This is a genomic window from Roseburia sp. OF03-24 (genome assembly GCF_003463035.1).
In the GTDB taxonomy this organism is placed as follows: Bacteria; Bacillota; Clostridia; order Lachnospirales; family Lachnospiraceae; genus Roseburia; species Roseburia rectibacter.
In genome coordinates, this window is the sequence record NZ_QSCK01000020.1 from 1 (window position 1) to 57,671 (window position 57,671).

The 57,671-nt window shown below is 41.9% G+C and carries 48 protein-coding genes and 1 other RNA gene (1 of these 49 running past the window's edge); 9 read left to right on the top strand and 40 right to left on the bottom strand.

Annotated features, from left to right (window positions below; genetic code table 11):
- Positions 1-140: 140 nt before the first annotated feature.
- A complete protein-coding gene (locus DXA60_RS11210; protein WP_117921282.1) occupies positions 141-944 on the top strand; it encodes a histidinol-phosphatase HisJ family protein in 804 nt (267 codons plus the stop codon).
- 89 nt (positions 945-1,033) lie between these two features.
- Here DXA60_RS11210 and DXA60_RS11215 read toward each other — a convergent pair whose 3' ends face one another.
- The 7 genes from DXA60_RS11215 to DXA60_RS11245 all read right to left on the bottom strand — a co-directional run bounded on the left by DXA60_RS11215 (position 1,034) and on the right by DXA60_RS11245 (position 9,771).
- Positions 1,034-2,134, bottom strand: coding sequence for a DHHW family protein (locus DXA60_RS11215; RefSeq protein ID WP_117921283.1), 1,101 nt, complete (start codon positions 2,132-2,134; stop codon positions 1,034-1,036).
- 8 nt (positions 2,135-2,142) lie between these two features.
- Positions 2,143-3,543 carry an MBOAT family O-acyltransferase gene (locus DXA60_RS11220; RefSeq protein WP_117921284.1) on the bottom strand — a complete coding sequence of 467 codons (1,401 nt, stop codon included), beginning with the start codon at positions 3,541-3,543 and terminating at the stop codon, positions 2,143-2,145.
- Positions 3,544-4,119 carry a bacteriocin transport accessory protein gene (locus DXA60_RS11225; RefSeq protein WP_117921285.1) on the bottom strand — a complete coding sequence of 192 codons (576 nt, stop codon included), beginning with the start codon at positions 4,117-4,119 and terminating at the stop codon, positions 3,544-3,546.
- A 97-nt stretch (positions 4,120-4,216) separates the two neighbouring features.
- Positions 4,217-4,399: a PD-(D/E)XK nuclease domain-containing protein gene (locus DXA60_RS19575; RefSeq protein ID WP_330414685.1), complete on the bottom strand. Its 183-nt coding sequence runs from the start codon at positions 4,397-4,399 to the stop codon at positions 4,217-4,219.
- On the bottom strand, positions 4,384-4,785 hold the full coding sequence (locus DXA60_RS19580) for a PD-(D/E)XK nuclease domain-containing protein (protein ID WP_330418415.1): 402 nt from the start codon (positions 4,783-4,785) through the stop codon (positions 4,384-4,386). The genes DXA60_RS19575 and DXA60_RS19580 overlap by 16 nt, the downstream gene beginning before the upstream one ends.
- Positions 4,742-5,494 carry a Fic family protein gene (locus tag DXA60_RS11235; RefSeq protein ID WP_117921286.1) on the bottom strand — a complete coding sequence of 251 codons (753 nt, stop codon included), beginning with the start codon at positions 5,492-5,494 and terminating at the stop codon, positions 4,742-4,744. The genes DXA60_RS19580 and DXA60_RS11235 overlap by 44 nt, the downstream gene beginning before the upstream one ends.
- A gap of 473 nt (positions 5,495-5,967) precedes the next feature.
- The gene (locus DXA60_RS11245; protein ID WP_199536214.1) at positions 5,968-9,771 is read right to left on the bottom strand and encodes a phosphoribosylformylglycinamidine synthase; all 3,804 of its coding nucleotides are present in this window, start codon (positions 9,769-9,771) and stop codon (positions 5,968-5,970) included.
- 232 nt (positions 9,772-10,003) lie between these two features.
- On the opposite strand from DXA60_RS11245, the gene DXA60_RS11250 reads away from it, so the two are divergent.
- The gene (locus tag DXA60_RS11250) at positions 10,004-10,888 is read left to right on the top strand and encodes a LysR family transcriptional regulator (protein ID WP_117921289.1); all 885 of its coding nucleotides are present in this window, start codon (positions 10,004-10,006) and stop codon (positions 10,886-10,888) included.
- A gap of 7 nt (positions 10,889-10,895) precedes the next feature.
- On the opposite strand, the gene DXA60_RS11255 is transcribed toward DXA60_RS11250, so the two are convergent.
- From DXA60_RS11255 to xylB, 6 genes are all read right to left on the bottom strand, one after another.
- The gene (locus DXA60_RS11255; protein WP_199536216.1) at positions 10,896-13,349 is read right to left on the bottom strand and encodes an ATP-dependent DNA helicase; all 2,454 of its coding nucleotides are present in this window, start codon (positions 13,347-13,349) and stop codon (positions 10,896-10,898) included.
- Positions 13,350-13,470: 121 nt separating this feature from the next.
- Entirely contained in the window at positions 13,471-13,698 is a 228-nt protein-coding gene (locus tag DXA60_RS11260; RefSeq protein ID WP_117921290.1) for an HPr family phosphocarrier protein, read from the bottom strand.
- Positions 13,699-14,008: 310 nt separating this feature from the next.
- Positions 14,009-15,349 (bottom strand): C40 family peptidase, encoded by a 1,341-nt coding sequence (locus DXA60_RS11265; protein ID WP_117921291.1) that lies wholly within the window; start codon positions 15,347-15,349, stop codon positions 14,009-14,011.
- A 218-nt stretch (positions 15,350-15,567) separates the two neighbouring features.
- Positions 15,568-17,052: an L-fucose/L-arabinose isomerase family protein gene (locus tag DXA60_RS11270; protein WP_117921354.1), complete on the bottom strand. Its 1,485-nt coding sequence runs from the start codon at positions 17,050-17,052 to the stop codon at positions 15,568-15,570.
- 53 nt (positions 17,053-17,105) lie between these two features.
- Positions 17,106-17,726: a DUF4867 family protein gene (locus DXA60_RS11275; protein ID WP_117921292.1), complete on the bottom strand. Its 621-nt coding sequence runs from the start codon at positions 17,724-17,726 to the stop codon at positions 17,106-17,108.
- Between the two features lie 130 nt (positions 17,727-17,856).
- A complete protein-coding gene (gene xylB / locus DXA60_RS11280; RefSeq protein WP_117921293.1) occupies positions 17,857-19,326 on the bottom strand; it encodes a xylulokinase in 1,470 nt (489 codons plus the stop codon).
- 299 nt (positions 19,327-19,625) lie between these two features.
- Between xylB and DXA60_RS11285 the strand changes: the two genes are divergently transcribed.
- Positions 19,626-20,645: a LacI family DNA-binding transcriptional regulator gene (locus DXA60_RS11285; protein ID WP_117921294.1), complete on the top strand. Its 1,020-nt coding sequence runs from the start codon at positions 19,626-19,628 to the stop codon at positions 20,643-20,645.
- Between the two features lie 72 nt (positions 20,646-20,717).
- Positions 20,718-20,825, top strand: a complete 108-nt coding sequence (locus DXA60_RS19925; protein ID WP_442969715.1) for a DUF6774 domain-containing protein — start codon at positions 20,718-20,720, stop codon at positions 20,823-20,825.
- A 14-nt stretch (positions 20,826-20,839) separates the two neighbouring features.
- Here the strand turns inward: DXA60_RS19925 and ssrA are convergent.
- From ssrA to DXA60_RS11350, 12 genes are all read right to left on the bottom strand, one after another.
- Positions 20,840-21,202: a transfer-messenger RNA gene (ssrA, locus tag DXA60_RS11290) on the bottom strand.
- 92 nt (positions 21,203-21,294) lie between these two features.
- The gene (gene smpB, locus DXA60_RS11295) at positions 21,295-21,762 is read right to left on the bottom strand and encodes an SsrA-binding protein SmpB (RefSeq protein WP_117921295.1); all 468 of its coding nucleotides are present in this window, start codon (positions 21,760-21,762) and stop codon (positions 21,295-21,297) included.
- Between the two features lie 74 nt (positions 21,763-21,836).
- Positions 21,837-23,987: a ribonuclease R gene (gene rnr / locus DXA60_RS11300; RefSeq protein WP_117921296.1), complete on the bottom strand. Its 2,151-nt coding sequence runs from the start codon at positions 23,985-23,987 to the stop codon at positions 21,837-21,839.
- A gap of 68 nt (positions 23,988-24,055) precedes the next feature.
- Positions 24,056-24,295, bottom strand: coding sequence for a preprotein translocase subunit SecG (gene secG / locus DXA60_RS11305; RefSeq protein ID WP_117921297.1), 240 nt, complete (start codon positions 24,293-24,295; stop codon positions 24,056-24,058).
- Between the two features lie 69 nt (positions 24,296-24,364).
- Positions 24,365-25,693: a phosphopyruvate hydratase gene (eno, locus tag DXA60_RS11310; RefSeq protein ID WP_117921298.1), complete on the bottom strand. Its 1,329-nt coding sequence runs from the start codon at positions 25,691-25,693 to the stop codon at positions 24,365-24,367.
- Between the two features lie 66 nt (positions 25,694-25,759).
- Complete coding sequence (locus tag DXA60_RS11315; protein ID WP_117921299.1) at positions 25,760-27,322, bottom strand: ATP-binding protein; 1,563 nt, start codon at positions 27,320-27,322, stop codon at positions 25,760-25,762.
- Positions 27,323-27,484: 162 nt separating this feature from the next.
- The gene (locus DXA60_RS11325; protein WP_243006860.1) at positions 27,485-28,393 is read right to left on the bottom strand and encodes a GDSL-type esterase/lipase family protein; all 909 of its coding nucleotides are present in this window, start codon (positions 28,391-28,393) and stop codon (positions 27,485-27,487) included.
- A gap of 14 nt (positions 28,394-28,407) precedes the next feature.
- Positions 28,408-29,757 (bottom strand): MBOAT family O-acyltransferase, encoded by a 1,350-nt coding sequence (locus tag DXA60_RS11330; protein ID WP_117921302.1) that lies wholly within the window; start codon positions 29,755-29,757, stop codon positions 28,408-28,410.
- Between the two features lie 87 nt (positions 29,758-29,844).
- A complete protein-coding gene (locus DXA60_RS11335) occupies positions 29,845-31,152 on the bottom strand; it encodes a bifunctional folylpolyglutamate synthase/dihydrofolate synthase (protein WP_117921303.1) in 1,308 nt (435 codons plus the stop codon).
- A 20-nt stretch (positions 31,153-31,172) separates the two neighbouring features.
- The gene (locus DXA60_RS11340; protein WP_117921304.1) at positions 31,173-32,012 is read right to left on the bottom strand and encodes a DegV family protein; all 840 of its coding nucleotides are present in this window, start codon (positions 32,010-32,012) and stop codon (positions 31,173-31,175) included.
- 164 nt (positions 32,013-32,176) lie between these two features.
- The gene (locus DXA60_RS11345; RefSeq protein ID WP_117921305.1) at positions 32,177-33,403 is read right to left on the bottom strand and encodes a transglutaminase domain-containing protein; all 1,227 of its coding nucleotides are present in this window, start codon (positions 33,401-33,403) and stop codon (positions 32,177-32,179) included.
- A gap of 9 nt (positions 33,404-33,412) precedes the next feature.
- The gene (locus tag DXA60_RS11350) at positions 33,413-34,705 is read right to left on the bottom strand and encodes a M18 family aminopeptidase (RefSeq protein ID WP_117921306.1); all 1,293 of its coding nucleotides are present in this window, start codon (positions 34,703-34,705) and stop codon (positions 33,413-33,415) included.
- 166 nt (positions 34,706-34,871) lie between these two features.
- Between DXA60_RS11350 and DXA60_RS11355 the strand changes: the two genes are divergently transcribed.
- The 4 genes from DXA60_RS11355 (at position 34,872) to DXA60_RS11370 (ending at position 37,736) form a co-directional block, all read left to right on the top strand.
- On the top strand, positions 34,872-35,378 hold the full coding sequence (locus DXA60_RS11355; RefSeq protein WP_243006861.1) for a DUF5721 family protein: 507 nt from the start codon (positions 34,872-34,874) through the stop codon (positions 35,376-35,378).
- Between the two features lie 97 nt (positions 35,379-35,475).
- Positions 35,476-35,679, top strand: a complete 204-nt coding sequence (locus DXA60_RS11360) for a cold-shock protein (protein WP_117921308.1) — start codon at positions 35,476-35,478, stop codon at positions 35,677-35,679.
- Positions 35,680-35,966: 287 nt separating this feature from the next.
- Positions 35,967-36,515, top strand: a complete 549-nt coding sequence (locus DXA60_RS11365; RefSeq protein ID WP_117921309.1) for an ECF transporter S component — start codon at positions 35,967-35,969, stop codon at positions 36,513-36,515.
- Between the two features lie 78 nt (positions 36,516-36,593).
- Positions 36,594-37,736, top strand: a complete 1,143-nt coding sequence (locus DXA60_RS11370) for a pyridoxal-phosphate-dependent aminotransferase family protein (protein ID WP_199536215.1) — start codon at positions 36,594-36,596, stop codon at positions 37,734-37,736.
- Here the strand turns inward: DXA60_RS11370 and DXA60_RS11375 are convergent.
- The 4 genes from DXA60_RS11375 to DXA60_RS11390 form a co-directional block, all read right to left on the bottom strand.
- Positions 37,733-38,404: a GTP pyrophosphokinase gene (locus DXA60_RS11375; protein ID WP_117921310.1), complete on the bottom strand. Its 672-nt coding sequence runs from the start codon at positions 38,402-38,404 to the stop codon at positions 37,733-37,735. The two genes, DXA60_RS11370 and DXA60_RS11375, sit on opposite strands and share 4 nt — an antisense overlap.
- 131 nt (positions 38,405-38,535) lie before the next feature.
- Positions 38,536-40,077 carry a cardiolipin synthase gene (gene cls / locus DXA60_RS11380; RefSeq protein WP_117921357.1) on the bottom strand — a complete coding sequence of 514 codons (1,542 nt, stop codon included), beginning with the start codon at positions 40,075-40,077 and terminating at the stop codon, positions 38,536-38,538.
- 64 nt (positions 40,078-40,141) lie between these two features.
- Positions 40,142-41,446, bottom strand: coding sequence for a methyl-accepting chemotaxis protein (locus tag DXA60_RS11385; protein WP_117921311.1), 1,305 nt, complete (start codon positions 41,444-41,446; stop codon positions 40,142-40,144).
- 13 nt (positions 41,447-41,459) lie between these two features.
- Positions 41,460-43,145: a diguanylate cyclase domain-containing protein gene (locus DXA60_RS11390; RefSeq protein WP_117921312.1), complete on the bottom strand. Its 1,686-nt coding sequence runs from the start codon at positions 43,143-43,145 to the stop codon at positions 41,460-41,462.
- 204 nt (positions 43,146-43,349) lie between these two features.
- Between DXA60_RS11390 and DXA60_RS11395 the strand changes: the two genes are divergently transcribed.
- Positions 43,350-44,051 (top strand): FadR/GntR family transcriptional regulator, encoded by a 702-nt coding sequence (locus DXA60_RS11395; RefSeq protein WP_117921313.1) that lies wholly within the window; start codon positions 43,350-43,352, stop codon positions 44,049-44,051.
- A gap of 74 nt (positions 44,052-44,125) precedes the next feature.
- Here the strand turns inward: DXA60_RS11395 and DXA60_RS11400 are convergent, their stop codons facing one another.
- From DXA60_RS11400 to DXA60_RS11450, 11 genes are all read right to left on the bottom strand, one after another.
- Positions 44,126-45,880: an ABC transporter ATP-binding protein gene (locus DXA60_RS11400; protein ID WP_117921314.1), complete on the bottom strand. Its 1,755-nt coding sequence runs from the start codon at positions 45,878-45,880 to the stop codon at positions 44,126-44,128.
- Positions 45,877-47,643, bottom strand: a complete 1,767-nt coding sequence (locus DXA60_RS11405) for an ABC transporter ATP-binding protein (RefSeq protein WP_117921315.1) — start codon at positions 47,641-47,643, stop codon at positions 45,877-45,879. The genes DXA60_RS11400 and DXA60_RS11405 overlap by 4 nt, the downstream gene beginning before the upstream one ends.
- 15 nt (positions 47,644-47,658) lie before the next feature.
- A complete protein-coding gene (locus DXA60_RS11410) occupies positions 47,659-48,531 on the bottom strand; it encodes a DUF368 domain-containing protein (protein WP_117921359.1) in 873 nt (290 codons plus the stop codon).
- A 102-nt stretch (positions 48,532-48,633) separates the two neighbouring features.
- Positions 48,634-49,923: an alanine/glycine:cation symporter family protein gene (locus DXA60_RS11415; RefSeq protein WP_117921316.1), complete on the bottom strand. Its 1,290-nt coding sequence runs from the start codon at positions 49,921-49,923 to the stop codon at positions 48,634-48,636.
- 118 nt (positions 49,924-50,041) lie between these two features.
- The gene (locus DXA60_RS11420) at positions 50,042-51,100 is read right to left on the bottom strand and encodes an FUSC family protein (RefSeq protein ID WP_117921317.1); all 1,059 of its coding nucleotides are present in this window, start codon (positions 51,098-51,100) and stop codon (positions 50,042-50,044) included.
- Positions 51,101-51,451: 351 nt separating this feature from the next.
- Complete coding sequence (locus DXA60_RS11425) at positions 51,452-51,913, bottom strand: GNAT family N-acetyltransferase (protein ID WP_117921318.1); 462 nt, start codon at positions 51,911-51,913, stop codon at positions 51,452-51,454.
- Between the two features lie 231 nt (positions 51,914-52,144).
- The gene (locus DXA60_RS11430; protein WP_117921319.1) at positions 52,145-52,957 is read right to left on the bottom strand and encodes a carbohydrate ABC transporter permease; all 813 of its coding nucleotides are present in this window, start codon (positions 52,955-52,957) and stop codon (positions 52,145-52,147) included.
- Entirely contained in the window at positions 52,954-53,841 is an 888-nt protein-coding gene (locus tag DXA60_RS11435; RefSeq protein WP_117921320.1) for a carbohydrate ABC transporter permease, read from the bottom strand. The genes DXA60_RS11430 and DXA60_RS11435 overlap by 4 nt, the downstream gene beginning before the upstream one ends.
- Positions 53,842-54,077: 236 nt before the next feature.
- A complete protein-coding gene (locus DXA60_RS11440; protein WP_055194409.1) occupies positions 54,078-55,460 on the bottom strand; it encodes an ABC transporter substrate-binding protein in 1,383 nt (460 codons plus the stop codon).
- Between the two features lie 266 nt (positions 55,461-55,726).
- Positions 55,727-57,013, bottom strand: a complete 1,287-nt coding sequence (locus DXA60_RS11445; protein WP_117921322.1) for an ABC transporter substrate-binding protein — start codon at positions 57,011-57,013, stop codon at positions 55,727-55,729.
- A protein-coding gene (locus DXA60_RS11450; protein WP_117921324.1) for a sensor histidine kinase crosses the window boundary here: on the bottom strand, positions 57,010-57,671 show its final stretch. The gene runs 1,117 nt beyond the window's last position; only the last 662 of its 1,779 coding nucleotides appear in the window; its start codon lies off the right edge, out of view — the gene reads right to left on this strand; its stop codon occupies positions 57,010-57,012. Before DXA60_RS11450 ends, DXA60_RS11445 begins: the two co-directional genes overlap by 4 nt.

Genomic DNA, 57,671 nt, shown 5'->3' on the forward strand with positions numbered 1-57,671 from the left:
AATTTGCCAATCGTAACCCCCCAGAACCACCCTACACAAGGAAACTCCTGTCACCCACAAACCAGCATTTGTGATATGCGTAATTGCGCAAATAAGATTTCACATTATGTGCCAGCCCGGCACAGGAAAGAGGATTTAATATGTTATGGGATACGCATATGCACAGCCAGTTTTCCGGCGACAGCCACACACCGCAGGAAGACATGATCGCTGCTGCAAGACAAAAAAATTTAAAAGGAATCTGTTTTACAGACCATCTTGACATTGACTATCCGGACGAACCGGAGACATTTTTGCTGGATCTGCCGAATTATGTCTCTTCCGTGGATGCAATGCAGGAGAAATATAAGGAAGTTCTTCCAGTTCGACTCGGCATTGAACTTGGGTTACAGCCGCATCTTGCCTGCATACATGCTGACATCCTGTCACAATACCCGTTTGATTTTGTGATCGGTTCCTCACACGTCATGCACGGCGTTGATCCTTATTATCCGGCTTATTGGGAAAATCACACGGAGGAGGAAGGCTATCAGGAATATTTTGAATCCATTCTGGAAAATATCGCAGTTTTCGATGGTTTTGACGTCTATGGTCACATCGACTACGTGGTAAGATACGGTCCAAATAAAAATGCCAGTTATTCCTATCAGAAATATGCCGACATCATCGACGAAATCTTAAAGGCTCTTATTATCAAAGGCAAAGGGATTGAGATCAACACCGGCGGTTTCAAATACGGACTCGGTCATCCGAACCCGACAGAGGACATCATTAAGCGCTATCATGAACTCGGCGGGGAGATCATCACGATCGGTGCCGACGCACATCAGCCGGAGCATGTCGCATTTGATTTTGAAAAAGTTCCTTCTATATTAAAAGATGCCGGCTTTACGCATTATACGGTATTCCGAAAAAGGAAACCGGAATTTATCCCGATTCCCTGATTGAAGTCGCTGATAGGAATGCCGGGGGCAAATAGTGCATTCAGGTTTATTGATTGGTAAATTGCACAAGACCGCGCCCCAGCCTCCTGTCATTTTAAAGTCTCACTGTGATTTAACACCGACGTACTATATAAAAACAGCACATCCTGATCTTTAAAATTAATATAGTTTCCAATCCGCTCCACGGGCAGATACCGGATATCCACCAGTGTGATCTTCGCATAATCTTCTGCCAGGAGTGGGGCGATGCTGCTTCCAAAGGAATCCCGGAACATGACCAGTTCCCGGTCTGTTTTCGTATTCGGATTTTCAATCGATATCAGGGATTTCGATCCTCCCAGAAAAATCTCATACATATCATTCCCCGTTGTTTTTTCCATGTCGTAAATCTTATTTTCCGCTCGGTTTTCATAATCATACACGATACAGTTTTCAAGCACGTCATTATCCAGATAATACAGTGTATCAGGCTGTCCATGAAGTGCGAGCTGTCCATAATAGACACCGTAAAATGGATTTTCCAGTTCTTTTGTTTCGTATTCTGACGCCGGATTTACCCCCATTGCCCCAGCGAGGTGCCGTGCCACATCCGTGATCTGTTCCTGCCGCCAGTGTGCATCTGTGCGGTAATAGTCCGAAAGTTCAAGATCCCCAAATATGTCAATATACTGTGCATACTTCGTCCCATCTCTCATCTGCGCCGTCAGCATATCATAATCCATGGACGGATAACCATTTTCATCTGCCAGAAAATAACTTTTATCCGGCACGATCGCCAGATAGATATCTGTGTCTGTATCCGAAAGGTAACGATCATAGACTTCCCCAAAACGCGTGGCTGCATACTGCAGTGAATCCGCATGAAGCGGATATTCCATTTTGGCAATGTAACCCTCTTTGCTATAAAGTCCATGCTGGTCGCTCTGCACAAGTACATATAGAGAAAATGCCGTCTTTAACGCACGAAACTGCTCCCGCAGCGGAAACTGGTCTTTTGCATATGACTCAAATCCACTCATAAAGGTACCATTTTTGATGTTTTCCACACTTATTTTCGGAAATTGTGCAAGTTTTCTGCGTTCTGAGATAGAAATCTTCTCATCACTTTTCACAATATTTCCTGTTAAAAATCCAAACAGGATCAATGCCATCATGATAACGGTGATTCTGTCTTTTCGCTTTATTCCCATAATTGTCCTCAAAATCTGAAATATAAAAACGGATTGAATGACCCATCTACCAGAAATGCCACACAAAGAAGCAGTAATATGACCAGCAGGATAATTTCTGCAATGTCAAGCGTCTGCTTTAAACATTTCTTTTTCTGCAATATTCCATATAATCTCACAGGAAACGGTGTCACCCCGATTACCGCGGTCAGGATGACCACTGCATAACTTTTCAGATAATACATACTCTCTGTCGTAACCGGTTTTATCTGTCCCCCGCCAAACATAGATACGATACCATCCCAAAAATCCGCCACGGAGGATGCATCAAAAAGTACAAACCCGATCAGCACAAAAAACAGCACATACAGGTGTCCGATGATCTTATGTTTCTTCAAATAAGGCAAAAGCCACGTTTTCTCAATGAGCAAAAGCACCGCATACATCAGTCCCCACAGGATAAAATTCCATGCCGCCCCATGCCAGAATCCGGTTGCCATCCACACAAGAAAAATATTGAAGATCCACCGCACAGGTTTTACATGACTGCCACCAAGCGGGATGTAAAGATAATCCCGGAACCACGCGCCAAGTGAAATATGCCATCTGCGCCAGAATTCAGTAATGCTCGCAGAACAATAAGGATAGCGGAAGTTTTCCGGAAAATCAAATCCAAAAACGGCTCCCAGCCCGACCGCCATATCGCTGTACCCGGAAAAATCAAAGTAAATCTGAAGCATAAATGCTATCGCATACATCCAGAAAAATAAAACCGATTTTTCCTCCGAAGCCTGAAAATGACCGATCAGCTCCCCGAGCACATTTGCGATCAGTATCTTTTTTGACAGTCCGGTTACAAATCTTCGAATTCCATATGCACATTTTTCCACGCTGTGCATACGGTTTTCAAGCTGACTTCTGATATCCGAATAGCGCACGATCGGCCCTGCAACGAGCTGTGGAAACATTGCGACATAGGCAGCAAACATGAGCAGATTTTTCTGTGCCTGCACACTGCCCCGGTATACATCCACCGTATAGCTGATGACCTGAAATGTATAAAAGCTGATACCAAGCGGCATTGCAATGCTAAGCAGTGGAATTTTCTGCCCTGTCAGCACATTGAGATTCCGGATAAAAAAATCGGCATATTTACAATAGACGAGCGGCAGAATTTCTAATAAAACAGCGGCAGCCAAAAGAATTTTTGACTGCCGTTTATTCTGACATGTACCGATCAGACGGGCAGACAGATAACCAGCCAGGATGACTGCTGCCATCACCGGCAGGTATTTCGGTTCTCCCCATCCATAAAAGATCAGACTCCCCAAAAGAAGCACTGTATTTTTCATCTGCCCCGGTGCCAGGAAATACACCAGCACCATACACGGAAGAAAATAAAATAAAAATGTGATACTTGAAAATAACATTTATACGATCCCGTCCTCACTGATGACTTTTGCATTTTCGTAAGTCTGCGTGATTTTGTCTTTAAACGTGTTTACCAGTTCTTCATTTCCAAAAACAGATACCAGGTAATCATCCACCGAAATTACTACCAGCTTGTCCGGGAATCCACACATCCACTGTCTGCCCATCACATTTTCCTTGAGGTCTGCAGCTACTGTCTCTACATCCTCTGCATTTTTCAAATGATAGGCACCACAGGTAAATGTGTTCGCATTCATCATGTGCATGATGGAAGCCGCATCATCGATCTTTTCCGCATCCGCCGCCGGAAAGCCAAGCATGCGGTCTAATTCATCCGCATCCGTGATTCCAAATGTCCCCGGCGCATCCTCTGTCATATTTTCTTCCGTCATGTCTCCGCCTGCGACGGCGAATTTCTCGTCTTCTTCGTAGCTGTTCCAGACTGTGGTAAGAAGTTCTTTGGCATCTTTGATCTCTGCCTTTCCAGCTGCATCTGGACTGTCTGTTTTATTTCCACAGGCAGTAAGTGACATTGCAAGAAAAATTGAAAGGAATAAGGTGATATATTTTTTCATGTTCATCTCCATTTTGTTTTGTTTGGTTTTATTTTTCTCATCGTATCATGTTTTATACCGGGTGGAAAGAGGATATTCCATTTTTTTTCATATCTTCTCACGATCCGATCAACACATTTTTTCCTTCAAATGCAAATCCATAATGTCTGATCTTCTCTTTTGGTATTCCCCGTGCCAACAGTTCGGCATCATAATTTTTTTCTTTGATCTGCACTAGTGCTGACTGTACTGTTTCTTCAAGTTTCTGCTCTTTTTTATTATTTTTTACCTTAAACTCCAATATAATTGCCTGTATTTTTGTTTTTTCCCGCTCTTTCGACTCATCATGACATCATATCTGCCAAAGCCACTTTCCCGGTTCGACCTGATTTCATAGATATCTGTCTGGTCTGCTATCAGTCCAAGCACAAATCCATGATAAAATCTTTCCGGTTCCTGATTTCCAGCGTCTTCCCTTCCGACATCAAAATAACTAAACATTGCAAGCGTAATCTTATTCATATAATAATTCATTGCATCCACATCCTCAACCTTTAAATAACCACCTGCTACCAGAAGACTCCATACCGCGCTTTCATCCTGTGCAAGATGGCTGAACACGATCTGTTCATCAAAATTAACTTCAATCGTCTTTCCGTTTAAAAGACTTTCTATCTGTATCTTCATATCTGTCCTGTGCCGTAAGACAGGTATCTGTCAGATATCCTTTTTCATTGTCCCATTCTTTCAGCCCCCGATAGTAGAACATTTTTAAATCATCTTCGATAATAAATGGAACAATATTATATTTCAGACACTCTTTAAACATGATCAGTCTGCCGACACGTCCGTTGCCATCCTGAAACGGATGAATTCTTTCAAACTTCACATGAAAATCCAAAATATCTTCCAAAGACTTTTCTTCTTTCGCATTATATTCTGCCAGCAATTTTTTTATCTTACCGGATACCTGCTCCGGTAATGTAGTCTTCATACCCCCGACCTCATTTGGCATCTTTTTATAATCTCCAACAGCAAACCAGTCTTTTCTGGAATCACTGGTTCCATTTTTTAAAGTCAGATGGAGCAGCTTTAACAATTTCTCTGTCAATACCATACAGGCATCATCAATTATCATATCAATGCACCGAAAATGGTTTGCAGTTTCAATCACGTCATCCACGTTAAGAACTTCATTTTCAACACCGATGGTATTGGTTTCAAAAATATATCTTGTCTGATCGTGCGTCAGACGGCTTCCTTCCATATGATTTGAATTATAGGTTAAATCGATCTGTGTTTTATGATAGATACCGCCTTGATACTTATCTGTTTTTTCTTCTCTCAGAATATCTAACAGTGTTTTGGACTGCTGTTTTTCCTGATTTTTTCGCACTCTGTTTTCCTCCGTTCACTTTCTAGATTATTTAATTATAGCACATTACCGGTGGCAAATTCATTTTTGTCTATAAAAACGCAGAAAATCATATAAAAACACACCTGAATAAAAAATGACACATTTATCCATGTACCCATATTCTTTATACTAGTATGATAGAAGCGGACATATAGATTCAAGAATGGAGGGTGTATTTTTATGAAAACCTACGAACGACCACAAGTATTTTGTCAGGAAGATTTATGCGAAGGCTGTCCGGCAGACAACGGTTCTTTCTGGACACTGACCAAGGGATATACAACCGGTGATAAAGACTACCGTCCTACCTGGGAACGCAATGGCGAGAGTCCGGATAAAATAACATGGATAAAAAGACCTCCCAGAAAGGATTTTTTCTTTTCCTTTCTGGAAGGTCTTTTAAAATTGTCAAAGAAAGATAAATATCTCTTCCCTTTTCTATATATTGTCTCTTATTTAAAATATGCTACACCGGACTCAAAGATTTTAAGATCCTGCTCTCCGTAAATGTTCATTGCAACACTTCTGTCACGTCTCTCAGAATGAGCCATTTTACCAAGCACACGTCCATCCGGGCTTGTGATACCCTCGATGGAACAGTAAGAACCGTTGACATTCCACTCTTCATCCATGGTCGGAACACCTGCTTCATTGACATACTGGGTTGCAACCTGACCGTTTGCAAACAGTTTATCTAACCATTCTTTTGGTGCAACAAAACGTCCCTCTCCGTGGGATGCCGGGTTGCAGTATACTTTTCCAAGTTCCGCCTGTGCTAACCACGGGGACTTGTCTGTAACAACTTTTGTATATACCATTTTACTGATATGACGTCCGATCGTATTGTAGGTCAATGTTGGTGAATCTGCTGTCTGTGGGCGAATCTCGCCATAAGGTACCAGTCCTAATTTGATCAGTGCCTGGAATCCGTTACAGATACCAAGAGCTAATCCATCCCTCTCATTTAAGAGTTTCATAACAGCCTCTGTCATCTTTGCATTGCGGAATGCAGTTGCAAAGAATTTTGCAGATCCTTCCGGTTCATCACCGGCGGAGAATCCACCCGGGAACATGATGATCTGTGCCTGATCGATTGCCTTTGTAAATTCGTCTACGGACTCACGGATATCGCTTGCATTTAGGTTCTTAAATACCTTAACGATCGTATCCGCACCTGCACGCTCAAAGGCTTTTGCACTGTCGTACTCGCAGTTTGTTCCCGGAAATACCGGAATAAATACGGTTGGTTTTGCCACTTTATTTTTGCATACATAAACAGAATCTGCATGGTAGAGATCTGTTTTTACTTCTTCTTTATCCTCAGTTGCACGGGTTGGGAATACTTTTTCCAAAGTGCCTGTCCATGCATTTAATGCCTCATCAATCGCAAGTTTCATATCGCCACAGATAAATGCTGCATCCCCGTTGACAGAACCTGCTCTCTTTACATTTGCAGATAAACCTGCATTCTGCAGTGCCTCGTAGATTTCTGCTGTCTTACCTGCAGGAACCTCTGCTACGATGTTACCAAAGCCCGGAGCAAACAGTGTATCTGTCGTCACATCTGCATCCACAGTTACGCCAAGTTTATTACCAAATGCCATCTTTGCCAGTGCTGCTGCAAGACCTTTTCCGTCAAGTGCATATGCAGAAACAATAGCACCTTTCTGGATCAGTGTGTGGATCACATCATAAAGTTTCATAACCTGTGCATAAACCGGCACATCATATTCATCTTTATCGATTGTAAAGTATAACAGTTCATTTCCAGCGGTTTTTAACTCCGGTGTGATGATATCCTGCTCTTTTGCAACATCCACTGCAAAAGAAACCAGTGTCGGCGGTACATCAATATCATTGAACGTTCCGGACATGGAATCTTTTCCGCCGATGGAAGGTAGTCCAAATCCGATCTGTGCATTGTAAGCTCCAAGAAGTGCTGCAAACGGCTGACTCCAGCGCTTCGGATCTTCGTTCATTCTGCGGAAATATTCCTGGAATGTAAAACGGATCTTCTTATAATCACCACCTGCAGTCACGATTCTCGACAAAGATTCTAACACCGCATAGATTGCACCGTGATATGGACTCCAGCTTGCTAAATATGGATCAAAACCATAAGCCATCATGGTTACGGTATCGCATTTTCCATTGGCAACCGGAAGTTTCGCTACCATAGACTGTGTCTCTGTGAGCTGGTATTTTCCACCAAACGGCATATAAACACTTCCTGCACCGATGGAACCGTCAAACATCTCCACAAGACCTTTCTGTGAGCAGACATTTAAGTCAGCAAGTTCTGCAAGCCATGCTGCTTTCATATCGTTCTTTGCAACAGCGTCTGCAACTTTTGGTGTAGAAATCTTATTTAAGTAATTATCCTCCGGTACCGGCATATCAACTGCAACATTGGTCTCCTGATGGGCACCGTTGGTGTCTAAGAATGCACGGGAAATATTTACGATCTCTTTTCCTCTCCACTCTAAAACAAGTCTCGGCTCCTCGGTAACAACAGCAACTTCAACAGCCTCTAAATTTTCCTCTGCTGCATAGCCTAAGAAAGTCCTGACATCAGAAGGTGATACCACAACTGCCATACGCTCCTGTGATTCGGAGATTGCAAGCTCAGTTCCGTCTAATCCTGCATATTTTTTCGGCACTTTGTCAAGCTGTACACGAAGTCCATCTGCAAGTTCTCCGATCGCAACAGAAACACCGCCTGCACCGAAATCGTTACATTTTTTGATGATATGTGCTACTTCCTCGCGGCGGAATAAACGCTGGATCTTACGTTCTGTCGGCGGGTTACCTTTCTGTACTTCAGCACCACAGACTGCTGTGGACTCTGTATTGTGTGCTTTTGAAGAACCTGTGGCACCACCGATACCATCACGTCCGGTTCTTCCTCCAAGTAAGATAATGATATCGCCCGGATCAGAAGTCAGTCTCTGTACGGCACGTCTTGGCGCAGCACCCATAACAGCACCGATCTCCATACGTTTTGCAACATAGTTCGGATGATAAACTTCTTTGACATATCCGGTTGCAAGACCGATCTGGTTACCATAGGAACTGTATCCGTGTGCAGCCTCTCTCACTAATTTTTTCTGCGGAAGTTTTCCGGAAATCGTCTCTGAAACAGGAACGGTCGGATCTGCAGCACCGGTCACACGCATTGCCTGATATACATAGGTACGTCCTGACAACGGATCACGGATCGCACCACCGAGACAGGTAGCAGCACCACCAAATGGCTCGATCTCTGTTGGATGGTTATGTGTCTCATTCTTAAAGTTAACAAGCCATTCTTCTGTTTTTCCATCTACTTCGACCGGAACAACGATAGAACATGCATTGATCTCATCGGACTCTTCCTGATCCTGTAATTTCCCTTCTTTTTTCAGACGTTTCATTGCCATTAACGCAAGATCCATCAGGCATACAAACTTATCACTGCGTCCTGCATACAGGTTTTTATGAGTATTTAAGTAATCCTCATAAGTCTCCTTCATCGGTGCACAGTAATATCCATCATCAAATGCCACATTTTTAAGCTCTGTGGAGAATGTAGTATGACGGCAGTGATCTGACCAGTAGGTATCAAGCACGCGGATCTCTGTCATGGATGGATCACGGTTTTCGTCATTCTTAAAATAGTTCTGGATATGTAAAAAGTCTTTGAATGTCATCGCAAGATTCAAAGAATCATATAATGCCTTTAACTCAGTCTCCGGCATCCCGCGGAAACCGTCAAAGATCTTAACATCCTCCGGCTCCGGGAAACTCTGCACTAAAGTCTCAGGTTTTTCTAAGCCTGTCTCTCTTGAATCGACCGGGTTGATGCAGTGTTTTTTGATCGCTGCAAACTCTTCGTCACTGATTGTTCCCTCGATCGCATAAGTCACTGCGGTGCGGATGATCGGCTCTTCCTCTTCATTTAATAATTTCACGCACTGTTCTGCGGAATCTGCTCTCTGGTCAAACTGTCCCGGTAAGAACTCTACGGAAAATGTTCTCGCTCCGTTTAAATCAAATTCTTCCTCGTAAATATCATCTACCGGCGGTTCAGAAAAAACGGTTACCAGGGCTTTCTTATAAGTTTCCCCGGAAATATTTTCAATATCATAACGGATCAGTTCACGAACCTTCGTCACACCACTGATTCCAAGATAACTTTTGATTTCAGACTGCAATTCTTTTGCCCGGACTGCATATTCCGGTTTCTTCTCAACATATACACGTTTTACACTGCTCATGTGGTAACCTCCATTCTCAGTTTCCATTTATCTTTTCAAAGTATAACATAGGTTCTAAAATAAGCATAATTAATATATTTAATCTTATTTATTAATTATATTAATATTTTAGATACTCTCATTATCAGTTTCCATTGACATATTTATAAGCATGTCTTATAATTATAGTAATTATGTTTGTTAATGTATTTCATTAAAAGGATATGCGGCCAGCCCGCAGAAAGAGGACTTCATGGATATCAATTATGAATTATACAAAGTGTTTTATTATGTAGCAACATCTTTAAGCTTTTCTGAGGCAAGCAAACAGCTTTTTATTTCGCAGTCTGCTGTCAGCCAGTCGATCAAAACTCTTGAGAAAAAGTTAGATCAGCCGCTTTTTATCCGCAGTACCAAAAAGGTGCAGCTAACCCCTGCCGGAAAAGTTTTATTAAAACATATTGAACCTGCAATGAACTTAATCCAGCGCGGCGAGAGCCAGCTTTTAGATTCCGGCAGTCTTGGACTCGGTCAGCTTCATATTGGCGCAAGTGACACGATCTGTCGTTACTTTTTAGTTCCTTATTTAAAACAGTTCCACAAAAAATTCCCAAATGTACCGATCAAAGTTACGAATGCAACATCTTTAAGCTGTGTTGACCTCCTCGATCAGGGAAAAGTCGATCTGATCGTAACCAATTTTCCAAACTCGAATCTGAATCACTCTTATATTCAGAAAACCGTATGTAATTTTACTGACGTATTCATTGCGAATCCAGCATATTTTAATCTGAAACAGCAGGAGATCCCATTTGAAGAATTAAAACAATATCCAATTCTCATGCTCGACCGCAAGAGTACAACAAGTCAGTTTCTGCATAACCTGTTTTTACAGCATCAGCTTGAACTGATCCCGCAGATTGAACTTAGCAGTAACGATCTTTTAATCGACCTTGCACGCATCGGTCTTGGTATCGCTTTCATACCAGACTATTGTTTAAACCGTGAATCAAAAGATCTGTTCATCGTAAAAACAAAAGAAAAACTTCCATCAAGACAGATGGTTGCAGCCATCAATCCAACGCTTCCTGTTTCACAGTCTACAGAAGAGTTTTTAAATCTTTTGCCTACGATCTGATTCCCATTTAGGAACGGTTCCAGAATTTTTTTAAATACTGTTCGACTGTATCTACCCTGCATATTGTCTGCTGTTCCCATTCTCTTGGGAACAGTGCACGATACTCACTCTGCAAAAAGCGTTCATCTAAAAGTTCAATGACTCCGACATCTTCCACTGTCCTTATCACTCTTCCTGCTGCCTGAAGCACCTTGTTCATCCCAGGATAACGATAAGCATAATCAAAACCGGCGCCAAGTCTTTTTTCAAAATATCCCATCAGGATTTCTCTCTCATTGCTGATCTGTGGAAGCCCTGTACCGACAACGATTGCACCGATCAACTGTTCATTTTTCAGATCGATCCCCTCACCGAAAATACCTCCCATTACGCAAAATGCAGCTAACGATCCATTCCGTTTTTCAGATACTTCTTCTGAAAAAGCCTGCAAAAAAGATTCTCTCTCTTCTTCCTTCATTCCGGGCTGCTGGATCAATGTTTCGATCTCACAGGATGGATCTGCCTGATTTTCATCCTGGAAAATATTATAAACCTGCTCCATCATTTTATAGGAAGGGAAAAACACCATGTAATTTCCTTTTTTGGCATCGACTGTCCTCTTTATATAGGATGCGATCCGTTCAAACTCTGCTACACTCCGCCTTGTATACTTACTGCTCACATCATTTCCAAGCAACAGCAGTTTCTGTTCTTCCCGGAATGCCGTCTTCGCATAAACTGCATAATTATCTGTTTCTGTCGAAAGCAGACTCTTATAATATCCCACCGGGAGCAGTGTCGCAGAAAAGAAAATCGTCGCATTTCCCTTATTGATCCGCTCCTGAAGATTTTTGGATGGGTCCACACAATATAATTTTAGTTTAAAACGCCCATCCTGCTCATGTTCCGCATATATGACATAATGGTCATCCAATAACTCATAAATATTCAAAAAGTTACGCAGATTTAAATAAAACTCACTCAGATCTTTCCGTTCCGGAAACTCCGACGATTTCTGCAGAAATTCGTCAAGATCTGATGCCACATTCATGAAGTCAAATGCAAGATTTCCAATTGATTCATAGATCATGTATTTTTCACATTCGCGTTTATATGCCAGTAATACACGGTTACACTTTTCAAGTTCCCGTACCAGTTTTGCCTGACCATATTTCTTTAAAATCTTTTTTGCCGAAAGAAAATCTTCCTTATATATAATGGCACTGTACATTTCCCTGCTGCGCTCAACCAGATTATGAGCCTCATCCACCAGAAAAATATAATCCCCTGTTGTTCCATCTGCAAAAAAACGTTTTAAATAAACATTGGGATCAAATACATAATTATAATCACAAATAATGTCATCTACCCAGGTTGCCGTATCAAGACACATTTCAAACGGACAGACATTGTATTCTTTTGCCTGCTCTAATATCACTTCTCTCGTGATCACGTCTTCTTTTTGCAGCAGAGAAAAAACTGCATCATTTACTCTGTCATAATGTCCTTTTGCATAAGGACAGTTAATGGGATTGCACTCCATTTCTTCACACAGGCACAGTTTTTCCTTTGCCGTGATCGTAAGCACCTTTGCCTGATATCCGTTTTTGCGCAGAAGCTCAAACGCTTCTCTCGCTACTGTTCCCGTGATCGTTTTTGCCGTCAGATAAAATATCTTATCTGCCAGATCCTCGCCCACTGCCTTGACTGCAGGAAACACCGTTGATATCGTCTTTCCGGCTCCGGTCGGTGCCTGGATAAAAAGATTCTTTTTTCTTTTTATCGTACGATATACACCAGCCACCAGCTCCCTCTGCCCATCCCTGTAAGGAAATGGAAACTGCAGTGGTTTAATAGATGCCTGACGCAGCTTTTTCCATGCAAACTGAAAATCAGCCCATTTTTTGTATTCATCTATCAGCTTCTCAAACCAGTCTGCAAGCTCCTCAAATGTATAATCATAATGAAAATACCGGATATCTTCCGTATCTAAATTGCAATACGTCATCTGCACTGAAATAGCAGACAGATCGTGCTGCAATGCATAGATATAAGCATAACACATTGCCTGCGCACGGTGCACACCGATCGCATCCTCTAAAAGATCAAGTTTCATATACATGCCCTTGATCTCATCAATCGTGACTTTGCAGTCTATCGGCATCGTCCTATGGTTAAAATTGTCTGCAAATGTAATTTCCTCCGTTGCACTCTCAATTAAAATTCCATCCGCACGTCCCTCGATCACAAGCTGATATTTGTCTTCCTCTATTGCAATTTTAAGTGGAACCTCGGCATGATAATTACTGCCCTTGCGTTTTTGAATCTTCCTGTGGATTCTTCCCCCTGCAAGCATCGCCTCTGCTGAAGCGCCCCGTCCATGACGATTATCAATGTCCCCCTCCCGCAGAATAAATTCCACCAGATCACGAACTGATATTTTTATGACACCTTTTTCATTCTTTTCAATCTTTGTACTCATATATGGATTATAGCACAAAAAGACTGATTCCACATACCTTTCCAGATATATGTAATCAGTCTTTTCATCTATCCCTTTATCTTCTGTTATACATCAATACCTGATGGGCATGACCTCTGCTTTAAGCTATTGCGTATTTTCCTACGACCTGCTCAAAGCGGGCATCTCTACCGCCATATTTGATGGTAAGCTCTTTGCACACACCCAGATAAAGCATTCCAAGCAAAGATTTTGCATCAATTACTGCTCTGCTGTAACATACATCAATTTCAAAATCACATTTTCCGGCAGCCTTTACAAAATCCTTTACTTCCTCCGTGTCAGATAATTTGATTTTTCTTTCAACCATTCGACTCATTCCTTCCTACATCGAAAACCAAAAACATTGTTTTTTCTTATCAGCTTGCGATTATTGCACATTTTTTTTCATTTGTCAATTTTAGGAAACTATTTTTTTATTTTTAGTTTCTAAGCATAATGACAATAATGGATTTTATTTTTCTCCCGTTTGACAAAATATTAACATAGCTTTTGTTTTCTGTCGCAAAATGTATATTTATACTTGTGCAAAAATACATGAATGTGCCTTATTTTTCACCTTTGTTTTAGAATTCTTCACAATCTTTCAATCGGTTGCGCACCCGGATTTTTCCAATACCTTAAAAGATCCTTCTTATCGACAAAATTTCACGATAATTGACAGGCGACGTGTATTTGATTCCCGAACTTGGAGAACTTGCATGAAGCAATGTGTTATTTCCGGCATAAATTCCCACATGTCCGCTGTAACATACAATATCCCCCGGCTGTATCACATCCAGGCTGACACTGTATCCGACACTGCGCAGTGCACTTGAAGAATGTGGAAGACTGATTCCAAATGCTGCATATACGCTCATCACAAACCCGGAACAGTCTGCTCCGTTCGTCAGACTACTGCCACCGTAGACATATGGGTTACCTACAAACTGTGCCGCATAATTAACAACCGCCTGTCCATTGGAAACTTTTTGTGGCTTTGTAGCTGTATTACCGCCTGACTGACTGTTATTTTTTCCCTGATCACTGCTTCCCTGTGCAGTATCATCGTTTTTTTGCGCATGTTGCGCATTTTGTGACTGCTGCTGTGTTTTTTCTGAACTTTGCTGCTGTGCTGCTGTTTTTACCGCTTCCTGCTGTGCCTTTCTTGCTGCCTCTGCTGCCTTTCTTTCTTCCTCCGCACGCGCCTTCCTTGCCGCTTCCGCCGCAGCCGCTGCCGCCTGGCGCTCCGCTTCCTCGCGCTCTAATCTCTCTTTTTCTTCCTCCTTCGACTCTGCCACACGAAATTCTGTCCGGATCGTCACATACTCTCCCGAAACGTATCCCAATCCTTCCTCCGTCGACACACGGTACCATCCGTACTCATCCAACGCATCATAGACGACCACGTCCTCACCCTCCGGCAGCATGGTAAGCACAGATGACTCTGTTCCCGGCTCGGTGCGCACAAACAACGTCGTTGTTGTTACCGTCGCATAGCGCGTGCTGACGCCTCGCGCCAGATCCTCATCTCCAACTTTTACATATTCCGCCTTCACATAGGCATTTTCCACCGAACCGGAGCTGACCAGATACCATTCCTCTCCTGCCTCATCCGTCACCGTCTCTAACACCGTCGCTGCACTGTTATTATAAAGTTTTCCGAGTGCCTCGCTTTCCACAGACGGCTCTGCGCGTAAATTCACATAATTTAACACGGACGCAATACCGATGTCGGCATATTCCGATGTGGTCTGTGGTATTTCATGCTCTTCAATGTCTGCATTTCCATTATTTTCTGCACTGTCCGTATGTTTATTTTCATTTTCCTGTACCTCCAGCCGCATGCGTTTTTCATTCACTGCACACAGATCCCATGACACATCTGCATACACCACACTTCCATGCCCCACTGCAAGCATTCCTGCCAGTAAAAATGCTACGATCTTGTTTCTGTTTTTCATTATGTAGAAATCCTCCATTTACAGATATTTACTTTTTATTAAGTAAATATTACATTTTTGTTTCATTTTGATGTATCTGCATTGTAACAGAGGATGACGCGCGATTCTACAAGTAGATATTTCCAGTTTCGGGGTTGTACAATCTGCCATTCAAAAAATAAAACCCACGCATCCAAAACGGTATGTTACGTTTTGAATGCGCGGGTTTTCAGGTAATATATTAATTTATGTGTATTTTATGCAAATGGATTCTCTGTCGGGTATGGCAGGGATGCTGGCTGGTTATAGTTAATATCTTCCATTGGAACTCCAAGATATTTAAATACCTCAAACAGTGCTTTTCCATAATGTCCGAATGCAACAGCACCGTGATGCGGATAATTTTTCTCGATCAGCACATGACGGTAGAATCTTCCCATCTCAGGGATTGCAAATACACCGATGGAACCAAAAGAACGTGTTGCAACCGGAAGTACTTCTCCCTGTGCCACATATGCACGGATCTTATTATCTGATGTAGACTGCAGACGATAGAATGTGATATCACCCGGTGCAATGTCTCCCTCTAAGGTACCGTTTGTCACCTCGATTGGAAGGCTTCTTGCCATGATCATCTGGTATTTCATCTCACAGCTTGCAAGCTTCTTAGAGCAGGTATTTCCACAGTGGAATCCCATGAATGTATCGGTATGTTTGTAATCAAATTTACCTTTGATAGACTCTTCATACATATCTTTTGGTACAGAGTTGTTGATGTCGAGTAAAGTTACTGCATCCTGGCTCACGCAAGTTCCGATGAACTCACTTAATGTTCCATAGATATCTACCTCACAGGAAACCGGGATTCCGCGTCCGGTCAGACGGCTGTTTACATAGCATGGTACAAATCCAAACTGTGTCTGGAATGCCGGCCAGCATTTTCCGGCAATGGCAACATATTTGCGGTAGCCTCTGTGCTCCTCTACCCAGTCAGTCAGTGTCAGTTCATACTGTGCAAGTTTTGCAAGGATTTCCGGTTTTTTATTTCCGGCGCCAAGCTCCTTTTCCATATCTGCAACAACTGCCGGGATACGCTCATCTCCTGCATGTTTGTTAAATGCCTCAAATAAATCTAACTCAGAGTTCTCCTCAATCTCAACGCCAAGATTGTATAACTGCTGGATTGGAGCATTACATGCAAGGAAGTTCAACGGTCTTGGTCCGAAAGAAATGATCTTTAACTCGGATAATCCAATGACAGTTCTTGCGATCGGCAGGAAATCATGGATCATATCTGCACAGTCTGCTGCGTCACCTACCGGATATTCCGGGATATATGCATGTACATTTCTTAATTTTAAGTTGTAGCTTGCATTTAACATACCACAGTATGCATCACCACGTCCCTGGATCAGGTTGTCCTGTGTCTCCTCTGCTGCTGCAACGAACATTTTCGGTCCCTCGAAATGTTTTGCAAGCAGTGTCTCGGAAATCTCCGGTCCAAAGTTGCCAAGATATACGCAGAGTGCATTACATCCTGCTTTCTTAATATCCTCTAATGCCTGTACCATGTGGATCTCGCTCTCCACGATACAGATCGGGCACTCATAAATGTCTGCCGCACCGTATTTTTCAGTGTAAGCCTTTACCAATGCCTCTCTTCTGTTTACAGACAGTGACTCCGGGAAGCAGTCACGGCTGACTGCCACAATACCAACTTTTACTTCTGGAATGTTATTCATTTTGTTTTCCTCCGCTTTCTTTTTTCTGTACATACTTCTTTTTTATATAAAATTTATTCTCTGACATTTAAATTTTTGCCAATAAGTCCGATATGACTTCCTTTCGGCAGCCCGCCCTCGGCATGACCGATCAGCCATTTATTTTTTGCAGTAAGAAGTGCATCCTCTCCGCCGGCGTGTGCCTCATCCAACGGATAATTGGTACCTTTTGGCAGAATAACTGCCACCTGAAATCCTGCATCGTCCACATGACATGGAGCATAATGTAATGTGGTTGCATACACCTCCACGGCTGTTCCTGCCGGAATCCGGAATGCCTCCATCTTTGCAGTCTCATAAGTAAAATCATCGGTCACATCTGCCTCTGATCCCAATATTAATACTGCGTCGGTTGCTGCAAGATTGATCTCTGAGCTGCGGTGATATTCCACTGCATTCAAAAGCTCATTATGCCCATTACAATATCCGATCTGGATCGGAAGTTCTCCGTAAAAGACTTTCTCGATTTCCTTTGCCACCGGTAATGCTTCTAATTCTGCGATTGACGGCTCATAAACTACATCAGATGGAACCGGTGTCTTTTTCATTGCTTCTGTCAATGCTGAAAAATCAATATTCCGGATCACTTTTCCATATTTACGGAAACGCGCATCCGTAACCTCATAAATCTGCATGCCCTTATTCCTCTTTTCTTATCATTCTATTTCATTTGCCCTGCAGGTTTTCTGTCCTGCATAAGCAAACTTTTCCATAATCGACCTGTTACTATTCAAAACTGTCAGAGACAATCATCTTTCCTGTCAGTCAGATAATCTTGTCAAACAGGTCTTTGCACGCCGGATAAATATTTTTAAACTGCTGGTAACGTGCCTCGTATTTTGCGGCAAGCTCCGGATCTGGCTCTACCGTATCGACTACTTTTACGATTGCAGCCGCGGCAGATTCCACATCTTTGTACTCACCACATGCAACAGCCGCGAGCATTGCCCCTCCAAGGGATGGTCCTTCTTCTGTCTCAAGCACATCCACTTTGATATTCAATACATTTGCGATGATCTTCTTCCATAAAGGACTCTTTGCACCGCCTCCACAGATCTTTGTGCGCTCGATCGGAATACCAAGCGTTTTTGCAACTTCAAAAGAATCACGAAGTGCAAATGCAACACCCTCTAACACAGCCTGCGTCATATCTGCCCTTGTGGTATCCATCGTCATGCCGATAAAAGTTGCCCTTGCATTCGGATTATTGTACGGAGAACGCTCACCCATCAGGTAAGGCAGATAATATACATGGTTCTCACCTAACTTTTTGATCGATTCCTGCTCTTTTTTGTAATCTTTCGTTCCGATGATCTCATCCATCCACCATTTATTGCAGGATGCAGCAGATAACATACATCCCATCAGATGATAAGCACCGTTTGCATCACAGAATGCATGAAGTGCATTGTATTTATCTACACCAAATTTAGCAGAAGAAATAAAGATTGTTCCACTTGTTCCCAGTGAAATATTGCATCTGCCATCCCCAACGGTTCCGGTCGCAACTGCAGCAGCCGCATTATCTCCGGCACCTGCTGCCACTTTTACTTTTTCCGATAGACCAAGCTCTTTTGCAATCTCCGGCAAGATCGTTCCAACACATTCATAACTCTCATATAACTTCGGCAGCATATCTGTCGTAATACCACAGATCTTGCACATTTCCTTCGACCAGCAACGGTTCTTTACATCTAAAAGCAGCATACCGGATGCATCGGAAACATCTGTACAGTGCTCTCCAGTCAGCTTATATGCAAGATAATCTTTCGGCAGCATAATCTTTTTGATCCTTGCAAAATTCTCCGGTTCTTTATTTTTTACCCACAAAATCTTTGGTGCAGTAAAACCGGTAAATGAAATATTCGCCGTGTACTTTGACAATGTATCTTTTCCTATCTCATTGTTTAAATAATCACATTCTTCTGTCGTTCTGCCATCGTTCCACAAGATTGCCGGCCGGATCACCTCATCCTTGTCATCAAGAATGACCAGTCCATGCATCTGACCCCCAAAACTGATTCCGGCAACTTCTTCTTTTGGAAAACCTTCCAAAAGTTCTTTTAACCCCTGCATCGTCTCTTTGTACCAGTCCTGTGGCTTCTGTTCTGACCAACCGGGATTTGGAAAATAAAGAGGATATTCTCTTGATACGATATTTTTCACATTTCCGGCTGCATCCATCAAAAGCAGCTTCACGGAAGATGTTCCAAGATCAATTCCTATGTACAGCATACCGTTCTCCTTTTTATCAATCATATCATTATGTGCTCGTGCACGTTTTATTTATCATACATCCTGTATGGTCATTTTGCAATATACTTTTTGTACATTTTTTCTAATTCATTTTTGTTTACATTTACTTATGCAGTCACTTTTATACATAGTTTTATGCCGGCAGTGCTCCTTTCACTTTAATATATGCTTCTTTTTATATACCCGTTTCTGTGCACATGCACACAAGTTGACAACCTGTCTGTTTTTATGTTATCTTTATCTATATGAATTGATTGAAACGAAAAAGAGGTTTTTATATGGCTACCATGAAAGAAATTGCAGAACTATCCGGTGTTTCACGCGGCACTGTGGATCGTGTATTAAATCACCGCGGCATTGTCAATGCTGAGACAGAACGGAAAGTTTTAGAAATCGCAAAACTCTTAGACTATCAGCCAAACAAGGCTGGCATTGCGCTTGCTGCACAAAAGAAAAAAATAAAGATCGGTGTCCTGCTTTTTGGCGCTGAAAATCCGTTTTTTGACGAAGTCATGGATGGTCTCCACAAAAAACTCGAAGAGCTGTCTATCTACGGATGCGCTGTAATTGAACGCCGCATTTCTTTTGATCTGCAGATCCAGCTTGCGACGATTGACGATCTGGTAAAAGAAGATATTCACGGACTGATTCTCTCTCCCTATAATGACCCTGCCATACAGGAAAAAATAGATGCCCTCTGGGAGAATGGCATCCCCTGCATCACGATCAACACCGACATGCCGGATTCGAAACGCATCGCATATGTCGGCAGTGACTATCACAAATGTGGGCAGACTGCTGCAGGATTATTACATCTTTTTTCCGGGGATTATGCAAGTGTCGGAATCGTAACCGGTTCGCACAATGTACTCTGCCATGAAGAGCGTATCAGTGGTTTTACCTCGCATCTCCATGCAAAGCATCCGAATATCCGGATTGTGGATGTTGTAGAGAACAATGATGATGATTACCAGAGTTATGCGGTAGTTTCTGATCTTTTAGACCGCCATCCGGATCTGTCCGCACTCTATTTTACGGCAGCCGGTGTTTACGGCGGATGTCGTGCGGTTTTAAATGCCACCCTGCAGCGTCCTCTTAAAATCATTACGTTTGATGCCGTCCCATCAACCTGTGAAATGATACAAAACGGCATAATCTCTGCAACGATCTGCCAGCAGCCGGACGAACAGGGTGCTTTATCACTCTCTCTTCTTATGGATTATCTGCTGACCGGGAAACTGCCGGAAAACCGTTGTATCTATATGGATCTGAGTATAAAAATAGCTGAAAATCTTTAAGCCACAGGGCTACTTTGTTATCTCATTTTAAAATTCAAAGATTCTTTCAACCATTGCCTGCCAGCTTGCTGACTGCCGGATGATGATCTTGCTATCCTCGCCGCTGATCTGGTTGTGTTCAGTGACATGCTGGCAAATATCGCTGCAAGAAATGCAACACGAATTAAAAAAGTGCCGTAAATACGGCACTTTACGAGTGGACCTGACGGGAGTCGAACCCGTGTCCAAAAACCAATCCCCTGTCCTTCTACGAGTGTATCCTATGTTTTGACATTCCCTCCGCCAGACCTGCGTAGGCACAGTTCCGGTTTTAGTAGCTTCATCATACGCCCACAGACTCAAAGCTTTGTCTGTGTCGTTTCTCACATAGTCGAAGCCTGAGTCCTAAAGTGTGAGTGCTCTAGGTCAGACTGCTGCCATCATGGGCAGCAAGTTGCAGCTGTTAGGCTGCAACCGCTAAATTATCTTCAGCGTTTAATTTTAATTTTGGAATTTGACGCATCCCGTGCGACTCGCTTCTCCAGCTTCATGATCCCTGTCGAAACCATTACAAGCCCATAAATATATATTTCAGATGCAGTCTTTCTTACACAAAATATTATTTTCTGTGTAAAAAAAATACATCATCCATTCTTTTTTATAAATTACTTTAATACAGATTCTTTACTTTGAAATCACGCTCCGCCTCACGCCGCATATCCTTCTTGGCAATATCCTGACGTTTATCATACTGTTTCTTACCTTTTGCAAGCGCAATATCTACTTTTACAAGGCTCCCCTTAAAGTATACCTCAACCGGCACTAAAGTATAACCCTTTTCTGCAATCTTTCCGACCAGCTTGCGGATTTCTGCCTTATGCATCAAGAGTTTCTTCGGACGCAGAGGATCACGGTTGAAGATGTTCCCCTTTTCATAAGGACTGACATGCATGCCATAAATAATGACCTCACCATTCTCGATACGGATAAACGCTTCTTTGATGCTGCATTTTCCCATACGCATGGACTTTACCTCTGTACCATGCAGTTCAATACCCGCCTCATAACGTTCTTCTAAGAAAAAGTCATGGTAAGCCTTCTTATTATTTGCGATCAGTTTTTTTTCTGTCTTTGCCATCATGACCTTCCTTTCTTATCCAATACCCAGCTTGTATAGTATACCCCGAAATGAGGGGGAACGCAAGATGATTTTTATTCTTTCCCCGCTTCCCGCTCATCCTGCCGTACCACACGAAAATCAATTGTGCGTAAAATCCTGTCAGTTCCTGTCACCATAACATGAACACGTTGTCCAAGTTTATAGCGGATATTCGTCACCTCTCCAACCAGTTCGTAGGTACTCTCATTATAATGGAAATAGTCATCCACCAGCGTTGTTACATGCACCAGTCCTTCCACCGTATTCGGCAGCTCCACATAAAATCCCCACTCAGTCACTCCGGAGATCACACCTTCGAACACCTCACCGATACGCTCTGACATATATTCCACTTTTTTCAGTTTATCTGTCTCACGCTCAGCTTCATCCGCACGGCGTTCCATCTCACTCGAATGTTTTGCAACTTCCGGAAGAATTTTGTCATAATGCTCGATTTTCTTTGCATTCATCCTTCCACGCAGATTGTCCTTGATAATACGATGTATCTGCAGATCCGGATATCTGCGGATCGGGGATGTAAAATGACAGTAATATGGAGTTGCCAGTCCAAAATGCCCCGTGCTCATAGTGGTATACTTTGCCTGTTTCATGGAACGAAGTGTCAGACGGCTGATCAATGCTTCCTCCGGGGTACCATCGATCTTTTGCAGAAGTTTTTGCAGTTCTTTCGGATGTACTTCATCCTGACCGATGTGGATGGAATAGCCAAAATTATTAATAAATGTCGATAACTTCTTGATTTTCTCGGTATCCGGATTATCATGTGTACGGTATACAAATGGCAGTTCCTGCCAGAAATAATCCTGTGCCACTGTCTCATTGGCGATCAGCATAAAATCTTCAATGATCTTTGTTGCAACATTTCTCTCATAAGGCTTGATCTCAATCGGCTTTCCTTTTTCATCAAGCACGATTTTTGTCTCTGGAAAATCAAAATCGATCGATCCGCGTTTCATACGTTTTTTACGCAAAATAGCAGCCAGTTCCCGCATCAGTTCAAACATTGGAACCAGGTTCTCATACTCTCTGATCTCATTTTCGTCATGATCTTCGAGAATCTTTTTTACACTGGTATAACTCATGCGGCGGTCCACTTTGATCACAGACTCTGCGATCGTGTGGTCGATCACATTTCCTTTCGGATCGATCGTCATCACACAGCTTAACGTCAGACGGTTTTCCCCTGCATTCAAAGAACAGATTCCATTTGACAGCTTATGTGGCAGCATCGGGATCACCCGGTCAACTAAATAAACAGATGTACCGCGGGATAATGCCTCCACATCCAGAGCACTATGCTCCTGTACATAATTTGATACATCAGCGATATGCACGCCAAGTTTATAGTTGTCTCCCTCTTTTGTCAATGTTATCGCATCATCAAGATCCTTCGCATCTTCCCCATCGATCGTTACAGTCTGCCATTCCCTGAAATCCATGCGTCCCGCCATATCAGCAGTACTGACTTCATTTGAGACATTTTCTACCTGATGCATGATCTTCTCTGAAAACTCGACCGGCAGATCATACGCTTTTACGATCGACATGATATCCGTTCCAGGATCATTGATATGACCGATGATCTCAACCACTTTTCCTTCCGGTTTTCTTCCCTCTTTGCCGTAATCCGTGATCTCAACTACAACTTTATGCCCGCTGACAGCTCCCTTGGAACGTTCCTGCGGAATAAAAATATCAGAACCGAACTTCGGATTATCCGGCACCGCAAATCCAAATGTCTTACTCTTTTCATAAGTACATACGATCCGGGTTGTACCACGTGATATGATCTTTGTGATCGTACCTTCCCTTCGTCTGCCGGTATTTTCTGAAGTGATCGCCACCTGTACCGTATCCATATGGAATGCACCGTGTACCTGCGACTCCGGGATAAAGATATCTTCCTCTTCCCCCTCGATACTGACAAATCCAAACCCTCTCGCATGCGCAGTAAATGTACCGGTCAGATATTTCCCTTCTGATTTGATATATTTGCCCTTGGAAGTCACTTCGATCCTGCCATCCATCACAAGCGCATCTAAGACTTCCTGCAGTTCACTGCGCTGTGATTTCGGCACTGATAGAACGACTGCCATCTCCTTCGCCTTCATCGGTACATAAAATTCATCACAGATAAACTGATAAATTGTCTTTTTCCGTTCTTCTAAAATTGTTTTCTCCATAAACCCCTGTCCTTTTTCCTATGAATCAAAAAAATGACTGCCGCACCTGCGACAGCCATCGATTCATCTTAAAAAATACTCATATTTAATACCGCTGCAATCACGATAAATAAGATAACAAAAAGTCTTGTCAGCTTTACTAACATACCTTCCATGGAACGTCCCTTGTTCTTGCCCCAGTATGTGTCTGCTGCACCTGCGATTGCTCCAAGTCCTGCGGATTTACTTTCCTGCATTAAGATGATAACTGTCAATGCTACACTGATTATAATAAAAACTACAGTCAAAATTGTTTTTACAACTGCCACGATCGTTCCCTCCTAGGTTACAAACTCACAACTTTAGTCATTGTAACATAGACGTTTTGTTTTTTCAACCTATTTTTTCATAATTTCTTCCGGTTCAAACACCGCATCTTCTGCCAGTTCCTCCTCGATCCGCAATAGCTGGTTATATTTGCTGGTACGCTCCGCGCGGCATGGTGCACCTGTTTTGATCTGTCCGGCATTGACCGCAACTGCAAGATCTGCGATAAATGCATCTTCTGTTTCACCTGAACGATGCGAGATTACCGTATGATATCCTGCAGATTTTGCCATCTCGATCGCATTTAATGCCTCTGTCACAGTTCCGATCTGATTTACCTTGACAAGAACCGCGTTCGCTGCACCAAGTTTGATTCCGCACTGTATCCGTTTCGGATTCGTCACAAACAGATCATCTCCGACAAGCTGCACCTTATCGCCAAGTCTTTCTGTCAGCTTCTGCCAGCCTTCCCAGTCATCCTCAAACAGACCATCTTCGATGGAAACAATCGGGAACTGCCCCATAAGCTCCTCATACATGGCGATCATCTCCTCCGAACTTCTGACAATCTCCTGCTCCTCCCCCTTTTCTTCTGACTCTCCAGGGAAAACATAAACGCCACGTGCTTCGTCATACAATTCACTCGCCGCAGCATCCATCGCATAGACAACATCTCTGCCCACCTGGTAACCAGCCATCTCCACTGCCTTCGAAAGATAAGAAAATGCCTCTTTTGTATCCTCAAAATCAGGTGCAAATCCTCCCTCATCTCCAACTGCCGTACTCATACCGTTTTCATTCAGTATCTGGCGCAGGAAATGATACACTTCTGCTCCCATCTTAAGTGCCTGTGAAAAACCACGTGCCCCCACCGGCATGATCATAAACTCCTGAAAATCAAGCGTATTTTTTGCATGGACGCCACCATTGATCACGTTCATCATTGGAACCGGAAGTGTTTTGGCATTGGTTCCTCCAAGATAACGGTATAACGGCATATCAAGAGCCTTCGCAGCCGTTTTAGCACAGGCAAGTGATACTCCAAGAATTGCGTTTGCCCCCAGATTTCCCTTATTATCGGTTCCATCAAGTTCCACCATCGCACGATCTAACTTTGCCTGCTCTAATACATTCATCCCAAGCAGCATTTCCCTGATTTTCGTGTTTACGTGATCTACAACCTTCTGCACACCAAGACCGAAGTAATCTTTATCCCCGTCACGCAGTTCGATTGCTTCAAATCTTCCGGTACTTGCACCGGAAGGAACAGATTCTCTTGCGGTAGTTTTTTTACCAGTCGTCTCTGTCTCGGCAGTCACCTCAACCTCCACTGTCGGATTTCCTCTTGAATCCAGAATCTGTCTTGCATGTACATCTGTAATGTTAATTTTTAATGACATAAAAAATTCCCCTTTCACACATTCTTTTTCCGTAGTATGTGTAATCAGGGAATCTTTTATAACTTTTTATGACAAAATAAATTTCTGTAGTGTCGCATACAAGAGTTTCGGATCGATCGGTTTTGCCAGATGCTCATTCATCCCGGCTTCCCTCGTCTGTTTTCTGTCCTCCTCACCGGCATTTGCCGTCATCGCGATGATTGGAAGGTCTTTTACATCTTCTCTGTCTAAAGCACGGAGCTCTCTGGCTGCCCCGATTCCATCTAAAACCGGCATCCGGATATCCATCAGTACTGCATCAAAATAATATTCCGGGAAATTTTCCACAAGTTCCACTGCCTTTCTGCCATTTTCTGCCGTAACGACTTCAAACTGTTTCTTTTCCAAAAGTCCCTTTGCCACAATGACATTGAGCGGATGATCCTCAACAAGCAGTATTCTCTTTCCGGCAAAACTGATATCCTCTGTTTTTTCTTTCCGCTCTTTTTTCCGACGGTCAAAATCAGGTTTTACGGTCACGGTAAACACAGTACCTTCTCCTTCCGTACTCTGTACTGTAATATCACCATCCATCATCCTTGCATAATTGCGCGCAATAGAAAGTCCCAGTCCGCTTCCTCCATAAACACTTGTATTTTCTTCATGCTGCTGTGTAAAAATATCAAATACCTTTGGCAGAAAATCCTTTGCAATACCAATTCCGTTATCAGAGACAACTGCTGTAAGCTGTACTCTTTCATTCACTTCCTGCTCTGTAACAGCTACATCAACACTTCCACCTTCCGGTGTAAATTTTACCGCATTATTGATCAGATTTATCATGATCTGTTCTAACCTTGTGGCATCTCCGATATATACTTCCGATATTTTCCGTTCTCTGTCAAAAGAATAGCCAACACCTGCCATAAGTGCCTGTGTTTTCGCTAACATATTGACATTATCCCAGAACTTATCCCCGGAAAATGCCCGGACGGCCAGCTTCATATTTCCACTCTCGATCCGTGACATATCGAGGATATCATTCAGCAATGCCAGAAGATATCTGGATGCCGAATCAATTTTTTCCGTGTAATCAAGCACCTGGTTTCTGTCATCAATTGACGACCGGATCATGGAATTTAAACCAATAATCGCATTCATAGGTGTCCGGATCTCATGACTCATTCCAGCCAGAAAATTTGTTTTTGCTTTATTCGCAGTCTCCGCCATCGCCAGCGCTTTTGCAAGCTGTTCCTGCTTTTCTTTTTCTTCTTTCACAATATCCTCAACATCGGACAGCATTAAAAGAAGTATACCGGTCTGTTCATTCTCGTCCATCTGTCCGCTGTATTCATCCACCGTATAAATTTCATCATAACCAAATGTCATGATACATTCTAATATCTGCTTTAATTTACTCTCTCTGGTCACATCATGATTATAGATAAACGCCATGATCTCACCGTTTCCGGGTTTCTGTAAAAGATTTACCTCCACTCTTACCCATACATATCTCCCGTTATAAAACTGGGCAACATATTCCTCAGAAAGGCTGTTGATTCCTTCCCTAAAAGAAGCAAGCAGCCCCTTCGGCGATAATCTCTGATTCTGTTCTTCTGTCAGATATACTTTTTTTGCATATGCAGACATCCTTGAACGGAAATGCCAGCAAAAAAGACAGGCATACCATGGCAATATTTAAGACGCAGAGCACAACTCTGTTCTCATAATCTACCTGGGACCTGCATTCTGCCAGCACATCCGCTTTCAAAAATTTATTCAATTTTTCCTTATGATTTTCATACAACTTTATCACTCTGTTTCAATTCCTTTTGTCTTTAAGAAATCTACCCAGATATTATATTTTGATCCATACAGATGCAGATTATCAAACGTAAGCTCCTGCTTTAATCCGCCCTGATCATCACATACTACTTCATTGACATCAATATAAAACACACGGACACCATCTGCAAGCTGCTGTATGCGCTGATTTCTCGCATCAATACCCGGATTATTAAAAATCGGGTCTGAATCGGATTTTTTGCTGGTCACATGCATGATCGCCTGCACATAAATGATCGCATCCGGCTGCAGTGTTTTGAATTTTTCGACTGCATTCTGATACTCATTCATAAACCCGTCAAGCGTTCCGCGTCCCATTTCATTAATACCGATCTGAAAATACACTTTTTTATACTGTTTAGCCTTTAATGCTTCCTCTAATGTTACCTTTTGGCCATTGACATTACAGAATGCATCTTTCCACAGATCATAGATATTCATGCCTACGGTCGCATAAAAATCTGCATGATCCAATCCGCCATAATCATGCAGACCTACCGTTCTCGAATCGCCAATAAAAACTGCATCATCAAAATAACTGTCATCCACCTGTATAAACTTCTTTTGTTCTAGAACCGCCGTCTCAGTATCCTGCTCCACAGTTTCCGTCCGCTGTATGGTCTCCTCTTGTTCTGTCACTTCTGTAGCCGCAACATTCTCTTCCTGCTGCGGTCTGTATTCGTCCGGCGTTTCCTTACTCCAAGGATAAATTTTATCATGAATTCCATCTAACACCAATACAAAATATGGAGTTTTTTTAATATTGATGGAATAATTTTTATAGATCCCGTCTTTTTTTAAATAACCGATCAGTGAAAGGATCACCCATCCGACGATCAAAAAGACTGCGACCTGACATTTCATTATTTTCTTCACACTAATCACCAGTCCTAAAAATTAAAATACAAAAATGGATTATTTGTAGAAACAGCCATATAATAAAGGCTTAAAACCAATACCACGATCACCGACAAACTTCCCAGCCACTTTTTCTCGACCACTTTGTAGAAAGCTGCCGGATATGGAGTAGAAAAAATAATCCCGATCAGAAACAGTGGTCCGTAATCCATCAGATACTTTATAAAATCCATCTGCTTTATTGCCTCTCCCACGCCAAAAAACGGGAACATTCTTGCATAATAAATTCCAAGCTGTCCTACATCCGCAATAGCAAATGCAACCCAGGTAAGCGGCACTACAAGTACCAGATATATATGGGAAAGTATTTTACTCTTCTCCAGAAACTGTAATAAAAACACTTTTTCTATAGCAAGCAGTACGAGCAGAGACGCTCCCCAGATCAGGAAATGTCCTTCTGCACCATGCCAGATGGCAGTCAGACTCCATACCACAAATAAATTAAATATCGTACGCGCCTTTCCTTTCCTGTTGCCACCTAACGGAATATAGACATATTCCTTAAACCAGCGTCCCAGCGTAATATGCCATCTTCTCCAGAATTCTGATACCGATTTTGAAATATAAGGATGTTTAAAGTTTTTGGGAAATTCAAATCCCAGCATCTGCCCAAGTCCCAATGCCATCAAAGAATATCCTGAAAAATCAAAATACAGCTCTAGGGAGTATGCAAACGCCCCCATCCATGCTAATGGCGTTGAAATACTTTCAAAACCGATTGACTGTATATTATTCCACAAAAGCCCGATACGGTCTGCAACGATCACTTTTGCTCCAAGTCCCAGTATCAGTGTTTTTAATCCTGATTCAAACTGTTCTATAGTAACAGTCCTGCTGCATAAAGCCATACGGACTTCTGAATAATTGATGATCGGTCCGGCGATCAGCTGCGGAAACATCATCAGATACGTTCCGAGACGGATAAATGATTTTTCAACCGGCACTTTTCCCCGGTAAACATCGATGATATAGGCGGCGATCTGAAACGTATAAAAACTGATGCCAAGCGGCAGTTTATCCATGAGTCCACTATACTTAAAAAGGAACAGAACACCAAAATCATAGCACAGTGCCATGATCAACAGAATCAGTTGTTTTTTTCCTCTTCCCTCATAAGTATCCCGGTACATGAATCTTCCCAGAATATAATTGATCACCACAGAGGCAAGCAAAAGCACTACATATTCTGCCTCACCTGTTGTATAAAATAAAATGCTCCCTGCAAACAACACCGCATTTTTCCATTTTTTCGGTGCCACATAATATATCAGTAAAAAAAACGGTAAAAACCGGAATAAAAATTCAAAACTGCTAAATACCATCTTATCGGCTCTTTCTAATCCACATTATTTTTTTAACAACAACTATTATAGCCAAAAAAATGTCTGATAATCACCTGTTAAGCAAAGTTAGTAAATTTGTAAATTTTTTGTTATTTTTGTCACATCTCGGAAATATTTTTTGATCTCCCCAACAAAATACAAAGATCCGAATGCAATCGTTTTATGTGCCGCATCTAGACGATCCGGCATCAGTTCATCAAAAGATCTTAATAGACCCGCCTCACAGATTCCCTTTTTTCTGATTTTCTCCGATAACTCCTTCGCAGCAAGTGCCCTCTCTGACTCGACTGTTACCGTCTTAAAATCAAGAGCAAGTGGAAGTAATTCTTCAATCATCTCCTCATAATCCTTGTCTGCCATAACTCCCATGATAAAATGAAACTTCTCTTCCGGAAACAAGGTACGAAGACTTTTTGCCAGTGCTGCCACTCCGTTGCTATTATGTGCACCATCCACCATGAAAAACGGATCTTTGCCAAGAATCTCCATCCGGCCTTCCCATCTTGTCTTTCTGATTCCTTCCCTGATATAATATTCTGCTTTTTCTTCTGAAATTCCCCTGTTTTTCAAAAAAATTTCTGCTGCCTGAATCGCTGCAAGTGCATTTTCATACTGATGCACACCAAGCATTGACATCTCAAGATCTTTATAATTTTTACAGGAAAAATATTGTCTGCCATTTTCATAGCGGCAGTCTGTCACATCATGGATATCCGCGATCCTTATCTCTGTAATTTTCTCTTTTTCTGCCGTTTCAAGCAGGATCTGCATCGCTTCCTGCTTCTGGCTTTCTAATACCAGTTTTGTACCTTTTTTTATGATACCTGCTTTCTCCGCCGCAATTTTATCTAAAGTATCGCCTAAAATCGCCATGTGATCATATCCGATCTTCGTGATAACCGTAACCTCCGGTACACCGATTGCATTCGTCGAGTCTAATCTTCCTCCAAGTCCGGTCTCTATCACAGCTGCCTGACACTGTTCTTCCTTATAATAAAGCAGTGCTATCGCAAGGCAGTAATCAAACATAGTCAAGGCTGCCCCAAACTCTTCCCCCAGCAGCATATTCCCAAGTCGTGTCACTTTCTCTTGGGATATCATCTGTCCATCCACACAGATCCGTTCCCTGAAATCAACCAGATGTGGTGATGTGAACATCCCTGTACGGATTCCTGCTTCCTTTAAAATTGAGCACAAAAAAGCAGAGACGGAACCTTTTCCGTTCGTCCCCGCTATATGGATCACACTCATATTCTGCTGTGGTCTGCCTAACTTTTCAAGCATCAGTGCAGATATCTCTGCCCCCGGACGGTTGCCAAACCGTCTCTGATGTTCAATCTGGTCTAATACTTCCTCATATGTCAGTTCTTTCATAATACTGTCCTTTTTCTATATTAAACTGCGATAATGACACCGCCGTCATTGGCATACATCGTGCTGACGCCCGCCGTATCCGTAATAATGATTTTTTTGAACTTTGCCAACTTTTCTAATTTTTCTTTTACTGCTCTGGCACGTTCCGGACAATTACAGTGTGAGATCGCAAGCACTCTGTTCTCACTGTTTTTTGTCTTTGCAATCACATTCTGAATCATCTTATCCAGTGCTTTGTTCATGCCACGCGCCTGGCCAAGCTGACAGATCGATCCCTCCTCGGTAGATCCCATCACCGGCTTGATATTTAATGTATTTGCAATAAATGCCTTAAGATTTGTCAGACGTCCATTCTTGCGCAGAGTCTCTAATGTTTCAAGCACGAAAAAGGTATTCATGGAGCTGATATATTTTTCTGTCGTCTCAACAACTTCCTCGAAACTCATACCTGCCTCTTCACACTCCTGTACTTTCATGCCGATCAATGTTTCGCCTATGGAAGCAGAGCGGGAATTAAATACATAGATCTTCTTCTCGCCCGGATGCTCCTCTTCAAACAGATTTTTTCCAAGTTCGGCACTGTTATAAGATCCCGACAGTCTGCCGGACAAAGTTACCACATATACATGATCCGCATCTCCTTCATATGATTTCATATACTCATCCGGAGACGGACATGCAGATTTCGGTCCGGTAACGCTTTCCTTAACCCTGCGGAGGAAATCCTTCTGGTCAAATGTCTCATCATCGCGAATACAATATCCATCTACCTCTAACTCCAATGACACATTCTGATAATGTCCATCTTTTTTTAAATCTTCCGGCAGTTCTCCACAACTGTCAATCACAATCTTATACATTTCAGATAACCTCCACAACCCGGCAATTTGTTATTTGATAACTTTTTATATGTTATTTCTTTCCATTACATGTAGTATTGATTACTACATAACAGTATCATAAAAACTTTGTTTTGTATAGAGGTTTTCATTATATTTTATATATTTTTTATCAGACATACGTTTTAAGAGAATTTCAGGATCAGTACATTCTGATCCTGATCCTCAATATAGGATAATCCAGTAATCCCCTCACAGTAATCACGGATATGCTGTTCATCGATGAGATACGCTTTTGCCTGCTCATATAAAGAGTTGTCCGAAAAACGGATCTCCTCTGTGACAGCTCCATTGCGATAGGCCTCGCCATAAATCTGTCCAACCACATCCGGTTCCCATTCTGTGATATATTTTCCTTCTTTTACATAGTAATTATCTGCCGTCGCCGTACAGTCCGGCAAAAGCAATGTGCCATCCGCCTGATGTGTCTTGCTGATCTCAGCCGTAGTCACCCCGAAATAATTATAATTGATAAAAGATCCAAAGCCGCTCTCACCATTATTATAAGAAGAATTTCCCCATGTCGTATCTATAAAATAATATGCGCCATCAAGCTGCACAAGATTCCACGCATGCGTATCTCCCTCCGCAGTTCCCGTCACGACAACAGCCCGTATTCCTAAAAGAGACAACAGATACTGCGTGGCATTTGCATACCCCTGACAGACTGTTTTCTTATTTAAAAAGACACTGATAATGTTCTGGTTCTGTTCCGTTCCCATTTCATACTCAATGTTTCCAGCCAGATATTCGAAAACATATTTTGCCTTTTCATAATCTCCCCAGGATGAATCCACATTTTTTAATATGGAATCCACCACTGAATCGATCCGGCTCTGATAGGAATCACGCTCATCACGATCCACTGTATAGCTTGGCGAAAAATCTATACTGACCGTCTTTTTCCCCATCGTGTACTGCGTATAGTTATATCCGGATACCCAGAAAATCCCCCCGTGGTCTGCTATGACAGAACGATATGCTTTCTCTAATACCTTTTCGTCACAGGTACTTACCGGAACCTTTGAATCATGTGTCATAATAATCCGATATATCTCATCATAGACTGTCTGCTGCTCCGTTGAGAGAGTTTCGTAAGCATATCCATGCGATACTTTTGCCTCCGGTGTTTCATTTTCCGTACCTGTTTCCTGACTCTCTTTTATATGCTTCTCTATTGTGCCGGAATCTGCTTTGGATTTTGCATTTTTCTGTTCTACATGAACCTGGCTTTGTATCTGTCCCGGAGGTGTGAAAGAATCAGGAAATACTCCGGTATATCGGATCACTGCGCCTGCTAACACCGCTAAAATCATACATTTAAGCAGTGTATGTCTTTTTCTTCTTTTCACACTTCCCCCTTAAAGTGAAAAATATGCCTTTACAAGTTCCGTCAATGCTTCCTGGTCTGCTGCTCCCATCAATTCTCTCGCCGAATGCATTGCCAGAAGCGGGATACCGATATCTACCGTTTTTACCGGCAATAATGCAGATGCAATAGAACCAAGTGTTCCGCCCCCTGCCATATCTGAACGGTTCACAAACTTCTGATATGGGATTTTTTTCAGATCACAGATCTGCTGAATAATCGCAATTGCCTCACAGTCTGTCGCATAGGACTGGGAACATGCCTCCTTGATACAGAAGCCGCTTCCAAGCACCGGTTTATTAGTAATATCCATTTTGCCTGCCTGATTTGGATGCAGACCATGTGCAACATCTACAGACAACAGCATGCTCTGATACAACAGTTCCGGAGCACTCTCCCCCGCTCCACAGGCTTTTAGAATTCGGAGTAACATATCGTGAAGCAATATAGATCCCGCTCCCTGTTTACTGCGGCTTCCAATCTCCTCGTGATCAAACAGTGCGATCAGATTAATACCGTCTTTCCTTTCCGCATCTATGATACCGGATACCAATGCTGCACAGGATGTCAGGTTATCCAGTCTTGGAGATGAGATAAAATCATCCTCTAAGCCGACATACTCCGGCTGTTCTCTGCAATATACCGTCAGTTCAAAATCTAAAATATCTTCTTTTGCAACAGACAGTTCTTTTGCAAGAAAACCTAAGAAATAATCAGCACATGTTTCATTTTCTGCAAGTAATCCTGCAACCGGGATCATATCGATCTGCTTATTCAGCTCCACACCCTTATTCACTTCGCGATTCATATGGATTGCAAGATTTGGGATCGTGAGCAGATTCTTTTGGGATGCAAAATATTTTAATTCCGGTGTAAACGGATCATTCCCTCTTACTGCCACACGTCCTGCCACACCAAGTGGTCTGTCTAACCATGTATTTAAAATTGCACCTCCATACACCTCAATATTAACCTGTGCATAGCGATTCGTTACAACATCACATGACGGTTTAATTCTAAGACATGGAAAATCCGTATGTGCCGCTGCGATCCGGACTGCAGGCTTTTTTTCTTTTTTCATCTCATCCGCAGGAATCGAAAATGCAAACAGAGTGGTATCATGATGATCCACATAATAGCGGCCACCTGCTTTTAAATTCCATTCTTCTTCATAAGCTATCTTTTCAAAACCGGCATCTGCTAAACGCTTTTCACATGCCTTTACCACATGTACCGGAGATACTCCCTCTTTTAATAAATCAAATAAAACTGTTTTCTCGTTCATTGTAGTTCCTCTTTTCCTGTAATACTGATTAAGACCATCCCTATTTTACTATAAAATCAGAAAGATTACATCCTTTATTTTATTTCTCTGGGTTTTATGGTACAATATGCGTAAGCAATGAGCAGTGCCACATGAAAATGAACATAATATGAAAGAGGTATACCGCATGTTAGCGCTCAATATCCCGGAACTCAAAAATTTTATGAACCAGCTTCTGTGTTCAGATACATTCGACCACTTTCTGTTAAAGGAAGCAACCATACAAAAAGATGCCGTATGGAATTTTGACGGAACGATCACACCGGACTTTTTTTCAAAAGAAGAATTAGAAGAACAGGGCTTATCTGACCTTGCATTCCTTCCTTATGGCAGAGTGCGCCAGCACTGTTTCGACCTGATCAAAGGAAAACGTACTCCTAATTATTTCAAATTTGTATTTCTGCTGTCACCGGATAATCTGTCCCGGACACTTGCCAGCATCCAGACTTCTTTTACTCCACAGGATGTAACAGGGATGTTTTTGAATCTGAAGTTCCAGAATGGAAGTCTTATGCTCACAACCGGCGTATCTTATCGTATTTTTTCTACCGATAAATCCTTAGAACACGAATGGGACAGACTCGTCGAGATTTTTCTCAAAAACCACGATATTGTTATTGAGAAATTAGGTTGAAAAATATCCTCTTTTTTCCTTTACTTTTCAAAATTGTTATGATATGCTCTAACTAGCTGTAAATACAGCCAGTAATATTTTTTGGAGGTACTTTTCAATGAACAAAGGTACAGTAAAATGGTTTAACAACCAAAAAGGATACGGATTCATCTCTGACGAGCAGGGCAATGATGTATTCGTACACTACTCAGGTCTGAACATGGAAGGTTTCAAATCCCTCGAAGAAGGCGCTACTGTAGAATTCGAAGTAGTAGAAGGCGCTAAAGGACCTCAGGCAACCAACGTTACAGTAGTAAAATAATTACTACCAGCACAATCAGTAGTTTCACATGTACCTTTTTCTTTTTAAATAGAACCAGTTTTTATTTGTTAGATTAAGATATTGTAAACAATGGATTTAAAAAAGAGTGTCGGCTTTCCGGCACTCTTTTTTATGTAATAGTATTCTTTCTTGTGTAGTCCATTCAAACTGGTCTGCTCAATTTTCACCTGACTGGCATTTTAAAATAAACCAGTGTGCGTTTAAGATATGCATAAATAAATGACAGATAATATCGGTCATAAGAAACGTATGAGGAGAAAAGAAATATGAGCACAACATCTACAACTACTGTAAAAACAGAAAATTCAATCGGTCAGGTACAGTTTCTGACCATCACAGCACTTTTCATTGCATTAACTTATGTATTTACCGCATTTGTCAATGTCAGACTTCCGATCACTGCAAACGGCGGACTGATCCATCTTGGCAATGTTCCGCTTTTTATCTGCGCCATTTTATTTGGCAAAAAAAGTGGTGCACTTGCCGGCGGTATTGGCATGGGACTCTTTGATCTTCTCTCCGGCTGGACAGCATGGGCACCTTTTACATTTATCATCGTAGCGATTATGGGATATGTTGTTGGTGCGATCACGGAAAAACACCACGGACTCGGTTTTGATGCACTCGCCATCGCTGCTGCCTGCGTGATCAAAGTAGTCGGCTATTATATCGCAGAGGGTATCATCTACGGCAACTGGATTGCACCGGTTACTTCCATTCCGGGAAATCTGTTTCAGATCGGTGTTGCAGCCGTTGTAGTCCTGATCGTCATCGAGCCTTTACGCAAAGCAGCAAACAAAATTATTTTCAAATAAAGTTTCATTTGAAAATAGCATTTTTCACTCAAACTTGTAATGCCCAAAAAACGGGCGGGAATGGAGATTAGTATTAATATGTATAAGATCATGACACCCGGACCGGTTCAGGTTCCGGAACCAGTAAGACGTGCACGCAGTTTTGCCTGCACAAATCCTGATCTGGATGAAGAATTTTATGATTTTTATAAAGAAACCTGCGAACTGATCAGCAGCCTCCTTGGCACGAAAAACGAAACGCTGATCTTAGATGGTGAAGGGATTTTAGGACTGGAAGCTGCATGTGCTTCCCTGACAGAACCGGATGATAAAGTTCTTGTCATCGACAACGGTATCTACGGAAAAGGATTTGCAGATTTTGTCAGCATGTACGGTGGTATTCCGGAAATCTACCATGCTGATTACGAAAATACTCTGGATGTGGATGCACTTGCAGAATATTTAAAAGATCATCACGATTATACTTATGCCACTGTTGTACACTGCGATACCCCAAGCGGCATGTTGAATGATATCAGCAGAATCTGTCCACTGCTCAAACAGTACGGCATCTTAACGGTCGTTGACTCCGTTTCCGGTATGTTTGGCGAAAAAGTATGTGTCGATGATTTTCAGATCGACCTTCTCTGCGGCGGCTCACAGAAAGCAGTCTCCGCACCTCCGGGACTTACCTTTGTTGTGGTAAGTGATGCCGCAAAAGAAAAAATGAAAAACCGTAAAACTCCGATTGCATCTTTCTACGCAAACCTGATGGCATTCGACGGTTACTACGAGAAAAAATGGTTTCCATATACTATGCCGATCAGCGATATCTACGGTCTGCGCGCTGCATTTAATCTGATCGCCGAAGATGCGACTTTGTATGAACGACATGCAAGGATCGGTTCTGCTACAAGAGCAGCCGTAAAAGAAGCGGGTTTAAAACTTCATCTGCAGAGCGGGTTTTCAAACACTGTAACTGTTTTTGACATTCCGCAATGTACTGATGCTAAATCTATCCTTGATACAATGCGAACAAAATATAATATCATGCTTGCCGGATCTTTTGATGAACTCTCCGGTAAAGTGATCCGTATCGGTCATATGGGGGAAAATGCAAGGTTAGAGCATATGGTTCCTACTTTAGAAGCTCTCTCTGCTACCCTGACTGAACTTGGTGTCACGCTTAAGGGAAATCTTGCAGATCTGTTTTTGAAGTATTATAGAAAAAAAGAGGCCTAATTGGCCTCTTTCTTTTCCTCTAAACGTTCTCTGATCTGCTGCATTCTGCCGTCTAACTGTGAGATCAGTTCCGCACAAAAGCAGAGATCCTGTGAGATCACCTGTGCATTTTCAATGTCCTTTTTGTATTTTAATTTATGCTCTAAACTTGCCCAGAAATCCATGGCGATCGTTCGAAACTGCACTTCCACACGCATCATCTTTTTCTCATTTGTCAAAAAAATCGGTACTTCAAGGATCAGATGCAGACTGCGGTAACCATTCGGTTTGGGATGACTGATATAATCTTTCTTCTTGATCAGCTTGATATCATCCTGTTTTTCCAGATAATCCGCTAATGTATAAATATCATCGGGAAATGAGCAGATAACACGGACACCTGCGATATCATTCAGATTCTTCTCGATATTATCTACGGAAAATGGAATCTCCTGACGCTTCATTTTCTTCATAATACTGTCCGGTTCTTTGATCCTGCATTTTATCGATTCGATCGGATTCCTGCTGTTTTGTACAGATAACTCTGTGTTCAATACGTCAAGTTTTGTCCTCACCTCTAACATTGCACATTCGTACTGCATCATCAGACAGCGAAACTTCTGTAGTTCTTCAATATCCCCAAAAACATGATCCAGTTCCTTGACTGTTTCAATATCCATGTATTCCATTTGACTTTCTCCTTAGAATCGTTCTTTTGTAACAGCTTCTCCTGACCTGCTACTCTTTCATTACTATTTTACCATACTTTTACGGAAAAGTTATCTAAACTTCTGTGAAGATTTCGGATTATATAATATTTTTACATAAGAGGTGCAAACAAACGCAAGAAACACTGTGTTCCCCTCAAAACAGCAGATCTTCCGCTCTTATATTTTTCTGTTACTTCCGTGCTCTCTGCAAAAATATGTTCAAAATCCTGACGAATCTCCCCTACGGCGTCACAGTTATATAAAAAGGCTCCATTTTCAAAATGAAGATACAAACTCCGGTAGTCCATATTAATGGTGCCACAGGTTGCCGCCTCTCCATCGCAGACACATTGTTTAGCATGGATAAATCCCGGCGTATACTCATAAATACGCACCCCTTGGCGCACGAGTCCTGCATAATAAGAACGTGTTACTTTATAGATCAGTTTCTTATCCGGGATCCCCGGTGTCACGATCCGCACATCCACACCACGCTTTGCAGCAAGTCCAAGAGCACGGTTCATCTCATCTGTGATGATCAGATACGGTGTTGTAAAATAAATTTCTTTTTTGGCATGTGCGATAAGATTCATATAAACGCTCTCTCCCACATGTTCATCATCTAATGGACTATCCGCATACGGCTGGATAAATCCCTCCTGTTTTACTTTATAATCTGTCACCGGCAGGTACTTCTGATAATCCTGGTCTGTCTTTTTTACAACATTCCACATTTCAAGGAACATAACCGTAAGACTTTTTACAGCATCTCCTTCTAAACGGATGCCGGTATCTTTCCACCGTCCATACGGATGTGTGACATTAAAATATTCATTTGCAAGATTGTACCCTCCGGTAAATCCCACTTTTCCATCGATCACTGTAATTTTTCTGTGATCGCGGTTATTCATAAATACCGATAATACTGGAATAATCGGATTGAATACACGGCAGGCAATTCCATTCTCCTCCATACGTTTTCTGAAATCATGATTGATAAATCCAATGCTTCCAACATCATCATAGAAAATACGTACTTCAACTCCATGCACTGCCCGGTCTTTTAACACGTTAAAAATCCGTTCAAAAGATTCTGCCTGCTCGATGGCATGATACTCCATAAATATAAAATGTTCTGCTTTTTTCAAATCTGCAAGCTGTGCCTCTAACCCCTGTGACGCATCCGCATAAAATTCAATATCTGTATTGCGATAAACCGGATAATGACCATATTTCCAGATGTACTCTGTCTGGTTTGCTATTGACAGATCTTTTTTCTGAAGCATTTTTACGACAGTCTCATCACTTTCTAAAAATGGGAAAAGTTCACTGTCAATGCCCTCATAACGTTTTTTCATATTTCTGGTCAGATTTGACCTTCCAAATAGTGCAAATACACACAGACCAAATACCGGAAATGCAGTAATGACCAACATCCATGGCACTTTAAATGCCATGTTTCCATGCATTCCATATATGGCAAATACAACCGAGACCGCGATCAACGTGGAAAAAAGAGAAATTGCTGCCGAATAATTATTCAGCCATATAAAAAGACTGATGATCCATATGACCTGAAGCAATACGCTGATACCAACAAAAATCAATCTTCCTACACTGTTTTTTACTGATGTTTTCTGTTCTGTTCTCATAATATTGAAAAATACCACATAATTTTACTCATGTGGTATTTTCTCCTCCGTTTCTGATTTATTTTTAGTTACGTGCATTCATTTTATCTTTTACATTTGCATCCACTTTTCCAAGATACCCTACCAGCTCATCGGATACATTCACAATGCGCTCTGTTGCCTGATCACACTGTTCAACGATCTGCTGGAATTCTTCCATGTTTTCTGTTGTTACTTTCGCACTCTCGGCATTCTGTTCTGCAAACTCTGTCAAAGAGGTGATTCCACTTTCAATTACCGTCTTATGATCGTCTAACACATTTACTTCTTCGCTGATTCCATCCACAGCATCGCTTGTATTCTTGATCTCCTCATTCAGGGAACGGAAAATTTCTTCCGTATCATGAATCTTCTCATTCTGTTTCACAAACGCTTCTGATACTTTCTGCGTGATCTCCACACTGACGTTTGAATTATCAATCAATGTATTGACGATCTGATTGATCTGTTCTGTTGATTCCCTTGACTGGTCAGCTAATGTACGGATCTCTTCTGCAACAACTGCAAATCCTTTTCCATGTTCTCCGGCTCTTGCAGCTTCAATACTTGCATTTAAAGCTAAAAGATTTGTCTGATTTGAGATTCCGGCTATGATCTCTGTTGCTGTGCGGATCTCCTGTGCAGACTGGTTTGTCAGATCTGTCTGCTGTCTTACATTTTCAATCGCAACACCGCTCTCCTTACTGATATTTACAAGTTCCTCCATGATTGCTTCTGCTGCCTTGTTGCTTTCTTTCATGTGCTCTGCACTTTTTGCAAGCATCGATACATTCTCTGCAATCTTATCGATCGTTCTGCTGATAGCATCGATCTTCTCTTTCATATCGACTGTGTGATCAGCCTGTGAGATCGTATTATCCGTAATAGTAGTCACTGCCTGCTCTGTCTGATCCAGTGAAGCTGTCATACTCTTAAAAATATTCTTAAAATTCTCTGAAACCTCACCAAGTTCCTTCGTTGCTTTCTTTATTCCCAGTACAACCTGTGAAAATGAAGTGATCGACTCCTGAAACGTACGCACAAGCTGTCCGACTTCTCCATCTTTCTCTGCAAGTTTATTTGCTTTCTTAGCAACACCACCGGAAAGTTCCACCTCTGAGCCATCACTCATAAGCTGTCTGAATGCATCCAGGAGTGTTTTGATTGATGCAAAAACAATGCCAAAAAACAGTACAGTTGCAAGACAGATCAGTATCATTGCAACCATCGTACCGATCACGCCATTTTTCAGCAGCTCAAGTACCACGATCTGCCATACTGCCATAATCAGAAAAAATACAACAAAAACACCCATTAATCTTTTCCATGCCATTTTCTTTGTGTCACCCATTTTTATCCTCCAGCTATGTTATTGTCTGAGACTGCTCCACCACAGGTGGATCCGTCTGTTTTGATTTCTGCATGACTTTATTCTCATACATCGCATGATCCGCTTCACGGAACACTGCTGCAAATAAATCTATACTGTCTGTTTCATGGAATGCGATTCCTCTTGCAATCTGTATCTTCTGTTCATACTTTGTATTATTTTTATTGAAAACAATAATACCATTATCAAAGTTTGCCAGCAGTTCCTCGCATTCTGTCTGTTTGGGCTGTTCGATGATGATCACAAACTCATCACCACCGATCCGGTATACAGTATGATCTTTAAATCCTTTTTGGATCAGTCTGCTTGCATCCCGGATGAGCATATCCCCAAATTCATGTCCAAAATTGTCATTGATCTTTTTGAGATTATTGATATCCATGACCACGACTGCATATTTCATATTCTCGGCTGCCGCGCGTTTATCCAGTTTATCCACATACTCCTTATATGCCGCCTTGTTAGCAACACCCGTCAGGGCATCTGTATACGCCTGTTCATTTACATAATCGATATAATGCCGCAGATGATTGACCATCTGCTGTACACTGTCTGCAAGCACTCCAACTTCATCTTTTGACTCACAGTCAATGTTGACATCAAGATCACCGCCTGCAACTTTCTGTGCTGCTTCCGTAAGTTCTTTGAGCGGTCGTATCATTTTTCTGGTAACATGTATTGTGATCACGACTGAAAAAATCATTATCACAACGGTTGAAACCAGAAACAGACGTATAATACGGCTGCTTAATTCATTAATCTCCTGCACCGGTGCTGTAACAGCAAACAGCATACCATTTTCCAGCTGTCTTGCCGTCATTTCTTTCTTTGTTCCCTCAAGATTATAACTGACCAGACTATCCTGTCCTGCTTTTTTGATCAGTAAATTTAACACCTTTCTGATCTTTCCGTGTACACTTCCCTCAGCAAGTCCCTCCGGATAATCATGATGGTAATAAAGAGCACCATTTGTTCCTGCCAGAAAAGCATAACCGCTCTGATAAATCTGTACGGAATCTACCTTTTCCTTCAATAGTGCCATGTCAATATCCATGCCCAGAACACCAATAAAATCTTCATCCTGATATATCGGCACCACATACGAAATGATCCAGTCATTTTTATTCAGATTGTTATACGGTTCCATCCAGAAAGCGTCTTCGTTCTCCAGAGCTTCATAGTACCATCCGACATTCTGTGTGTTATCTTTTGTATATTTTGAAAAATCAACCAGAGAATCTTCGTTAACATCACCTTTTTCATCCCTATACCAGAAAAATCCTGTCTGGTCATCGGCAATTTCAGGATTAACTCTCATATATACTCCACGTGATCCTTCTGTATTTTTCACGGTATGTAGTGAAACTTCCTGTACTTTTTTTACAAAGGCATCCACATTGTCCCTGCCTGTACCACCAATTCCGAGTGCGTTATACTGCTCTATCGTATAATCCCTGATCGTATTCACGGACTGTTCAATCCCCATCAGTGCTGCATCAATCTCCTGTGCCTTATCTTCACAGAACAGATTCATAAACTGTGTGGAATCCTCATTTACAAGTTTATGCGTATATAAAAAACCAACATATCCCAGTGCCAACGCTGTAAGAAGTACACAGCCTACCGTCAAAGCCAGAAATTTAGACTGTAAAGACCTCATCGGCAATCCTCTCTCCTCTTTCTGATATATGTTCTATTATATGCATTTTGTCATAAATTGTCAAAAAATATCACTTATTTTTTGTATGTATTTTTGAACATTTCAAGCAACATTTTCTTGATTTTTTTCTGCATAACATCTAAAATTATTGTGGTATGACCACATACCACAAAGAATCTCGACAATATAAAGGAATCATAACATATGGAATTTCAAAAATTAAACGCACCATCACTCAAAGAATTATTTATATCCGAACTGGAAAATATGATCATTTCCGGCAAACTTCCAATCGGTACAAAACTTCCATCCGAACGTGAACTTGCCACATCCATGCAGGTTTCACGCGCTGTTGTCAACTCCGGTATCGCCGAACTTGAAAAGAAAGGATTTGTCGTGGTAAAACCGCGCATCGGCACATTTGTAGAGGATTACCGCAGAAATGGAACCATGGACACTTTAGTTTCCATTATGAAATATAATGGCGGAGCTTTAAGCCAGGAAGAAATCTGTTCCATCCTTGAGGTTCGTATTCTCTTTATGAGCCTTGCATCCCGCCTTGCGATTGAAACAGCAACGGATGCTGCGATCGAGGGTCTTTCTTTTTACCTTGAAAAATTAAAAAATGCCACAACACCGGAAGATGCTGCAACATCTATCTTTGAGTTCAGTCATGAGCTGAGTTTTATCAGTGGAAATATGCTGCTTCCACTGTTCTTTATATCATTCCGTGATCTTGTATGCAGTCTTTGGGTACGCTATGCAACAAAATACGGCATAGAAGAATTATACCAGAGTGCCCTGTCCATCTATAATTTTGTCCGTGCAAGAGATGTCCGTGGTGCTCTCGATTATATAGAAACTTCTACAACCGAATGCATCAGTGGAACCCGCATGATCTACTGATCTTACTACAAAACAGCCTGACTTTGGATTCCATCTCAAAATCAGGCTGTTTTTTCATATTCCAATCTATACTTTTATTTTGCAAACTGGCTGTTGTACAGCTTTGCATAAAATCCATTCTTCTCTAACAGTTCCTCATGTTTTCCCTGTTCTATGATATTTCCATCCCGCATGACAAGAATGATATCTGCTTCCCGGATCGTGGAAAGGCGGTGTGCAACGATGAAACTGGTACGCCCTTTCATCATACGGGCAAATGCTTCCTGTATCTTGATCTCAGTTCTTGTATCGATCGAGGATGTCGCCTCATCTAAGATCAGCATCGGCGGCAGGCAGAGCATAACTCTTGTGATACATAAAAGCTGTTTCTGTCCCTGTGAAAGGCTTCCGCCATCCTCCGAGATCACCGTATCGTATCCTTTTGGCAGACGTTTAATAAAACTATGCGCATGGGATGCTTTTGCTGCCGCAATGATCTCTTCCTCTGTGGCATCCGGTTTTCCCATCGTGATATTTTCACGGATCGTTCCGCTCCGTAACCATGTCTCCTGCAGTACCATACCATAATTACTTCTTAAACTCTTTCTGGTCATCTCATCAACCGGTATTCCGCTGACACAGATTTTTCCACTGTTTACATCATAAAAACGCATCAGAAGGTTGATGAGTGTTGTCTTGCCACATCCCGTAGGGCCTACAATCGCTACACGCTGTCCCGGCTGTACGGAAAGATTGAAGTCCTCGATCAGCTTCTGTTCCAGTGTATAAGAGAAATATACATGGGACAGTTCCACGCTTCCATCTGCCTTCTCTAACACTTTTGCATCTTTGGCATCCGGTACTTCAACCGGCTCCTCGATCAGTTCAAACACTCGGGCAGCACAGGCAAGTGCATTCTGCAGCTCAGTGATGACACCGGAGATCTCGTTAAACGGCTTCGTATACTGGTTCGCATAACTTAAAAGACTCGATAACTGTCCGACTGTAATGCTTCCTTTTATTGCAAGAAATGCACCGACGACACCGACTGTCGCATAGACAAGGCTGTTGATAAAACGTGTTGCCGGGTTCGTGATACTCGAAAAGAAGATCGCGCGCAGTGAATATTTCTGCAGTCTTCCGTTGATCTCGTCGAACTGCTCTAACGCCTCATCCTCATGTGAAAATGCCTGCACGACTTTCTGGTTTCCAACCATCTCTTCGATGAAAGCGGTCTGTTCGCCCCGCGTCTCAGACTGCAGTTTGAACATGGAAAATGTCTTTTTTGCAATAAAACTTGCAACAAACAATGATAACGGTGTGATGACCACGACCGCAACCGTGATATTCACACTGATCGTCAGCATAAAGATCAGTGTACCGAAAATTGTCACGATTCCGGTAAAAAACTGTGTAAATCCCATCAGAAGACCATCTGCAAACTGATCAACATCCGCGATGACACGGCTGACCACCTCTCCATAAGAATGGGAATCAATATACTTAAGCGGTAAATGTTCGATCCGCTCAAACGCTTCTTTCCGGATATCACGGATCACATTGTAAGTAATCTTATTGTTGCATGCATTCATGATCCACTGCGCGGCTGCCGTGAGCAAAATCACCACTGCCATACGCTCTAAGATCACAAGGATTCCTGCAAAATCAACCTGTCCCTTCGTGATGATCAGGTCGACTGCACGTCCTGTTAAGATCGGGATATAAAGAGTCAGTGCCACGGTAACTGCCGCAAGCACGATCGATAAGCCAAGGTAAAACCAGTATCTCCGGATGTAATCAAGCACTTTTTTTACTGTTGTCTCCTGCTGCTCTGTCACTACTTTCTTCATGCTGTCTTACCTCCTTCCTGTTTTTTAAACTGTGAATTGTAAATCTCCTGGTATACCTCACAGCTTTCTAACAGTTCTTCGCTGGTTCCAAGACCAACGATCTTTCCATCGTCAAGCACAACAATGCGGTCTGCATGCTGGATGGATGCTGCTCTCTGGGAAACAATAAAAACAGTTGTCCCGCCTTCCATCTCACGGATTGCTTTCCTGAGTGCAGCGTCTGTTGCGAAATCAAGTGCGGATGCACTGTCATCTAAAATAAGTATCTCCGGTTTCTTTACAACCGCACGTGCGATTGTCAGACGCTGGCGCTGTCCGCCGGAAAGATTTTTTCCACCCTGTTCGACTTCAAAATCAAGTCCACCCTCTTTGTTGTCAATAAATTCTTTTGCCTGTGCTACTGTGATCGCATTGATCAAATCTTCTTCCGAAGCATCCGGATTACCCCATTTTAAATTTTCACGGATCGATCCATGGAACAATACTGCTTTCTGTAAAACAGTACCGATCTTTCCTCGAAGTTCTTCAAGTGAATAATCTTTGACATTTTTTCCGTCTACTTTGACAGAGCCGGCTGTCACATCATAAAATCTTGGGATCAGATTGACAACCGATGATTTTCCGGAACCGGTTCCTCCAATGATACCGATCGTCTCACCTTTTTTTACCTTAAAATCAATATCTGTTAAGGACTCATCTCCGGCACCTGCATAAGTTAATCCCACATGAGAAAATTCCACTGCATACTCTGTATCTTCAGATTCATCAGAATCCGTTGTCTGTGGCTTGTCCATATTCCGGCTGCATCCGTCTGTAATGGATGACTGCATCTCAAAAACAGACTGGATACGGTTTCCACATGCGATAGATTTGTTGATGTTGATGATCAGGTTCGCAAGTTTTACTAATTCTACTAAGATCTGTGACATATAGTTGATCAAAGCAACAACCTGTCCCTGTGTGATATATCCGTTGTCAACACGGACTGCACCAGTCCATACAAGCACAACGATCGCACCGTTGATGATCACGTAGGTAAGCGGATTCATCAGTGCAGATATTTTTCCAACATAGATCTGTGCTCTGGTCAGGAGATCATTATTCTCATTAAAATGTTCTCTCTCATCCTCTTCCTTATTAAAAGCACGGATCACCCTGCTTCCTGTCAAGTTTTCTCTTGTGATCCCAAGCACTTTATCAAGTGCAGACTGCACTTTTTTATAAAGCGGGATACTGATGAGCATAATACCAAATACGATCACGGAAAGCAGTGGAATGGTGACAACAAATACCAGTGCTGCTTTAATATCAATGGTAAATGCCATGACCATTGCTCCAAATACGATAAACGGAGAACGGAGAAACAGACGAAGTACAAGGTTCACACCGTTTTGTACCTGATTAACATCACTCGTCATTCTTGTGATCAGTGTTGCCGTTCCAACGGTATCCATCTCTGTAAAAGAGAGACTTTCAATATGTGCAAACAGCGCATGACGCAGCTTTGTTGCAAATCCGACTGCCGCCTTTGCTGCAAAATACTGCGCGGTAATCGAGCATGTCAGTCCGATCACTGCAAGCAATACTAACACCATACACATCCGCATAATATAGGTCTTGTCCCCGGAAGCCACACCGGTATCAATGATTGCTGCCATAACAAGCGGTACGATCAACTCGAAGGTTGCTTCAAGCAATTTAAAAAGTGGTCCTAATACACTTTCTTTTTTATAATCTTTTAAATAAACCAGTAATTTTCTCATACAAACTCCAAATGTTTATTTTTTAATTTTTTTCATCTGCTGAAGTCCCAGGATCACTGCCCCGCCGATGATAAAGAACAGGATAGAAAAATTGTGGATCGTCATTGCAGGCTGTGGTGTATCAAGTGTGGTCGGTCCCATGATAACCGCATAAATAGAACCGAGCATTAAACCAACGATCAGAAAGATCGTCTGTGCACGGAAATTTTCAAGTGCCTTACGGATCAGCTTTACAACACTGAAAATGCCAACTAATACTCCACATCCAAATACAAATACAGTTGGAAAACTCTTTAAATTCAAATGCAGGATATCTTTGATCGCCGTCACGATCGGCAGATAAAGCCCCATGATAAGAAGCAGCGTTGATCCGGAAATACCCGGAAGCACCATGGCACAGATTGCAATCGCACCTGCGATAAATACATAAATTCCTGTTGTGACTGTCAGATGCTCTAAATTCATGCTGCTGCCGCCGCCAACCGGGTTAAAATAAGTAATGGCACACACGATCGCTGCTCCAACCAGTATAAATGGAAGATATGCATACTTTCCTTTTAGTGTGTCCAATTCTTCACGGACTACGATCGGAATCGCAAAAATAATAAATCCGATAAATAATGAACTGATCGCATAAATATGGGATTCAAAAACATTTGCAAGAATCAGAATCGCAAGGATCATTCCTGTTACCCAGCCGATACCAAGTTTCAATAAAAAGAAAAATGCTGTTTTCTTTTTCTCCATATTTCCTGTGATCAGATCATCAATGGAATCAATAAACTGATCATAAAATCCAAGCAGAAATGCCACAGTTCCACCGGACACTCCAGGAACACTGTCTGCAAGAGCCATACAAAAACCCCTGATAAACTGTATTATGTACATACGGTTACCTCTTTCTTCCTTATTAGTATTTACATGTGCCATCTGCACACCATACTGCCTATTATAGACGTTTCGCTTCTGTTTTGTCTAGTACGGTAAACATTAATGTTTTATTTTTCTGTCATTTATTTCAATTTTCCGGCGCAATCCCCACAGACAGAGCAGATTGGGCACCGCCATCAGAAAATTAAAAATATCCGAAATCCCCCATACAACATCAAGCGTGATCACAGCCCCAAGATACACACAAAACATATAAATGACCTGATAGATCCGGACACTGTTCTCCCCAAACAGATACCGCACGGCACATTCTCCATAGACATTCCAGCCGATGATCGTGGCAAATGCAAATAAGACCAGCGATAACGACAGCATCTCATCTCCCCACACCGGCAATTCCCGGAATACAGCAAAACACATCCGCTCGCCAGACACTCCCACATAATTGCCCGGATGGGCGATCATACTTGAAACGGAGGCAATCCCAGTGAGCGCACACATCACAACCGTATCCCAGAATGGTCCCGTCATGGAAACGAGTGCCTGATCCTGCGGTGAGACATTCTGTGCTGTCGCAGCTGCCATTGGGATAGAACCAAGCCCTGCCTCGTTTGTAAACAGTCCCCTGGAAATCCCCGTCCTTAAACCTGCCATCACCGTGGTTCCGACCACTCCTCCTGCTGCTGCCTCTGGCACAAATGCAGATGTTACGATCATTTTTACCGCCTCCGGAACCACAGTATGATTTTTGATCAGGATAAAAATACAGCCTCCTAAATAAAATGCACTCATAACCGGCACCAGCCAGGTACACACTTTTCCGATCTGCCTGCTTCCCCCGATGATCACTTTTCCGGCAAGCACACCTGCTGCCATCCCGATGATATGCGGCGATATTCCTATCTGTTCCGTAACTGCCGCACTAATGGAATGTGCCTGTACACTGCTGCCGATCCCAAGTGACGCCAATATTGTAAATACAGAAAATAAAACCGCCAGTCCTTTCTTTTTCATCCCAATTTCCAGCACATACATCGGACCGCCGGTCAATCTCCCATCCTTTTCTTTTTTACGGTACTTCATAGATAAAAAACACTCACCATAACAGGTCGCGATTCCAAGCACACCGGTGATCCAGCACCAGAACACTGCACCTGCACCACCGATCGCTATCGCTGTGGAGATACCGATGATATTCCCTGTTCCGATTGTAGCAGCAAGTGCTGTCGCAAGCGCCGTGTAAGACGCATGATCTGTATCCGAAAAGCTGAGTCTGATCCCCTGCGGGATTTTGCGCTGAATGAATTTCAGACGAAATGTAAAATACAGATGTGTTCCAAGAAGGAGCAGGATCTGCCCCGCGACCGCAAACTGGCTGATTTTTTGCATAAGAAATCCCCGTATACAGATACCCTTGTTCTAAGTATACGGGGATTTTACAAAATTCATTCTTTGATTTTATTCTCTGCCTATTCTACTTTCAGATCATCCTTTATGATCCGATTTATTATGCAGTGATCTTTTTTCTCTGTTCAAACACCTGTGCAAGCCGGTCTAATCCCTTACTGCAGATCACAGTATATACACTTCCAAATATATTTGCACCGATACGAAGCAGCACGGCATTTTTCATTCCAAACAGTCCCGCCGCGATTGATAATGCACCAAACGTATTAAAGGCTGTCTGCCACGCATAACCGGCAGAATACCCGACTCCGATACCACCGATCATTCCGATATACGGATACATGGATTCCGGAAGTGCTAAATATAATACTACAAACAAAAGACTTCCAACGATATTAAACATCCCTCTTTTCTCTGCTCTTTCGTTGCAGTCACCGGTAAACGGCAGACAGACGGACATACAGGCGATCCCGGCCCACATAGCTCTTGGAAGTCCAAGGACAGACATCAAAAGCATCGCAGAAGAAACGATCAGTGTCAGTTTCACATACCATCGGTTTCTGGCAGATGAAAGCTCAAATTCCCGGAACAGATCTAAAAACGTTCTCCGGTAAGGTCTGTTTTTCTGATTCTTATAAAAAATTGCCATACAGAGTAACATTCCAACAAACAGTCCCTCCACACGCAGCAGATACGCATGTCCACTCACATCATATCCAAGTAACAGCAGATATCCAAGCACAAACGTGGAATGATTATACATGATCACATTGTGGCATCCTAAGATCATCAAAAGCATAATACAGCATACGTTTACCAGAAATGCCAGAAACGGTGAGAGCATATTGCTAAAACGCGGTCCCACGATCAGTATTCCAAAAATTCCCGCGATTGAAAGAAGTCCGTGCGTGGTCTTAATCCCAAAATCTGCCTGTCTAAGCACCAGTACAGCTAAAAGAACCGTCACTCCGACCACACTGTTTTCCGATCCGGTCAGTTTACTGAATAATGTCACAACTGCCACACAAAATGCCATGACCAGATAAACTTTAAAGTTATAGATTAAGATATGGCGCCTTTTTTCTTTTTTGTCTGCTGTATTTTTGATCAGCTGTTTTGAGCCGGTCGAACTAAGCTGAAGTTCCTGATAAAATGTCATAGTACTCTCCCTTCTTATGCTGTTTTCCAATGAAAATATCTTTTTCATCTGCATCTTAAATTTGTGTTTTTAGCAAAGTAGAGAGTACTATAGCGCAATTTACCCGAAACGTCAAGATTTCATTTTTCTTAATAGACAAAACCTCGCCCCATTTTATTTCCTACTATTTCCATATGTTAAATTGGATATTAAAACAAGGGTAACGTTTTGTCAATAGATATTCGTGCTGTACTGGCAAATTTTATGAATCATAAAAACATCTGCCCCTTTCTCATTTTTATGATATACTCGATTTATGACAAAAGAAATAGCATACAAAATCCTGGGGTTTACCCCTATTATGTGCCATCCTCACTTCAGTTCCATCTCGTCTTTCATCCCGGCAAATCCGAACTTTTCATACATCGGGCGTCCCATCTCGGTTGCTTCCAAAGAAATCGCATCAATTCCTTTGTTCTTTGCATTCTCCACCAACAACGACAGTGTGTGATATGCGATTCCCATTCGCCGGTACGCCGGATTTGTATACATGTTCATAATATATGCCTTCTTTCCGGTCGGATTGTGATAGGTCGGCATAACCTCAAAATAACTGATACCGCCTGCGCCAATGATCTTTTCTTTGTCATATACCAGTATTGCAGTATGGCTGCCGTCTTTCAATGCTTTTTCATAATAGGCTCTCGACTGTACTGCAACTTCTGTCATATCCACATCATCATCTAACTTATTTGCTGCTCTTAAAACTTCAATCCTTGTTGTGACTAAAATATCTATATCTTCTGGCATGGCTGTTTTGTATATAAAATTCATAGCTGCTCCTGTCATTGTTATCTGATTTTATCATTTCTATTAACGATTCTAAACCTTTCTCCTATTATTTTCAAATCTTTTGTGAATGACGTGGTGCTGTTTACAGCTAACTTCTTTTCCACGAGATGCGCATCCCGCCCGGAGTTTTTTGATTCATAGGACGTAATTTCCTATGAATCAAAAAAAGAATCCCGCCTAAGCAGAATCCTTTTTTATCACTATGCAATAATATCAACCTTTCACCGCACCCACGATTCCATTTGCGAAACTCTTCTGCAGCACAAGGAACAAAATTCCAGTCGGCAAAGAACAGATCAGCACACCAAGCATCAGTACGCCGTAGTCAATACTGTAACCCACGGAAAGATTTGCCACTAACATCGGCATCGTCTGTGATGTATCTGACATCATGATAACTTTCGGCCAAAGGTAATTGTTCCATGCATTCATGAAAGTTACGGTAAGTGCTGCAGCATAGGTGGATTTCATAGTCGGCATAAAAATGGTAAGGAAGATTTTAAATTCACTTAAGCCATCAATTCTTGCCGCCTCAATGATTTCCATCGGAAATGATCTCGCACTCTGCCGGAACAACATGATCAAAAACGGTGTGGAAATCGTCGGCAGGACATATGCGATCCAGGTACTTGATAAGCCCATACCGGAAAACAGCTTAAATAACGGGATTAAAGTTGCTGCAAACGGAACCATCATCGCAAGAAGTAAAATATTCATCAGTGTATCTTTTGCTTTATCGTGATAAATCTCAAATCCATATCCTGCGATCGAGCAGATAAATAAAGATAATACACTAAGGATCGTTGAATAAAACAGTGAATTACAAAACGCTCTTGATACATTCTGCATTTCAGTCAGTTTCATCAGGTTCTGGATAAAATTTGTTCCAAGACTCAGTTTTCCACCAAGAACGTCTGTACTGTTGTTTGTTGCAGCCGCGATCATCCAGTAAAGTGGAAATACGGATATAAACGAAGCTATGATCAATATGATATGTGTGCCTGCATTTTTAAATTTTCCTTTCATCGCTTGTCACCTACTTTCATCTGAACAAAGGATAATATTGCTACCATAATAAAGATCACATACGACATTGCCGCTGCGTATCCGAATTGTGGATTATATTCAAAACTTGCTTTATATATGTAATGGGACATTGTCAGTGTTGAGTTTGCAGGACCGCCGCCTGTTAAATTGACAGACTCATCAAATAACTGTAATGTACCATTGATCGACATAATTGTTGTAAGTAAAATCGTTGGTCGAAGAAGCGGAATCGTAATCTTTCTGAAAATTGCAAATGGACTTGCTCCGTCAATTTTCGCCGCTTCATATAATGAATCATCGATATTCTGCAGACCGGCTAAATAAAATACCATATTGTATCCCGTCCAGCGCCAGATCAGTGCAAGAATAATGATTACTTTTGCTGTATGGACATCGCCAAGCCAGTTGATGCGCTCGCCGATCAGCCCTAATTTCAGTAAAACCGTGTTGATATAACCATCATAGGCAAATAATGTTTTAAAAATGATCGAATAAGATACCAGTGCTGTACAGCATGGTAAGAAAATCATTGTCCGGTAAATTCCTTTTCCCCGCAGATCCTTTTTATTTAAAAGACATGCCAGAAAAATTGCAAGGATCAGCATTACCGGCACCTGAATAATCAGATAAAAGAAATTGTTTGTAATTGCAGTACGGAACACGCCGTCTTTTAACAATCGCGCATAATTGCTAAGACCGCCCCATATCTGATTATTGCCAATTCCTGTTTTAAATGACAGAATAAACGCCTGGATCATTGGATAAAAATTCATTGCAAATATCAGCAATGTCGCCGGCAGCAGGAAAGCCCATCCTGTAACACTTTGTTTTTTATATAAACTGACTCTTTTTTTCGCTTTCATATTATTCCCCATTTCTGCGCTGCTCTTCAGCGCATCTCAAGTTTGTGCGTCAGCACAAATCTTGCGTGTGAAAAATATATTTTTCACACTGATCCCCATTCCTGAACTATTTGTTTTGACAGAGAAAGCTGCCACATAAGATATCCTTTTTTGGCAGCTTTCCCTTTTGCCCGCCAGGCGCGCAGTTTATTATTTTTCAAAAAGTATAAATACAGGGAGGATTGATCTATACTTTTTTACTGACCAATGTTAAACTCGATCGTTGCCTGTGCCTCTTCGATCGCACTGTCAAGATCACTTGAACCATTCAATACGTTTGTCAAAGCTGTTCCAAGAGCTTCTTTTTCCTCAGACCAGTAAATACCTTTGTTGATTGTAGGAATATTGCTTCCGTAAGATACGATCTTAGAGTAAATTGCCTCTCCGCCAAAGTAATCAGAAACCTGATTGTAAGCATCACTGTCTGCTGCCGGAAGATAGGTTGCGATCGCACCTAACTGTGAAAGAATGTTATCGTAAAATTCGGTGCTTCCTGCCCATGTTGTTTTAAAGAAATCTACTGCCAGATCATAATTTTTGCTGGAGGAAGAAATTGCCCATGTAGAACCACCCTGTGCAGAGTAATTTGTTGCACCCGGATAATCATTTAATTTTGGCATATTTGTAACAGCCCAGTTTCCTTCCTGTTCTGCCTGATCTGTGGACGTGATCGTTGCACAGATCCAGGAACCATTGATTGTTCCAACTACAGTACCATTGTTGATAGAACCCTGATAACCGGACCAGTCTGTCTGTTCCTGCAAAATACCTGCATTGATCAGATCCATATATACATTCATGGCTTCTTTTAATCCATCATTATTGACAAGAGAAATCTTTCCTTCTTCATCAAATACAGAAATTCCTGCAGACTGTAAGATCATATTTAATAAATCAGGCTCGCCCTGCACATTGGTAAGCATTGGCATTCCTGTCTTATCGAGCACATCTTTTCCGATCTCAATGAATCTGTCCCATGTAATATCTGTCAGATCATCGATCGTATATCCTGCCTGATCTAAGTAATCTGTTCTGTAGCAGGCAATGACCGTATTGCTGTCATATGGAACACCATAATTTTTTCCATCCTTTACGGAATTGGCAACTTTTGCTTCTGCAAAGTCAGCAAACGCAATTCCGGAGTCTGTCAGATCTGCAAACACATCCGGGTAATTCTGAAGATATTTTGCAAACACCTGATCATCCATTAAGAAAATATCAGGAAGCGCATCCAGCTCACCGCTCATTGCATAGGTTTGAACCAGTGTCTGGATATCGGAAGATACTGTCTCGACCACATTAATATTTACATCCGGATGATCTTTCTGATACAGTTTTCCGGCTTCCTTCATTGCATCTACGTTAAATGAATCCCAGCACCAGACAGTAAGTGTTCCCTCTTGTGAACCACCTTCTGCATTACCTGACGCATCATTTTTCTCTGTTCCTGCCACAGCCTGATCCCCTCCTGCTGTGTTTCCATTTGCTGCTGCACTGTCATTTGCAGATGAACTTCCGCATCCTGCCATTCCAAGCAGCATAGACGCTGCTAATACCATAGTCATTACTTTCTTTTTCATCCTGTAACCCTCCATATTAAACATTTTGATAAGCTTTTCTTTCTGGCTGCTTATCTTTGTTACAGGTAAATCATACCATCATAAGAGCCATTTTCTTTAGGACTATCTTTACCTTAATTTTTCATATTTTGGGATGTAATTTGATTCAGTAGGACTATTTTTAGAAATTTGCATTAATTTGTTTTTTGAAACATCCTGCCCGGAGGTTTTGTTATGTAATTGGGAATTTCAACAAATTTTCCAATTACATAACAAAAAACGGCGGTTCATTCACGAACCACCGCTGCTGCTTTTACCTGTATATTCGAAAGACAATCTGACAGATCATCCTGCGTCAGGGAATTATTAAACTCATCTTCCACGATCGCCTCTATCTCATATGTTTTACTTCCATAATTCACAGTTATAATATTCCCAGACAGATCTGTCAAAATCTTTGTAACCTGCTGACCTCCGAAAAACTCATCTTTTGCAAGATAATTTTCGTACCCTGACATGTCTTTTACCGCTGGAAGCAGACCAATTTCTCCGATCAGCTCATTCATAAAGTCAGAGTCTTTTTCAAACATCTCTACTAAGAAATCCACTGCTGCATCCGGATTTTTTGCATTTTTCAACACATACCATGCACTTCCACCGACATTTGATGCCGCCACCGTCTTTATCTCTCCATCATACACCGGGATTGGCACAACTCTCCAGAGACCGCTTTGTTCCTCCACACTTTTTATGCTTGAAACGATCCAGCCTCCACTGATCACACTTGCAACGCTTCCATTCTGAAAAGCGGAAATAAATTCATTCCAGCCATTGACGCTCACACCGACATTTCTTTTTAGTAATTGCTGATATGTGTGAAGTCCTTCTTTTAAATACTCATTATCCTCAATATCTGCATGATTGTTTTCATCCACATACCAGTGACCGCCACTCTGCATGATGATACGAAGCAGTGGCGAATCTGTCGGATCTAATGTCAGCATCGGGATTCCAAGCTTCTGATAGACATCCTCTCCGATCTCTATGTATCGTTCCCAGGTAAGATCCTGCATATCCGCTTCGGTATAACCCGCCTGCTCTAAAATATCGAGCCTGTAAAAAAGTGCTGCTGTTCCGCTGTCAAATGGGATTCCATAAAATCTGTCTCCCTTGGAACAGAGCTTACTTTTATAATCTGTATATCTGGCATAATCAACTTTGTCTGTAAGATCTACGAACTCATCCTCGTATTGTGAAAGCACATCCTGAATATCATAATCTTCGATCATGATCACATCGGGGAGTTCCTGATACATCTTGGATGCGATCAGGTTTTTGGTATCTGCTAAGATTTCTTCTCTCTCTTTTGTCTCTACTATGATCTGAATATCTTTATGTGTTTTTTTATATTCTTTCGCCGCAAGTTTTGCAGCTTTTACATTAAAAGTATCATCCCATGTCCAGATTACGATCCTGTCTGTTTCCTTTTCTGCGCTCACGCTCTGCCGTTGTCCGCAGCCACATAACATAGCTAAAATCAAGCCCATTATAATGCCAAATCCTGCTCTTTTCATTTTTCATCCGTCCCCGTCTTATAACTCACCGGTAAAACGATCACCACCGTCGTTCCCTTTTGCTCCTCACTGAAAATATTGATCCCATAGTCGTCTCCATATAGAAGTTTTAACCGCTCCTGCACATTGTGGACTCCGATTCCGGAATAATGCTCTTTTCCGGTTGGTTCATTCATAATTTTTAAAACTTTTTCCTTCGTCATTCCGACACCATCATCAATGATCTGGATCTCTAATTTTTCCTCTTTCTGTTTTACCACGATCTGAATCGTTCCGCATCTGCCTTCCGGATACGCGTGGAAAAATGTATTTTCAATGAAAGGCTGTAAGATCATTTTCGGCAGAAGATATTCCTCACATACTCTCGAAACATAATATTCTACCTGTATACTGTCCCCATATCTCGTCTGGTTGATCAGGATATAATTCTGGATATTGATCATTTCCTGTCTCACCGGAATAAATTCATCCGAGTTACTGATCGTATTACGCAAAAGACTGATAAACGCATCGATCGTCCGTACCGTTTTTGCTGTATCATTCTGATATACCAGCCATTTGATGCTTGCAAGCGTATTATAAATATAATGCGGATTGATCTGCATCTGCAATGCACTGATCTCCGCCTGTCTCTGCTTTTTCTGCGTCTGCACCAGTT

Excerpts from the sequence above, each read along its gene's own strand:
- DXA60_RS11210 (WP_117921282.1), top strand. The coding sequence starts at position 141 with ATGTTATGGGATACGCATATGCACAGCCAGTTTTCCGGCGACAGCCAC.
- DXA60_RS11215 (WP_117921283.1), bottom strand. The coding sequence starts at position 2,134 with ATGGGAATAAAGCGAAAAGACAGAATCACCGTTATCATGATGGCATTG.
- DXA60_RS11220 (WP_117921284.1), bottom strand. The coding sequence starts at position 3,543 with ATGTTATTTTCAAGTATCACATTTTTATTTTATTTTCTTCCGTGTATG.
- DXA60_RS11225 (WP_117921285.1), bottom strand. The coding sequence starts at position 4,119 with ATGAAAAAATATATCACCTTATTCCTTTCAATTTTTCTTGCAATGTCA.
- DXA60_RS19580 (WP_330418415.1), bottom strand. The coding sequence starts at position 4,785 with ATGAAGATACAGATAGAAAGTCTTTTAAACGGAAAGACGATTGAAGTT.
- DXA60_RS11245 (WP_199536214.1), bottom strand. The coding sequence starts at position 9,771 with ATGAGCAGTGTAAAACGTGTATATGTTGAGAAGAAACCGGAATATGCA.
- DXA60_RS11250 (WP_117921289.1), top strand. The coding sequence starts at position 10,004 with ATGGATATCAATTATGAATTATACAAAGTGTTTTATTATGTAGCAACA.
- DXA60_RS11255 (WP_199536216.1), bottom strand. The coding sequence starts at position 13,349 with ATGAGTACAAAGATTGAAAAGAATGAAAAAGGTGTCATAAAAATATCA.
- DXA60_RS11260 (WP_117921290.1), bottom strand. The coding sequence starts at position 13,698 with ATGGTTGAAAGAAAAATCAAATTATCTGACACGGAGGAAGTAAAGGAT.
- DXA60_RS11265 (WP_117921291.1), bottom strand. The coding sequence starts at position 15,349 with ATGGAGGATTTCTACATAATGAAAAACAGAAACAAGATCGTAGCATTT.
- DXA60_RS11270 (WP_117921354.1), bottom strand. The coding sequence starts at position 17,052 with ATGAATAACATTCCAGAAGTAAAAGTTGGTATTGTGGCAGTCAGCCGT.
- DXA60_RS11275 (WP_117921292.1), bottom strand. The coding sequence starts at position 17,726 with ATGCAGATTTATGAGGTTACGGATGCGCGTTTCCGTAAATATGGAAAA.
- xylB (WP_117921293.1), bottom strand. The coding sequence starts at position 19,326 with ATGCTGTACATAGGAATTGATCTTGGAACATCTTCCGTGAAGCTGCTT.
- DXA60_RS11285 (WP_117921294.1), top strand. The coding sequence starts at position 19,626 with ATGGCTACCATGAAAGAAATTGCAGAACTATCCGGTGTTTCACGCGGC.
- smpB (WP_117921295.1), bottom strand. The coding sequence starts at position 21,762 with ATGGCAAAGACAGAAAAAAAACTGATCGCAAATAATAAGAAGGCTTAC.
- rnr (WP_117921296.1), bottom strand. The coding sequence starts at position 23,987 with ATGGAGAAAACAATTTTAGAAGAACGGAAAAAGACAATTTATCAGTTT.
- eno (WP_117921298.1), bottom strand. The coding sequence starts at position 25,693 with ATGTCATTAAAAATTAACATTACAGATGTACATGCAAGACAGATTCTG.
- DXA60_RS11315 (WP_117921299.1), bottom strand. The coding sequence starts at position 27,322 with ATGTCTGCATATGCAAAAAAAGTATATCTGACAGAAGAACAGAATCAG.
- DXA60_RS11330 (WP_117921302.1), bottom strand. The coding sequence starts at position 29,757 with ATGGTATTTAGCAGTTTTGAATTTTTATTCCGGTTTTTACCGTTTTTT.
- DXA60_RS11335 (WP_117921303.1), bottom strand. The coding sequence starts at position 31,152 with ATGAAAGAACTGACATATGAGGAAGTATTAGACCAGATTGAACATCAG.
- DXA60_RS11340 (WP_117921304.1), bottom strand. The coding sequence starts at position 32,012 with ATGTATAAGATTGTGATTGACAGTTGTGGAGAACTGCCGGAAGATTTA.
- DXA60_RS11350 (WP_117921306.1), bottom strand. The coding sequence starts at position 34,705 with ATGAACGAGAAAACAGTTTTATTTGATTTATTAAAAGAGGGAGTATCT.
- DXA60_RS11355 (WP_243006861.1), top strand. The coding sequence starts at position 34,872 with ATGTTAGCGCTCAATATCCCGGAACTCAAAAATTTTATGAACCAGCTT.
- DXA60_RS11360 (WP_117921308.1), top strand. The coding sequence starts at position 35,476 with ATGAACAAAGGTACAGTAAAATGGTTTAACAACCAAAAAGGATACGGA.
- DXA60_RS11365 (WP_117921309.1), top strand. The coding sequence starts at position 35,967 with ATGAGCACAACATCTACAACTACTGTAAAAACAGAAAATTCAATCGGT.
- DXA60_RS11370 (WP_199536215.1), top strand. The coding sequence starts at position 36,594 with ATGTATAAGATCATGACACCCGGACCGGTTCAGGTTCCGGAACCAGTA.
- DXA60_RS11375 (WP_117921310.1), bottom strand. The coding sequence starts at position 38,404 with ATGGAATACATGGATATTGAAACAGTCAAGGAACTGGATCATGTTTTT.
- cls (WP_117921357.1), bottom strand. The coding sequence starts at position 40,077 with ATGAGAACAGAACAGAAAACATCAGTAAAAAACAGTGTAGGAAGATTG.
- DXA60_RS11385 (WP_117921311.1), bottom strand. The coding sequence starts at position 41,446 with ATGGGTGACACAAAGAAAATGGCATGGAAAAGATTAATGGGTGTTTTT.
- DXA60_RS11390 (WP_117921312.1), bottom strand. The coding sequence starts at position 43,145 with ATGAGGTCTTTACAGTCTAAATTTCTGGCTTTGACGGTAGGCTGTGTA.
- DXA60_RS11395 (WP_117921313.1), top strand. The coding sequence starts at position 43,350 with ATGGAATTTCAAAAATTAAACGCACCATCACTCAAAGAATTATTTATA.
- DXA60_RS11400 (WP_117921314.1), bottom strand. The coding sequence starts at position 45,880 with ATGAAGAAAGTAGTGACAGAGCAGCAGGAGACAACAGTAAAAAAAGTG.
- DXA60_RS11405 (WP_117921315.1), bottom strand. The coding sequence starts at position 47,643 with ATGAGAAAATTACTGGTTTATTTAAAAGATTATAAAAAAGAAAGTGTA.
- DXA60_RS11410 (WP_117921359.1), bottom strand. The coding sequence starts at position 48,531 with ATGTACATAATACAGTTTATCAGGGGTTTTTGTATGGCTCTTGCAGAC.
- DXA60_RS11415 (WP_117921316.1), bottom strand. The coding sequence starts at position 49,923 with ATGCAAAAAATCAGCCAGTTTGCGGTCGCGGGGCAGATCCTGCTCCTT.
- DXA60_RS11420 (WP_117921317.1), bottom strand. The coding sequence starts at position 51,100 with ATGACATTTTATCAGGAACTTCAGCTTAGTTCGACCGGCTCAAAACAG.
- DXA60_RS11425 (WP_117921318.1), bottom strand. The coding sequence starts at position 51,913 with ATGAATTTTATATACAAAACAGCCATGCCAGAAGATATAGATATTTTA.
- DXA60_RS11430 (WP_117921319.1), bottom strand. The coding sequence starts at position 52,957 with ATGAAAGGAAAATTTAAAAATGCAGGCACACATATCATATTGATCATA.
- DXA60_RS11435 (WP_117921320.1), bottom strand. The coding sequence starts at position 53,841 with ATGAAAGCGAAAAAAAGAGTCAGTTTATATAAAAAACAAAGTGTTACA.
- DXA60_RS11440 (WP_055194409.1), bottom strand. The coding sequence starts at position 55,460 with ATGAAAAAGAAAGTAATGACTATGGTATTAGCAGCGTCTATGCTGCTT.
- DXA60_RS11445 (WP_117921322.1), bottom strand. The coding sequence starts at position 57,013 with ATGAAAAGAGCAGGATTTGGCATTATAATGGGCTTGATTTTAGCTATG.